The sequence below is a fragment of the Aliidiomarina haloalkalitolerans genome (genome assembly GCF_003987315.1).
Taxonomy (GTDB): Bacteria; Pseudomonadota; Gammaproteobacteria; order Enterobacterales; family Alteromonadaceae; genus Aliidiomarina; species Aliidiomarina haloalkalitolerans.
Genome location: NZ_PIPI01000002.1, coordinates 114190 through 171860, shown reverse-complemented (window position 1 = coordinate 171860; position 57671 = coordinate 114190). Strand labels below are relative to the sequence as shown.

Below are 57671 nucleotides of genomic sequence, written 5' to 3'. Positions count from 1 at the left end.
GAAGCTTGCAGTTCGTTTCATTAACTTGCCCACGGACAGTGTCGACAAGACGATTACAAGCTCCTTGAATCAGATTTCTGAGTTACTCGACTTTTCAGTATTAGAATTTTTACACGAACCGCCAGCTGCCGTGACCAAACTTATAGAAGAGAAGCAGCGGAAGGTATTTCGGGTTGCCCCAGAGAAGCTGCCGGAATACGCAACGGAACAAAGCTCTGCGCTAGTCGTCAGAGTGCAAAGCTTAGCGAAGAACTATGGCGCGATTATTGCGGTGCATGGTTCGCAGAGGTTATTTCGTGATGCGCGAATTCTCGAGTCTTTGGTGTTGATTGCCGATTTAATCGCTGGAACATTAGCGCGTAAGGAAACTGAGCAACAAGTCGAACGTTTAGCCTATTTTGACGAGCTGACCGGCTTGCCAAATCGGGCAATGTTTGTGCGCTACCTAACAAATTTTAGTGAGGAGCCATCAAGCTCACTTGGTATTGGGCATGGCGCGATGCTGTTCCTCGACCTTGATCATTTTAAACGTAGTAATGATAACCTAGGTCGAGAATTTGGCGACCGTGTTTTAATCGAAACAGCTGAGCGTATTCGTCAATTACTGGAGCCCAACGAACTCGTCGCAAGGTTGGCAGGTGACCAATTTCTTGTGTGTTTACGTTCGCATCATGCAGATAAAGCCGATTTCGAAATTGCGCGGCGCATTGAGAGTATTTACCAAGCTCTAAACGAACCATATCGTATCGCTGGTCATGTTTATCATGGCTCAGTCAGTGTCGGCGTGATTTATTTAAACCAAGCCAATTCAGTTGAAGAATTGCTGACGCTCAGTGAAATGGCCTTGCATGCAGCAAAAGCTAAAGGCAGGAACTTGGTTGAATATTATCAACCGCAAATTCAAGCTGACGCGATCGCTCGGGCGGCACTCTATGACGAGCTACGTGATGCCATCGACGAAGGGCAGTTTGTGGTTTATTTTCAGCCGCAAATGAATGGGCTTGGTGAAGTTGTCGGTTGTGAGGCACTTGTGCGTTGGCAGCATCCGTATCGAGGCTTGTTAAGCCCAAGTGAATTTATTGAATTTGCTGAAGAAACCAAGCTGATTGTTGGCATTGGTCGGTGTGTACTGGACGCTGCCTGTAACGCAATTCACGAATTAGAAGCTCATGGCTTTGACTACCCAGTGTCAGTAAATATCAGTGTCGAACAAATGTATGAAGATGGTTTTGTTGCGGAAGTCATTGCTTTGTTAGCCGCAAAACAGATACCACCGCAGCGCTTATGTATTGAGTTGACCGAAAGCTCAATGATCAAGGATACCCAGACAGTCACGGAATGCATGCACGCTCTGCGAGCCGCTGGCGTTAGCTTCTCATTGGATGATTTTGGTACCGGCTACTCGTCACTTGCCTATTTGAAGTCATTACCCATTCAAGAAATTAAGCTGGACTTGCGATTCGTCCGCGACATGTTAAAACACACTCAAGACGCGGCCATCGCCAAACTTGTTTTTGCGTTAGCGCGCGAACTCGATATGGATGTCATCGCTGAAGGTGTAGAAACACAGGAACAATATGAGTTTTTGCGACAACTCGGCTGTAAATACTATCAAGGTTATTTGTTTGCACGAGCATTGCCACTTGCCGACTTTATTGCTTTCAGTCGTTCGAACGGTACCGAGTCAGTTTAACGCTTGGTCAAAACAACCACCCAAACTTGCGAATACCATGTGCCTTGCTGATTAAAAATGCGAATGACGCCTTGCTCATTCAACTCTCGATAGAAATCGATATTTTGTGTCACAAAAGGTTTCACAGGCAAATCACCAATGGCATGAATGCGGACATTAAAGTTGGTCAGAGCAGCACGCAATGTATCTTGAAAATCACTTAAGGTATGAACGGGTAGCCAGAGCTCTGAGTGTTTATGCATATGGCGAGGCGCTTGCTCGAGCAGGGCAATCAGTAAATGATTACCGCGCTCACCACCATCAATAGCAATGGCGTCATCAGCGCTGAGTTTTTCTTTCTCAGGCACGACGATTTCTTGTGGTAAGTTCGCCACGATTTGGTCAAACGATCCCGTTAAATTGGCAAAGAAAGGACCGTGCTGAACATCGATAAAAACACCATTTCTGATTGCATTTGCCTGCGTGAGCTCAAGCGACGCAGGTACAACGTCGGTCGCTGTGACTTGGGCGCCGTGCAGTGCCGCAGTTACCGCTAAAATGCCAGCGCCGGTACCAATATCGAGAACTGTTGTGTGCGGCCGAAATAGAATGGATTGCGCAAAGTATTGACCATGAGCGCTGGGCGGGAATACACCGGGGCGACTTTCTAACTCCAAGCTTAAATTGCCGATTTGATATTGTTTCACCGCTGCTTGCATGTCCAAACTCCAGCCTATGTCTTGGTTAAGCTTAAGTCTGAAATGAATGGACAGCAAATAACCTTTTTGTCTGGCTTATTCTAAATTCCTTGGCTTGATCAGGCGCATAAGTGCTTGCACTTGTTGTGTCGAATTCTGATAGCTCTTGGTATAAGACAGATTAAACTCATGCGGCTTTTTCATCAGGGTTTTGAATTCAAAGTCTTCGATTTGACGGAGTAAGCTGCCTAATTCCCCTTGATATTCGAGCACAGCGCTTTTTATTTCAGGCGCGACTTGCAGTTCGGGTATGAAGACTTCTTTATTGACGCCCAAGAGCAAGTCGCATCCAGACAGTAAACCGGTGAGAAAGGCGCGGTTTGCATTTGCCTTATCTAGATGAGCGTGGGCCAAGTCTGAACAGATAAAGGCGCGTTCTAAAATAAATCGAGCATGTGCGGAATCACTAGCTTCTAAGCAGGAAATCAATAGCACCCATTTGCGCAAGGGCTCGATCCCAATGAGCAAGATAATCTCTTTCACGGACTCAATTTTCTTTGCGCTACCGTAGTAGGGGCTATTGGCAATTCGCAGTAACTTCGTCACCAGTGCGGCGTCGCTCTTCAGTGCGGCAGTGAGGGCTTCGATATCAGGCTCTGGACGAAATAAATGGTCGATAATATTGGCAAACTCAATTGCACCTCGAGGCACTTTATGACCGCGAATCATTTGCGGTTTGGCAAGGAAATACCCTTGAAAAAGATGAAACCCTAAATTTTTGTAGGACTGATATTCAAATTGGTCTTCAACACGTTCAGCAAGCCAAAGCAAATTCGGCAATTGCAACTGACGGAACTGCCGACTGACTTCCGCTAATGTGACTTTTTCAATATCGACTTTTACGATTGAGGCTAACTTTAAAAGTGGCAGCCATTCTGGTTGAAAATCAAAGTCGTCCAGCGCGAATCGAAAACCCTTGTCAACCCAGGCTTGAACGGCCTCAATGAAGGCTTGGTCGGGAATAATGCGCTCGACTAGTTCAATAATGACAAATTGCGGATCAATGGGCAGAAATGCTTTGGAAAGTAGAAAGTCAGCAGTGACATTGATACAGACAGGATGCTGAAAATGCTCGACGTGCTCGGCAATCCCAGTACATAGATTATAGATGAGTTCGCTTGTCGCAACTTCTTCGCCGATGTCTAATGCAGAGAGACCGGAATCATGACGATAAAGGAGTTCATAGGCGAAAATTTGATTTTCGCGAGTATAAATTGGCTGTGCTGCGAAGAGCTTTTGTCGTTCCATGCGTGCCTCGAGAATCCATGTGCTAAGGCCCGCCTTGAATGAATTGGTTGAGTGACCTTGCAGTCGTCTACTTTATAGACAACCGGTAAAGCCTGCAAGCGGAAACGACTTGCAGGCATGACACCCTTTGAAAATCTAGCGTGCAGCTAATGCCGCTTCGATCACTTCAGTAATTTCTGTGGAACTTGGATTTACGCGGCTGCCAAAACTAGAAATTGTTTGGCCGTCGGCAGAAATAATGTACTTGTGAAAGTTCCAGCGCGGCGCTTGGCCGGTAGCCGAGTGCAAGGCTGCAAAAACTGAATTAGCGTCGTCACCACGAACGGCTGTGGTTGCCATCATTGGAAAGGACACTCCAAAGTTGCGGAAACAGACTTCAGCGGTTGCCTCTTCGTCTTCGTATTCTTGGCGGAAGCTGTCAGACGGGAAGCCGAATATAACTAAGCCTTGGTCTTGGTAGGTTTGATACAGGTTCTCTAAATCAGCAAACTGCCCTGTAAAGCCACATTGGCTGGCCGTATTTACGACCATGACGACTTTACCTTTGCTTAATTCGCACAAGTTGTGTTGGTCCGCTGAGTGCAACGCTCGCATCGACTGGTCTAACGGCGCTAGGCAGCCGTTCGGACTGCTCTGAAATAATGAGCCATCGGTATCGTCTGCGGCCATTGTGATATGTGGTGAAGCTATAAGTGCAAGGTACAGGACCACTGCGGCACAGATGCGCATGATGACCTCAATTTGACTAATTTTGTTCATTTCCAAAACCTCAGGGGTAACGACACTATCCTTATAATAGACCGATATCGGCTAATAAGATCATTACTTCACTGAAACTTTAAATATAAAGTCTATCTTCTCCAGAAAAAGTAATTCTAGGTGTCGATGCCTGCGGCCGCCCGATCTTTTGCTAAGTATAAATACATGGCTGGTAGCACATATAAAGTAAATAACGTGCCGATTGTCATGCCACTCGCAATAATCAAACCCATCGCAAATCGTGATGCGCCGCCCGGTCCACTCGCAATTAACAGCGGTACAGTTGCAAGCACAGTTGCGGCGGTTGTCATGAGTATTGGGCGCAGGCGAATAGCCGATGCCTCTTCGATTGCTTCGCGCTTACTACGTCCTTCTTCCTGCAGTTTATTGGCAAACTCAACAATAAGAATTCCATGTTTCGCAATTAAGCCGATTAAGGTTACTAGTCCGACTTGCGTATAAATATTTAAGGACGCAAACCCTAAACTAACAAAGATCAGTGCACCGCAAATACTCATGGGGACTGTGACGAGCACAATGATTGAGTCGCGGAAACTTTCAAATTGTGCGGCAAGTACCAGAAAAATAATCACTAATGCAAAAAAGAAGGTGACTAGTAGTTGCTGACCTTCGCTTTTGAATTGTCGTGATTGGCCTGCATAATCAATGACGACCCCAGCAGGAATTCGCTGAACGGCAATATTGTCGAGTATGGATAACGCTTCGCCCAGCGACACGCCTGGTCGAGGCACACCACTAATTGTCACGGCATTTAATTGTTGAAAACGATTCAATTGTTGCGGTTGAACCGACTCTTGCAAGTCCACGAGTGCCGACATAGGCACCAACTCGCCGTCGCGGTTGCGTGTATAGAAATGAGTTAATTGGTCTGGGGTGAGCCGTTCACTTCGTTGAACTTGAGGAATGACCCGATACGATCGATTTTCCAGGGCGAAACGACCAACAAAGGGGCCCGCTAACATCGCTGCTAGATCGGCAGAAATTTGGCTCATTTCGACACCCATGAGCGCCGCTTTAGCGCGGTCGACTTGCACCGTCTGCCGTGGTCGATCAATTCGCAAGTTATTGTCCAGCATGATAAAGCGACCAGACTCCATGGCTTCAGCCATGATTTCATTGGCAATTTCTTGAAGGTTCTCGAGCGGTTGGGTCGAACTGATAACAAATTCGACTGGCAGTCCACCCCCTGGGCTTGGCAGCGATGGTGGTATTAAGGCAAATACTCGCAGCCCAGGTATACCTTCAATAAATGGTTGAATATTTTCTTCTAAAACTTGTTGAGTCGAGCGTTCCCGCTGAGACCACGGGACGAGACCTAAACCTGTTCCAACACTCCCAGGACCAAGCATGCCATTGATAACAAAAGCCATGTCAATTTCGTCGACATCGCGTTCTAATTTGGCAAACTGAGCACTGTTGCGCTCGATATAGTCGAGAGTTGCGTAACTGTCTGCCTGACTAATTGCGAAAACGAAGCCGAGGTCCTCTTGAGGTTCTAGTTCTGAGTTACTCGTGATAAACAAAAAGTAACAGGACACTAAAATTATACCGCCGAATACAGCGAGTACAGCTTTGGTATTTAATGCGCTATGCAGTTTGCGTTGATAACCTTCTTTGAGCCTATTAAAGCGTTCATCTAACCACTTCTCGAAGCGAGGTCGCTTGCCTTCATCACGCGAACGAAGCATACGCGAGCACATCATTGGGCTTAATGTTAAGGCAACGACTCCGGACAGTATGACAGTGCTTGCTAAAGTGAACGCGAACTCGACGAATAAGGTACCGGTTAATCCACCAATAAATCCGATGGGCACAAATACAGCGACCAGTGTTGTCGACATGACAATGACTGGGCCTGTGAGCTGGCGTGCGCCGAGCAAAGAGGCTTCCATGCGCGACATGCCATTTTCGATGTGCCGCTGAATGTTTTCGAGCATAATAATGGCATCGTCGACGACAATGCCGATGGCTAAAACCATAGCGAGCAGCGTGAGCAGGTTTATCGAAAAGCCGAGTGCCAACATAGCCATGAAAGTACCAATCAATGATAGTGGTACTGCAACGGCGGGGATGATGACTGAGCGCAGCGACCCGAGAAATGCATAAATCACCGCGAGAACAATGACTAACGCAAGTAAAATAGTGACGAGCACTTCGTCTATCGCGTTCTCGATGTACTCGGTTGAGTCATAGGAAATACTTGCTTCGAGCCCTTGCGGCAGTTGCGGAATGATATCGCGATCCCAAACTCGGCGCACTTCAGCTATCACGTCAAGCGCATTTGCATCTGGGGCGATTTCAACGCCAATGAAGGTTGCTTGTTCGCCATTATAAATCGCGGACGCTTCGTAATTCTCCGAGCCTAGCTCGACCTCAGCAATGTCACTAATACGCACGACCGAGCCGTTGTCTGCACGAACAATTAAGTCGCGAAATTCTTCCAGGCTGCGCAAGTCGGTATCCGCAACTAAGTCGATAGCAACCATACTACCCTTGGTTCGGCCTAGTGTGGAAAGGACGTTGTTGGCTTGTAGTGATCGAATGACATCAGAGCCAGTAATATCTCGCGCTGCCATCCGTTGGGAGTCCAGCCAGATGCGCATCGCAAACGTTTGGGCACCTAGTATCTCTGCACGTTGAACACCAGCAATGGTGGATAACTGCGGTTCGATGACACGAACGAGATAGTCAGTAATTTGGTTGGAGTCGAGGATGTCACTGTAGAATGACAAATACATAGCGGCAACATCTTGACCTACCGATAACTGCACGACAGGGTCGAGAGCATCCTCTGGAAGATCGGAGCGCATTTTGTTTACTTCGGCAGCGATTTGCGTGAGCGCGTCATTGGGGTCGTAATCAAGACGCAAAAAAGCTTGAATCGTGCTCATACCCGCACTGGAACTTGAAACGATATAGTCGATGCCCTCTGCTGCGGCTATTTCACGTTCAAGAGGGGTGGTAATAAAGCCTTGGATCAAGTCTGCATCCGCACCGATGTACTGAGTCGTCACGGTCACTGCAGCATTGCGGATTTCAGGAAACTGACGGACGTTCAAATCGAGCGCCGCACGAATACCAATGAGCAGAATTAGTAGGCTAATAACGGTTGCTAAAACCGGCTTGCGGATAAAAATATCAGTAAACTTCATGACCAACCTCGCTTAACGATTTGCCGGTTGCGGATTGGTACTGGCAGACGGCTGTAAGTCGGGGTCATCGCTAATTTTTACGACCGAGCCATTGCGCAGTTTCAGTAGACCTGATGAGGCGACGCGGTCACCAAGCTCAAGCCCTTCCAAAATTTCGACCATGTCGCCGCGGCTCTGTCCAGTGCGTACGAGACGTTGCTGCACAACTAATTCGTCGTCCTCTTCAACAAGAATAAAAACAATATTCCCAAACGGATTAAATTGAATAGCTGTACGTGGAATCATGAGCACTTCGCGAGACTCTTCACTGTCAATTCGAACACGCGCGAACATGCCCGCTCGTAGCTGATGCTCAGGATTCTCAAATTGCGCTTGGACTTGGATGGTTCTTGTGGATTCACGAACGGATGGTTCAATGGCGCGGATTTCGCCTTTAAATTCTTGACCAGAAAAAGCGTCCACCTCTGCTGAGATCGACTGACCGCGCTCGACTTCACTGAGAAAACGCTCTGGTAATGTGAAGTTCAAATAGATTGGGTCGAAAGACTGAATGCTAACGAGCTCAGTACCTGGAGTGACATACTGGCCAAGATTGACTTGTCGCAAACCAACGACACCGGTGAATGGTGCCCTAATTGTTTTGCGCTCTAACATGGCGTCTTGCATAGCGAGCGCAGCTCGGGCTTGCGCTACTTGGCTTTGTTGGCGACGGAGCTCAGACTCCGATACTTCTTGTCGTGCAAAGAGTGGCTCAAGGCGAGCGGCTTCTGTTTCTGCGATACTCAGCGCAGCCGCAAGGCGCTCGCGCTCTGCTTGTTCAACACGGGAGTCCAACACAAATAGCGCTTGTCCTTGTTCGACCACATCACCATTTTCGAAACGAATTGCAATCACCTCGCCATCAATTTGCGCTGGAATAGTTGTGCCATTGACAGGCCGGAAGTTGCCGATTGCTGGGATTGAGTCAAACCAGTCGTCAAGTTGAACGTCGCTTGCGGTAATCGTCGCTGGAGGCGTTGGCATATTATCAAAGAAGTCATTCATGAAATAATTGCCAACCGCTTTGTAACCAAAAATCAAACCAAACAGGATGGAGGTTGCAATCAACATGAGGATCATACGCTTTAACATAAGTACTTCCAGTTCAATTCGAGACGATGAGTTTGTGTACGTGTATTCTAACGAAAAAGAACATTAAAAATCAGATAAATTGGGTGCGCCGCCGTCTATTCAAAATCGACTAGGAGTGAAGTAAATAAGTAGTGCTAGACGATCTTTGAGATATTGTGCTTAATTGGAACAAAGCCAAATGCAATCTAAACCTTGCCCATGTGGGCTGTCACAAAACTATTCAGCTTGTTGCGGACGACTGCATAACGGTGCGCAAGCGACGACACCAGAGCAACTGATGCGATCGCGTTTTAGTGCTTTTGCACTAGGGTTAACTGACTATCTATTGGCAACGTGGCACCCGCGCACACGCCCTTCACTCGACCTTAACGATAATCCACAATGGGTGAAGCTTGAAGTGATCGACTCTTGGCAGCGCGACGATAATGGTTTTGTCCATTTCCGGGCATATTATCGTATTGGTGGTGAACTCGGCATTTTGGAAGAAAAGTCGGACTTTGTGCTCGAAAACGACCAATGGTTTTATCTGCAGGGTGATTATGGCGCATAGGCCAGGGCTTTAAACGAAAACAACCGCTAATAAGGAGTTTTCCATGACCGTTAATAAAACCACTTCACAACAAGTTTTAGGCTTGTTTGCATGGCTAGCTTTACTGTTTGTTGTTGCTGCGGTTGGAAGCTTAGGCTCACTAAACGCACCAAACTTTTATGCCGAGCTTGCGGTGCCTAGTTGGGCGCCTCCGGGTTGGTTGTTCGGTCCCGTGTGGATAACCCTGTACACCATGATGGCGATTGCAAGTTGGTTAGTATGGCGTGAATATGGGTTTTCTACTGTTAGTAAACGTGCACATCAAGCTAACTTTACACAGCTGGCGCTGAATATGCTGTGGAGTTGGTTGTTCTTTGCGTGGTATTTGGGCGCAGTCAGTTTTATTGAGATCATATTTTTATGGCTCGCCATAATTGTCACAATTGTGCAGTTTTGGCGTTTGAACCGGATTGCTGCGCTGCTTTTAGTGCCATATTTGGCGTGGGTTAGTTTTGCCGCGGTGTTAAACTTTACGATTTGGCAATTAAATCCAGGCATTTTGTAACTCATGAAAACACCCTTTCAAGCCTCTATTTTACGTCACCCACAGAAAAGTATGGCGGAATTGCTCAGTCAGCTTGCTCAGCGAGCCGAGGGTGCAACCGCTGATGTGTATGGTAGCGGTGATTTAATCGCGGAATTCGAGCAAAAAATAGCGCGTATGCTCGGTAAACCTGCCGCGCTATTTCTTGCCAGTGGCACACTGGCTCAGCCTTTAGCTTTAAGAATTTATAGCGAACGCAGCCAACGTTTAGCTGTCGCATTGCACCCAACTTCGCACTTAATGCTGCATGAACAAGACAGCATGCAAAAGTTATGGGGCTTGCAAGCAGTGTTAACTGGACACGTTGAGCGACCGATTCAACTCGATGACCTGCAAGCACTCGACTCAGAACAATTAGCGGCAGTGCTTTTAGAGCTGCCAATGCGGGAAATCGGTGGTCAACTCCCGGAGTGGAATGAGCTTGTGACGCAGTCAGAGTGGGCACGCCAACATAACATTGCCGTACACTTCGATGGCGCTCGATTGTGGCAATGTCCGGCGTATTATCACAAATCACTGACTGAGATTGCTGCGTTGGCCGATTCTGTTTATGTCAGTTTGTATAAAGACTTGGGCGGGATAGCGGGTGCTATCTTGGCCGGCGAAGAAGATTTTATTGCCGAGGCTCGGATTTGGAATCGCCGCGCAGGGGGTAATTTAATTTCGTTTTATCCTTACATACTCGCTGCTGAACAAGGTCTCGAGGAGAACTTGGCGTCAATCAGTGATGCGGTGACTTATGCCCAGCGATTAGGCCCACTGTTGGCAACCGTTCCAGGGGTTGCAGTGAACCCACAACAGCCTCAAGGTGCGATGTTTCATCTTCATATAGCGCACAGCCACGCAGCAGTGATTGCCGCAACCAAGCGTTATTTACACAACCACGGCATTTTAGTGTTGTCCAAACCGCGTAACGCAAACCCCGATTACTCGGTTTGTGAAATTAGTGTTGGTCGCAGCGCCATGGCGCACTCGCCTGAGTATTGGCGCGAGCACTTAATGGCCTGTTTAGCGGACATTGATCAAAACGAGTTCGATACCAGTATCTAGTGTTCAATATTTTTGTCGTAATTGAGAATGAGCAAAGGTGGTGTCATGTTAAATATGGATTTCGCCAAGAAAGTTGTTGTACGCAATGCCGAGGAACAGTGGCAAGCCAGTCCAGCTGTCGGTGTTGAGCGCAAACTTTTAGAGCGCGAAGAAGCCGAGCGGGGACGGGCGACTAGCATTGTCCGCTACGCAGCTGGTGCCGCATTTAACACTCACGAACATCCACTTGGCGAAGAAATATTCGTACTCGAAGGGGTGTTTTCTGATGAGAATGGTGACTATCCTGCGGGCACCTATATCCGCAACCCACCAGGCTCTCACCATGCACCGTTCAGTCGCGAGGGCTGTACATTATTTGTGAAATTGCATCAATTTGCTCACCAAGACTTAGAAACGGTTCGCATTAACACCAATCAAACTCCGTGGTTACCGGGGCAAGGCGGCTTGCAAGTGATGCCGCTCCATAGTTTCGAAACCGAACACTGTGCACTGGTGAAATGGCCCGCCGGGGAAGTGTTTAAGCCACATCGACACTTCGGTGGCGAGGAAATACTGGTGTTGAGTGGCGAGTTTATTGACGAGCATGGTCGCTATCCAGCTGGAACATGGCTACGCAGTCCACACCTAAGCCAGCACACGCCCTATGTTGAGCAAGAAACTATTATCTATGTGAAAACGGGTCACTTGCCGGTTGGCTAATGACTTATGTGCTGAGCGTACAGTTTTTCAGCGTGATGAGCCGCAATCAGGTATAATGCCTTTTTAGTTTCGGGCCACGGGCCTGTTTGGACAAAGGCTCATGCACGCTGCAGACACATCAGTACAATTTTCGTCACTCCCTCTTTCAAAGCAACAGCTCGCAACACTCGAGACGCTTGAATATTCGCAAATGACGCCGGTTCAGGCGCAAAGTCTGCCATTAATCTTGGCGGGTGAGGATGTGATTGCGCAGGCACAAACTGGCTCGGGTAAAACCGCCGCGTTTGCGCTTGGGCTGTTAGCTAGCGTGGATGTAGCTGCCTATTGCATTCAGGGCGTCGTTCTGTGTCCGACTCGTGAGTTGGCTGAACAAGTTGCTGAAGAAATCCGCCGCTTAGCCCGTAACCTAGCCAATCTAAAAGTGCTTACCTTGTGCGGTGGCGTTCCTGCGCGAGCGCAAATACAGTCTCTGCAGCATGGTGCGCACATTATCGTCGGAACTCCCGGTCGTGTGCTTGATCATCTTGGGCAGCAACGCCTTGATTTCACGCAGTTGCGTACCTTGGTGTTAGATGAAGCAGATCGCATGCTTGATATGGGCTTCCAAGAAGAGCTGGATAAAATCGTCGGCGCCATGCCAAGTAAGCGTCAAACGCTCTTATTTAGCGCCACGTTCCCAGTGCAAATTGAGTCACTGGCTAAGAAATTAATGCGCATGCCGAAAAAGGTTGTTGTGTCCGAAGAGCGAGTTGACGACGTCATTGAGCAGGTTTTTTATCAAATTAATCCTTCGCAACGTGAAGATGCGGTGCTTCAGTTGTTGCTTGAGCAACGGCCGAACAACGCGATTCTCTTTTGCAACACGAAGCGCGAAACTCACGACCTGTATACGTTATTGAAGAACCATCAATTTAGTGTGATGGCGTTACACGGCGATCTCGAACAAAGAGAGCGCGAGCAAACCTTGATGCTGTTTAATAATCAAAGTGTTCGTATTCTTGTTGCAACTGACGTTGCAGCGCGTGGTTTGGATATTAAAGCGCTAGACATGGTGGTGAACGTTAATTTAGCTCACGATGCAGAGACACATATTCACCGTATTGGACGTACTGGCCGGGCGGGTGAAAAAGGTTTAGCGATAACTCTCGTCACTGAAGCTGACGCCTATAAGTTTAATTTATTAAAAGACGCGCTAAAGCAACACGTTGCACTCACGCCTTTACCTGCCGCTCAAGCCAACCCAGAAAGCCCTGAGCCTGCATTGATGTCGACAGTTCAAATTTTGGCGGGGAAAAAGGACAAACTGCGACCGGGTGACATCGTTGGTGCGTTAACTCGCGATGACCGTATCGATTTTGCCAGTGTCGGTAAAATCAGTGTCCAAAGCCAAGTGAGTTATGTCGCTGTGCGTCGTAATAAAGCAAAGCAAGCGTTGGCAATTTTAGGTCAAGACAAACTGAAAGGTCGCCGCTTTCGAGCGCGAATCGTCTAAAACCGCCAGAAAGTAAAATCATTGGCGTTATTCTTTGTAATTTGGCGGTAAAACACGTAGATTACGCGCCTATTTTTTGTTCGGGTATTAAATCGTGATTTCTGCTGCAAATATCACCATGCAATTTGGTGCTAAACCTCTTTTTGAAAATATCTCTGTTAAGTTTGGTGAAGGTAATCGCTACGGCTTAATTGGCGCTAATGGCTGCGGTAAGTCGACTTTTATGCGCATTTTAAGCGGTGAGCAAGAGCCATCGACGGGTAATGTGTCGATTGAACCGAATATGCGCGTGGGTAAACTGCGGCAAGACCAATTTGCTTATGAACAATTTAGCGTGGTCGATACGGTGATTATGGGTCATGAAGAATTGTGGCAAGTAAAGGCCGAGCGCGATCGCATTTATGCAATGGCAGAAATGAGTGAAGAAGACGGCATGCGGGTGGCGGAATTAGAAGTCGCATTTGCCGAAATGGACGGTTATACCGCCGAGTCACGCGCCGGAGAATTACTGATCGGTGTTGGTATTCCACTCGAGCAACACTATGGCTTAATGAGTGAAATAGCACCGGGCTTAAAGCTCCGTGTTTTATTGGCGCAGGTGCTGTTTTCTGAGCCGGACATCATGTTACTCGATGAACCGACCAACAACCTCGATATCAATACCATTCGATGGTTAGAAGACGTTTTAAACCAACGTCAATCGACCATGATTATTATTTCCCATGATCGTCATTTCTTGAACTCGGTGTGCACGCATATGGCCGATATTGATTATGGTGAATTGCGTGTCTACCCAGGTAACTACGAGCAATATATGTTTGCCGCCACTCAGGCTCGCGAACAACTCTTGAATGAAAATGCTAAGAAGAAAGAAAAGATTGCTGAGCTGCAGCAGTTTGTCAGCCGTTTCTCAGCAAACGCTTCGAAAGCAAAACAAGCGACATCGCGCGCCAAGCAAATTGATAAAATCCAGCTAGCTGAAGTGAAAGCGTCAAGCCGAGTTAGTCCATATATTCGCTTCGAACAAGAGAAGAAGTTATATCGCCTCGCGTTAGAGCTTGAAGACGTGTCGAAGTCATTCGATGAATTGCAGGTATTGAAGAATATCAGTGCCATGATCGAAGTGGGTGAAAAGGTCGCGATTCTCGGTGCGAACGGTATTGGTAAAACAACTCTGCTGAAATGTTTAATGGGTCAATACCAAGCCGACAGTGGTCTGATTAAATGGTCGGAGAATGTGAATATTGGCTATTACGCCCAGGATCATTCGGACTGGTTTAAAGAGAAAATCACTGTCTTTGATTGGATGAGCCAGTGGAAGCAACCGCATCACGACGAGCAAGCCATTCGTGGCGTATTGGGGCGGATGTTATTCTCCCAAGATGATATTAAGAAGCCAGTGACGATCTTGTCTGGTGGTGAAAAAGGCCGCATGATTTTTGGTAAATTAATGATGCAGCGCCCGAATATATTGATTATGGATGAACCTACGAACCACCTCGACATGGAATCGATTGAAGCGCTGAACCTCGCGCTTGAGCATTATGACGGCACTTTATTGTTCGTCAGCCATGACCGTGAATTTGTTTCCTCGATCGCATCACGGATTATTGAACTAACAGCCTCTGGCATGCGCAACTTCTCTGGAACTTACGAGGATTACTTGCGCGAGCAAGGGGCTTAAGTAACTGCACAAGCCGCGACATTTCGTTCGTAGTGCGTGCCTAGCCGCGCGAGAGATCCTGTGACTATAATGCATAGCGTCTGTTGCGAGGGAAATGTAGGTGCGCGCCATGTCGAAAACTAAAGTAATATTGCTTGGAAGCTTCTTGATCGTTGTGGGCTATTTCACTTTCCAAAAATGGCAAGGTCCTGTCGTGCAAGTCCATCTCATGCAGTCAGCTCCACTGGTACAAACCGTGGTCGCTTCAGGCCGAGTAATGAATCAAGCGCGTTTGCACGTTGGCACGGAAGTGGCGGGTATGATCGTCACTCGCCATGTCACTGAGGGTGATCGAGTTGAGGCGGGCGATGTATTGTTCGAGTTGCGCGCCGAAACCATCGACGCACAACTCCGTCAAGTGCAAACCGCACTCAATGAATTAAGTTCTAAGCAGCGGCCGCAAGCTGAGGTCGAGCTTGAGCGTGCGACTATTGAATTGACACAATCCGAGCGCGAGAGCAAGCGTCGCCTTGAATTGTGGCAAGCTAATTTGCTTGCCGAAGAAGCCTATGAACAAGCCCAACGCCTCGAGCGTTTAGCACGAATCAACCACACTAATGCACAGTTACAATTGGCTGCCTTGGCCGTTGGTGGCACCGAAGAACAGCGTTTACAAGCTGAGCTGGCGCAGTTACAAGCGCAACGAGACAAGACCATCATTCGTGCTCCAAGCGCAGGTGTCATATTAACTCGCTTTGTTGAGACCGGAGATATCGCTCAGCCCGGCCAAACGCTGCTAACTGTCGCACTTGATGGCGTACTGGAAGTGCGCGCCCAACTCGATGAGCGCAATCTGGGGCAACTCGCCCTACAGCAATCAGCAGTGATTATTGCTGACGCTTATCCTGAGAAACCCTTCCCTGCATCTCTGACCTTCATCGCACCTGCAGTTGACCCCGAGCGGGGAACAATCGAAGTGCGTCTGCAAGTTTCTGATGAAAGCGACTTTCTGCGGCAAGACCTGACCGTGTCGGTTAGTATTGAGACGGCACGGCGCTCAGCAACTCTGGTTATTCCAAACGAAGCATTGCAACACAATACCGGTGCTAGAGCCCAAGTGCTGGTCGTACGGGATAGACAGACTGAGTGGCAAACAGTTGAATTAGGACTACGTGGTTTAACCCAGACCGAAATTCTCAGGGGGCTCGAGCCGGGCGATCAGGTCATCATGACCGCGCTGAATGAACTTGAGGCAGGGCAACGGATTCGAGTGCAGAGTTCGCGATGAACAAACTCTGGACCGAATGGGTGATTGCCATTGCCTTTCTTCGCGAAGGGCGAATGCAGACCTTCATGATTACTATAGGTGTCGCTGTCGGCGTTGCTGTCATCGTTTTTGTCAGTGCTCTCATTCAAGGTCTGCAAGCAAATGTCATTGAACGAACCCTAGGTACCCAAGCGCACATACGCCTCTTACAGCCAGATGAAGTGAATCGGCTTGTACCGGTCCCAGAGGGTGTCGTGCAATTTGTGAATGAAGACAAGCGAGCGCAGCGATTACGAAGTATTAATAACTGGCAACAAATTGTTGCTGCCCTCGACGAACGTACTGAATTAACCGCTGTGTCACCCATTGTTTCAGGTCCGGCTCTCGTATTGCGTGGTGAGGCGATTTCATCAGTTGCTTTAGTTGGAATTACTTTGGAACGCTATCAGCAAATTGTCCCACTGCAAGACTACATGGTCAGCGGGCGGTTAAGCATCGGTGCTGATGAGGTACTGATAGGCTCCCAGTTGGCCCAGGATTTAGGTGTTCGTGTTGGCAGCAAAATAAGGCTCGACACGGGCCAGCAAGAAAGTCGCGTGGTGAATATTGCTGGTATTTTCGAGCTTGGCGTACGTGAATTAGACGCCCGTTACGTCTATTTAGACTTGCGCCAAGCGCAGTCTATGCTTGGGCTGATTGGCGGCGTAACCGTTATTGATCTGCGTGTTGCTGACATTTTTACCGCCGAAAGTATCGCCCAAAGTATAGGTCGCTTGACGCAGCTACGTTCCGAAAGCTGGATAATGACGAATTCACAATTGATGAATGCTTTGAGTGCACAGAGCTTGTCGACCAATATGATCATTGTTTTTGTCGGCATCTCGGTGGCGTTTGGTATTGCGAGCGTCTTATCGGTAAGTGTTGTGCAACGCACCCGTGAGATTGGCATATTGCGTGCGACGGGTGCCAGCCAACAGCAAATTTTGCGTGTCTTTTTGTTGCAGGGCGCTTTATTTGGACTTTTTGGGTCGATTTTTGGTGTTGCAGCCAGTTATGCGTTGGTGTGGGTGTTTAATACCTTTGGCCCCGGGTTGTTTTATATTCCCGTCGCGCAGTCGCTAATTGTTGCAGCCGTCAGCTTGGCAACGATAACCGGCGTGATTGCGGCGGCGATACCTGCGCGCAGAGCAGCGCAACTCGACCCTGTGGAGGCTATTCGTTATGTCTAACGAAATCATGCGTCTCAAGGCACTGAAAAAATCATATAACATTGGCATGCCGAACGAAGTTGAAGTTCTCCACGGCATTAACCTAACGTTGTCGGTCGACGACTTTACGGCCCTTGTTGGCCCCTCGGGTTCAGGCAAAAGTACCCTGTTAAATATCATGGGCTTGCTCGATCAGCCAACCTCAGGTGAGCTATACCTCCATGGCCAGGCGACAAGTGCAATGGATGATCTCGAGCGTACCCAGTTACGTGGGCGTGCCTTGGGATTTGTTTTCCAGTTCCACCATTTAATTCAGGCATTCTCTGCTTTAGACAACGTCCTGATGCCATTGATGCTGCACCAGGGTAAACCCGACAACGAAGCTCGTGACCGAGCGCGAGCATTACTAGCCGCGGTGGGTTTGGAGAAGTTAAGCGATCGTCGGCCGAATCAGTTATCAGGCGGCCAGCAACAACGGGTGGCCATTGCTCGTGCGCTTGCAACTAATCCGGCGTTATTGTTGGCTGATGAACCGACCGGTAATCTTGACTCAAAATCGGCAGAAGAGGTTTTTGCCTTGTTTCGGAAAATCCAAAGTGAGCATGACTGTGCAGTGCTCTTAGTCACTCACGATCCGCGTTTATCGGCGCAGTGTGATCGCACAATCAATTTAGTGGATGGTCGCATAGTCGATGCGCTGTAGCAGCGCATCGCTATGACCATGAGCCAAGTTTACAGCTATTGGTTAGTTTATTCCGACTGTCCACGCAGCGCCGGATAGAGCGACTGACCGACCGCATGTTTCGGCGCAGGAATACCTAAATAATCAGCCACCGTTGGTGCCATGTCGATAAGGCGGGAGCCAGGGATGCGGCGAGCAGGGAAGTGCTGGCCGTATGCACAGGTAACCGTGTACATGTCTGGGCTCGTGGATGCATGCGAGTGGCCAGCCGAAATCCGCCCATTGGCATTTACTGATGATTCGCCGCGAACATTGCGACTAGGACTGTAGCCGCGAACGGTTTCCCAATAGACATCACCACCGGCAGCACCACCAATGCCGAGCTCCGGGTGCTCGCTAGCGATATACACGCGTTCGACAACCCGCTCACCATTTTCGTCAGTTAAACCTTCGAGAGCGGCGACAATCTTCGCTATCACTTCGTCTTTATCGGCGTCTTCGACAATGCCGCCACGATACTCAGTACTGTTCACGCTAATCCAATAGGCATTTGGTGAAACAGCAACCGAACGTGACAGATCCACCATGCCGTTTTCATCGAGGAATTGTAAGCCCGCTTCTTGCATTAACACGTTCGGTAAAAACTCGCGCCAACTTGGACGCATGCCATGGTCACCACCAACAAATAGCGCACTGTCTTCGCCGCGTGTGAGTGTCATTAAATGACCGAGGCGAATATCGACTAATTGCCACGTTCGCGTCCGAAGATCGCGAGCACGGGCAGCTATTTCAGGATTGTAAGCGGGTGAATCACTCGCTAAATAACCGGAAATAGTGTGATCAATAGAGTCTGCGAGAGGGAAGTAGTCGACCAAGAGGTCAACACCAAGCTCATTCCAAAAGAACGCAGAACCTTTGTTGAACAGCTTCGTTGCCAACTCAGCCGTTTCTAAGTAACGCGCTTCTGCCGTGCCGTCGCCATTTTGAAAGAGTGGCGTTCCAAGGCCGCCACGGCTATATAGGCGCGTTGACGAGTTCCCAAACCAACCGCGTACTTCATTGTTGTAGCGCTCGCGCATTGCGAGATTATTAATATCCATGACATGCATGGCTGGGTGGTACAGGACAAAGTCGCTTCCGTCTGCGGCTGCCTCAAAAAGGCGTAATCGCAAAAAGGTATCACCTTGCTCGGCGGACACTTTCAGTGGCTCAGAAAAATGGCGGGCTAATGCTCGGCCCTGAGGAGCGGTGTCTTCAACGGGATGGGCGAACGCAATAATGGCACCGTCGGCGTTCGGTGTTGTGTTCACTGCAACGCGGTCGTAGTCAGATTCACCGTAGAAAACCCCGTAAAATTGACCAGCGCGATTTTGCCAACGGAAATAACGTGGCTCAACTTGTGCCGCTGCGATATCAACATCGAGCGCGGCAATGTTCTGCCATTCGGCGTCGTCCGCAAGCCATTCAACATCGGCAGCAGACAGGGCAGCGTCGCCATTGACCTGAATGTTGTAGCCATTCATGACGGTGATATTGTCGAGCTGGTAGGCCTGAGCAATGCGTTCTTGGTCAGCAAGCGCTTGGGCACTTTGGGCACCAACACGAGCGGGAAAACCGGGAATACGAGGTGCTTGTGTGACGTGATGACCGCCCACCGAGCGACCATTAAGGGCTGCGGTAATCCAAATCGGTTCAGCGGAAGAATTGTCGGCGTCATAGCCAGAAACTAGCGACATAACGGTATTTTGGTCGCGAGGTAAACGATGCGAGGTGTTACCGGTAATCTGACTGATGTCACCGTAAGTTCCGGTCCATAATGCGGCATGACCAGCGGCAGTCACAGAAGGAAAGGCCGGCTGAGCGAACTCGGTACATGCGCCAAAATCGAATAGCTGATAAAAATTCGGGACTTGTTCTGCGGTCAGTGTGTCGCGCAAAATAGCTTCATTTAGGGAGTCGATACTGATTAACAGCGCGCGACGCTCATGATGAGCTACTTCGTTGCTCGCAGTGGTTGGCTCAGAAGGCGTACAGCCTGCAGTAACTGCTAACGCCAGCGTGGCAACGGCTAAGTGTTTCGAATTCATTGAAAAAGAAGAAAATTGCAACATAAAAGCTTCGTTATCCGTTCAAAATAATTCGTTAAGATTATCAGAATCGTGTGACATTCGCATTAAAACGCACGTTTGTCTTTATGCTAAACAGCTAAATACAATGCGGTATAGGGCGGTCTGAGGTAGAATAGGCGTTCTTTCCCTTATTGAGATGCCAATTTATACATGACTTTTGCTGAACTCGGACTTTGCCCAGAAATTCTTACTGCCCTGACCCGCCAAGGTTATATCGAACCTACACCCATTCAAGCCCAAGCCATTCCTGCAGTACTTGCAGGCAATGATGTAATGGCTGCCGCGCAAACAGGGACAGGAAAAACAGCTGGTTTTACGTTACCGATTTTAGAAATGTTGAAAGATGGCGAGCGAGCGAAAGCCAACACAGCACGGGTTCTTATCTTAACCCCAACGCGTGAGCTCGCTGCCCAAGTCGGCGAGAGCGTTGCCACTTATGGTGCCGATTTACCGCTCAATTATGCAGTGGTTTTTGGTGGCGTGAAAATCAACCCGCAAATGATGAAGCTGCGCAAAGGCGTTGATATCCTCGTGGCCACACCTGGGCGATTGTTGGACTTATACCAGCAAAATGCCATTCGCTTCCCGAACCTTGAGATGTTAGTGCTCGACGAAGCAGACCGCATGCTCGACATGGGTTTTATTCACGACATTAAGAAAATTATTAAGTTTCTGCCAGCCAAGCGACAAACTTTAATGTTCTCGGCAACGTTTTCGAATGACATTCGAACCTTGGCAAAAAGTTTAGTAAATAGCCCAGTCGAAATTTCCGTGGCACCACCGAATACAACTGCGGAACGAATTGAACAGATTATGTATGCTGCGCAGAAAAGTGAAAAACCGCGCATGCTCATGCAGTTACTGCGCAATTTGAATCTCCCACAGGTCATCGTCTTTTCGCGCACCAAACACGGCGCAAACCGGTTGGTAAAACAGCTTGATAAAGACGGCTTTTTAGCCGCAGCCATTCATGGCAACAAAAGCCAAGGCGCGCGCACGAAAGCATTGTCTGATTTCAAAGCGGGTAATGTACAGGTGTTGGTGGCTACTGATATCGCCGCACGCGGACTCGATATTGAAAAACTACCGTATGTGATTAACTATGACTTGCCGCAAGTTGCCGAAGACTATGTACATCGGATTGGCCGCACCGGCCGCGCAGGGCAAGTTGGCCATGCAATCTCATTAGTCACCGACGAAGAATTTAAAGCGCTCAAAGCCATTGAAAAACTAATTGGGCAGGCCATTGAGCGCCGTCAACTCGACGGATTCGCGAAAGTTGAGCTAAATGGTAAAACACCAGCCCCGGTAAAAGCGCAACGGCCACCGCGGCGCAAGCCACGGGCTTAGTTTCTCGTAATCTCCTGAGTAGAACCACAAATGCAGCGTTGGATTATTCAGGAGAGGCTTTTTTGTTGCGCTATGTTTGTTGAACAGCGTCAAAACAATCACCAGGGCCAGCGGCTCACATGCAATTTAAAATAGGCATCACCAAACACGCGCTCATCAAAATCGCTTTGGTGCCCATGCCCTTTTACACGTAGAACCTTTCCAGTGCAGCTACCCGGCGGGATTTTCAAGCTCAGCTTGCCGCGCGGGGTGGTGACAAGCACACTCCCACCTGCACGCGCTATGCTGCGGCGTAACTTTATCGTTTGCTCAGTATCAAGGGCGAGGAAGTCTGAATCTGTTCGCGGAACGCGACCGAGGCTCATCCACATGCCCGCAAAACAAAACAAAGTTATGAGTAGTATTAACCCGAAACTGAACCAAGCATCACTGACTTTCTCTTCGTACTCAGCAGTCTTTTCGGCAATGGTCAGGTCAAGGTCGAGCGCATGAATGCGGCTATCGTTGCTCAGGAAATGGACAAGCTGGTCATCAAAGTCTTGCGGCAGCGAGTAAGTTGCAACGATGCCCGTGCGTGCGTGACCTTGTGTGTCACGGTAATCAAAATGTAACTCATAGCGGATTTGGCCGTCAGACACTTCACGCCAGAAATATTCCGAATTGAACGTGATTGGCTTAACGACAGAATTAGTCTTAAGTTGTTGATACTTTTCAATTTGGGTATGAGCAAGTTCTCGCTCAGAACTAATCTGATGCCAAGAATTCAGTGTTGCTGCAACCAGAAATAGAGAAAGAACCGCCCTCCAGATACCACCTAGAATCGACATCGAACCCTCGTAACTTTTCGGTTAATGACTATTGCCCGCCATCACACTGGGCCGATTTCTTGTGAAACACCTCTCGGAAGAGATTCAGGTGACACAAGCTAAGGAATCATAGACGCTGTGCTTCTGATAATCCACACTGAGTGCATGAATCCTTTGGAGTTTGAATAATGCCAACATTGGTGTAGTTTAACTAACAGACAAGTCTGGCTTCGATGATCGTGGCGGACGAAACACAAGGAAGCTTGATAAAGTGAAGAACCCGTTACCGCCTTTTTTGACATTCGTTGTAATCGCTTATCTGCTATTTCTAGCTTCGAATTTGCTGTTTAAATTTGCGGATAGTTCGCGATTTTGGCTGCAACAACGTTTCGCACCGGTGACTTTGGAAAGTCACACGATTTTTCAAACTGTGCTAGGGAAAAACTACATAATTGCCCCGTATATAGACCTATATTATTACTCGAGTCCATACTTCTACACACCATTCGACGCAGTTTATGTTTGGCGACAAATGACGGAATCAACTAGGTATCAAGCATGCGCGAGTCGCTCACAAATATGCACACCTGGGGTTGCTTTCTCTCCGACTAATCGCTTCTTCGATGGAATTTTCGAATATTATGCTGAAAAACTGCGGGATGATAAGGGCATTGAAAAAGCCTTCTACTGTATCGGTGACGTTCTTACCATTGGCAATCAGGAGTTCGGTGAAATTGAGCTCACCAACGGTACGGTTATTATGTATGAATTTCTAACCCCGAAAGGAAGGTACATATTAAAAGGTGTTACCGAAGCGCAGCTAGAGCAGTGGAAAGGGCCTTGTGCACAGCAGAGTGATCAAAAATATTCTAACGGTGCAGTATATTAGAACGAACTCTAGCGTCATCTCACCAATGTAAGTTTTCAATGAATGCCAGTCAGTATCAGTGATAAACTTGATTTATACTGCTTTATGTATAATATTGATTTATACACTTATGCGTATATTTAATATTTATGCAGAATTCGGTATACGAGGCTGATATGAAAATTAACACGTCAAAAGATCTAGGCGCCATCATTAAAGACACCAGAAAGTCCAAAAGCTGGACTCAGGCCGATTTGGCTTTACGTATCGGCGTATATCAAAGAGATATTTCTAACTATGAAACGAAGCCTGAGAAGGTCTCAGTCGATATGCTTATCAAACTATGTGCGGCTCTTGATTTAGAATTTAGTATCGGTAATCGGCTTAAGAATGAAGTAGCCACTCTGAACACGCCACTCGCGAAAAAATCGTTGGGGTTCTAATGGGCCGAAAATCACATACGCGAACACTCTATTGCTCCATGAACGGATTTCCCGTGGGTAAGTTGTACTTGAAGAAAGGGCGCATGAGCTTTAAGTACGCTCCAGAATGGTTAGAAGTGGAGGGGTCTCGTGCTATCTCCCTCAGCTTACCTATGCAACGTGCGGAAATAGTGGACGATGCTGTTCATGCTTATTTTGATAATTTGCTGCCGGATTCAGCCGCTATCCGAGAGCAAATTAAAGACCGCTTGGGTGCAGAAAGCGCCAAACCTTTCGATTTGTTGGCTAGCGTCGGAAAGGACTGTGTCGGTGCACTTACATTTACAGACGAGCCTGCGACAGGTGAAATGCCATCACTGTCACTCACGCCATTGTCTGAACACGAAGTGGCACAAATGATTAGAGAAACTCGCCTTGAAAAAATTCTGGGTATGCACTCAGATTCCGACTTCAGAATTTCTCTTGCTGGAGCTCAGGAAAAAACCGCACTCACGCAGTGGAATGGGAAGTGGTGTCGACCACACGGCTCGACGCCAACGACACATATATTCAAGCCACCCATTCTTCATCACGAAAGCCTAGGAATAGATTTACCCTCGAGTGTAGACAACGAATGGTTCTGCCAGAGGTTTATGAAAAACTTGGGGATGAATGTCGCCGTCTGCAACATTGAGCAATTTGAAGACCAGAAGGTACTGGTGGTGGAGCGCTTTGATCGCAAAATCGAAGAAGACGCTATTATCCGACTTCCTCAGGAGGATATTTGTCAGGCATTAGGGAAAGTGAGTGGCTCAAAATATGAAGAGAAGGGTGGGTCGAGCTCTCAGCAAGTTATGGATTTGCTATCCGGTTCAAGCAACGCGTATGAAGATAGGCTCGAATTTTTGCGGGTGCAAATCGTATTTTGGTTGCTTGCCGCGATTGATGGGCATGGCAAGAACTTCAGTATTGCACTCAATCAGAATGGGTATCGACTTACGCCCTTCTATGATGTGTTGAGCGCTTACCCCTATTTCGGGCAAGGGAACATCCAGCCAAAGAAAATAAAGATGGCAATGAAAGTTCATAGCAAGAATACCCACTACAAATGGAGCGAAATTCTACCAAGACACTGGCCAGAGCATGGCAAAAAACAGGGGATAGATGAGGAACTAACACTAACTATCATGACTGCTTTAGACGAAAAGATAGAGTTAGCGTTAAATAAGACTCTCAGGGAAGCGAATGAGTTTTTTGATCAGGAGGTCGGGGAAATAATCGCCGAGCGGACACTTACTTGTCTGGGTAAAGTTACGCGATTTTTGCACGGATGATGACTTCCAAGGATTAGATCGGGCCTCAGCCGTTTTGGCGCGCCCGAGAGGATTGATTCGCGCCATCCATGGCGCTCACCCTGCGGGCGCACTCGCGTTGCTCGCACGTCCAAAACGGCTTCCTGCCGTTTTGTCGAACCTGAAGAGGTTCTCACCTTCGGACACACAAGCACAAAAAAACCACCGCGAGGGTGGTTTCTTTTGTACTGGCGCGCCCGAGAGGATTCGAACCTCTGACCTCTGCCTCCGGAGGGCAGCGCTCTATCCAGCTGAGCTACGGGCGCAAATTCTGTGCTTGAAATGCAGGCGGGGATTGTAGGGAATTTGCGCTTTAATGTCTAGTGAAAATCAGCGCTACACAGTGAACCCTAAGTTAGTTGCGTGCTTTATGACCAGTGTCGATTTGAATATCGATGATGGAACTGGTTATTATTTATTCAATTGTTGACGCGCTATACATGAGGCCATTCTATGCAACCGAAACATCTGGCATGGACCGTTTTCATTATTCCGATTATTGCCGTGCACGGTGCTTATTTTATTGGGCTTTACCAAGGCGTTGCGCATGTCTGTATTCCCTACTTAGAAGGCTGCACCACCATTAGTCGGGCTGCTCGTATGGGTGACGCGATTTTCTTGTTTCGTGGGCTAATGATGCCCTTGGCGATGTTGCTCGTACTCTTTTGGTACTTGCAGAGCATTTGGTTGCAACAGCTGACAGGCCGCAGCCACAAGGCTATTTTTCTGATTGGAGCCATTGGTGCGTTGTTTTTAATTCTTTATGTGAACTACCTCGGCACCGACGGTGACTTTAATCGCTTTATGCGCCGTCATGGGGTGATCATTTATTTTGCTGGTACTGTGCTTGCACAGATGTTGTCGATTAATGCGCTGCACAAGTATGGTGGCGAAGCAGTCAGTAAGCTACGTAAACTCATGCAAGTGCAGCTGTCGTTTATTGCTGTATGTTGGCTTTTGGCGATGATCAGTTTGGCGATTAACACGAGTGGGGTGATTTGGGCGTCGCAGGGCGAAAACATAATCGAGTGGTTCTTTGCCCTGTTCATGTCCCTGTACTTTGCCGTCGCTGCTCGAATGTGGCAGCAGACGCGTTACACCTGGCAAATTAGTTTGCAGAAAAACTAGTCGAACGGCTTATTTTGCGTGTTTTCGCTGCACTTCACCCGCCGGTGTAGGGCAGCTTTGGCGATCATGTTTGCGCTAACCGGTGCGGTCACAAACAAGAAGGCGGTGATCAACGCTTCTTGCATACTCACGCCTTCGGTAAAGAAGGTAAAATACAAGAACGAGCCAAATAAAGTCGCACCCACGCCCAGTGTGCTGGCCTTGGCTGGGCCATGTAAGCGGGTATAAATGTCCGGCAGGCGAGCAAGGCCAATCGTGCCGATGAGCGCAATTAAAGCGCCAACCACCAAGAACAAACTAATGACTGCTTCTAAGATCATCATAATCTGTTTACTCGATTAGATCGCCGCGCATTAAATAGCGCGTTAAAGCGACGGTGCTGACAAAACCCATTAAGGCAATCAGTAATGCTGCTTCAAACAGAATATTACTGCCCATGCGAATGCCGGTGAGGACAATGACAGCGATGAGATTGACCGCCATGGTGTCGAGGGCAAGAATGCGGTCGACCACGTCGGGACCAACAATGAGTCGATATAGGGTGAATAAGATCGCGATGGAGAATAGCGCCAGCGCGATGGTCACGGCGTGAGCTAGCATTCGAAAATCTCCTTCAGTGGTTGTTCGTAGCGGGTATAGATATCATGTCGAAGCTGTTCTTCATTGTCTAAATGTAAGACATGAATGAGTAAATGCTTTTTGTCTTTACTGATATGCGCAGACACGGTGCCAGGGGTGAGGGAAATCGTACTGGCCAAAATTGTAATGGCAAAGTCATGTTGAACAGTCAGTGGGTAGTCGATAAACGCCGGCTGCAAGCCTTTGGCGCCGCGCAGAATGCGAATCGCCACAGCAACATTGGAACGAGCGATATCGACCGCTAAACGCCAAGCATAGCGAACGACCATGGTCGGGTGATGTACGCTTGATTGCTCGAGCCAAAATTGCTGTGAGCTAAACGGAATAATCCAGGCTAAACCAAGACCTAGCACGATATGGGCAATAGCCAAACTTTCATTCATGAGCAACCAAAGCACCAATAAGAAAATACTAAAACGCGGGTGCGGCAGCAGTTTTTTGGGGTGACGCTTAGTTGTTTGCATCAGTAAGGCCTCCTAATACAGCTTCAATGTAGCGTTCAGGTGCGAGTATTTGTGCTGCGGTGCTTTGCGTAAACATCATAATCGGTTGCGCAAAAACACTCAGGAGTATGCTACCGAGTAGCATGGTCATGACAATACCGGTGGCTAATAGCGGAGCCCGCACGGTGGTGGCGGGCTGTTTGTTTTGCCGCCATAAAAGTGCACTTCCGCCACGACTTAAAGCAATGATAATAATCAGGCTCGACACCAGCAAGATTGGCCAGAATAACGCATAAGCCCAAGGCGAACTGGTACTCTGAAGAATCCAGAACTTACTGATAAACCCAGACAGTGGTGGTAAGCCGGCAAAGGCCACAGCTGCCATGAAATACAGGCCACCCAGCAAAATTCGGTCTTGGCTACGCGGGCCGGTGACAAAGTAGTCGCGTGGCCCTGGACGGTAGTGGTGAAAAATATCCGCCAAAAGAAAGAAGACCGCGGTGAGTAATGTTGTGTGCAGTAAGTAGAATAAGGCCGCAGCTAAGCTTGGCTGTGAATGCTGAGCGACGCTCGCTAATAGAGTCCCAACAGAAACGATCACCATCCATGCGGTCAGGCCTCGCAAGCTCCAAGCACCGAGTGCGCCCACAGCACCAAACGCTAGTGTTGCCAGTGCAAGCGGCCAGAGCCATTGGAAAATTTGTTCATTCAGACCTGTATCGTTTTGAAAAACCAAATAAAACACGCGAATAATGGCATAAATGCCAATTTTGGTCATGATTGCGAACAGCGCAGCTATCGGCGCTGCGGCGGCTGCATACGCGCGCGGTAACCAGAACAGTAACGGCAGCATGGCTGCTTTGATACCAAACACGATGAGCAGTAACGCGCCCGCAGCGTGAATAAAGGGTAACTCACTCGCAGGTAAAGCATTAATGCGTAATGCCATGTCGGCCATGTTTAGGGTACCGGTAATACCGTAAAGTACGCCTAAAGCGATGAGGAATAATGCCGAACCGACCAGGTTGATAATGACGTAACGCAGGCCTGCACGACTACGGGCACGACCACCGCCATGCAAGAGCAAGGCGTATGATGCAATGAGTAGTATTTCAAAAAAGACGAATAGGTTGAACATGTCACCAGTTAGGACCGCACCATTCAAGCCGAGCAACTGAAACTGAATCAGTGCATGGAAGTGCGCGCCAGCTTGGTCGTGCGTCTTCTTGCGGCCGGTCGTGGCGTAGGCAATGCAAAATACGCTAAGTGTTGAGATCATCACCAACATGAGAGCGCTGAGTTGGTCTAATACCAACACGATACCAAAAGGTGCTTGCCAGTTTCCGAGCTGGTAAACACTGTAATTGCCATCCATTGCTAGGTTTAGCAAAACGATAGCAACAACGACTTGAGCGCTCGCTGCGAGTAAGCTGAGCCCGCGTTGATCTTTGATATTCAATGCATGCAATACGGTCAGCAAGGCACCAAAAAATAGCGGAATGAGTATCGGTAAAATCATGAGGTGCATGGTTAAATCGGCTCCTCATTTTTATCGACGCCATCGACATGGTCATTCTTTAACTCAAGCACGGAGCGCAGTGCCAAGACGACAACGAACGCAGTCATGGCAAAGCCAATCACAATTGCAGTGAGTACTAACGCCTGTGGTAGTGGGTCAGCATGTTGTGCGGCTTCACCGATGACTGCGGGTGCATTCGTGTGCAGTCGCCCCATGCTGAATAAGAATAAATTGACTGCGTGTGACAGCAAGGTTAATCCGAGCACCACTGAGAATGTGCGGGCTCGTAAAATTAAAAACACGCCGCTTGCCGTTAAAACACCTAATAGAATGGCGACCAATATTTCCATTAGCCAATCTCCTTGCCGGGGCCGTGGATGGTCATAAGGCGACCCATGTTGGCCAAAATTAATAACGTGGCACCAACGACCGTGACATACACACCTAAGTCAAACAGGAGCGCGGTGGCAAGTTCAAATTCTCCAATGAAGGGTAATTCAAAATGCCCGAACCACGAGGTCAGGAACGGTTTGCCAAAGACAAGGCTGCCGACTCCTGTCGTTCCGGCTATCAATAAACCAGCGCCAACGAGAGGGCGGAACTGAGTCAACATGCGCACATGCGCCCAGCGAATACCGCAGGCGACATACTGTAAGCTCAGCGCTGCGGCAGTGATTAAGCCGGCAATAAAACCACCGCCAGGAAGGTTATGACCGCGCAAGAAAATATAGGCAGAAACTAACAAGGCCATAGGTAAAATGGGTCGTGCGAGAACCCGTAAAAACAACGGGTGGGACTCGGCAAAACCATTCCAGTATTCGTTCTGTTGATGGTTCGGTCGGTCTTTCAAACGCAAGTTTCTGGTCAAGGCGAATACGGCGAGGGCTGCAATGGCCAGAACCGTGATTTCACCGAGCGTATCGAAGCCTCGGAAGTCGACCAGAATCACGTTGACCACGTTGGTGCCGCCGCCGCCGGATACGCTGTTGGCCAGGAAGTAATCAGAGATTGATGACTGCGGGCGTGTCATAACCGCAAAGCTCAACAACGCAACACCAATGCCTGCGATACTGGCGATGATCACGTCGCGAGACCAGCGGAAACGACTGGATTCATGCGGTGACGTTTGCGGCAAAAACGAAAGCGCCAACATCATAATCATGATCGCCATGACTTCAACTGAGAACTGGGTCAGCGCAAGGTCTGGCGCAGAGAAGCGCGCAAAACCAATGGTAATAAACAAGCCTGTTGCACCGGTAAACAGCAGTGCTGTAATACGTTGATGGTGCAAGAAGCTGACCGCTAATGCCATCGCTGCAAGCAAAACAATCCCACCTGCGGTCATGGCGTCGATGGGCATGAGTTCGCGGTTGCCTCGCCAGACATCTAAGCCAATTAACGGCCAACCGGTGAACACCAAGGCGGTCACCAGTAAATATAAAACGTAACGTTGTAAGGAACCATTTTCGACCATGTGAACGGCATTTTGCGACCAACCAATCAGGGTTTGCATCAGCTTTTCAAAATGATCTTTGGCATTTAAGTTTGGTAGCTTTGCATGCCACGCGAATAATGTTTTTCGTGCGCTATACATAGCGAGACCGCCGAGGAAGGTCACGGCCGAAATCAGCGACAACCACGGATGGTCTTGAATCACCGAGAGGTCATAGCTGACGATATGTGGCGCACTTGTGGCGGGAATTAATAAGTCGGAACTGACATTCGCTGCATTTGCTGCGGCGGCAATGAGTCCATGCAACATAAGCTCTGGCCATAGGCCAAGAATGACGCACGCAGCAGCGAAAAAAACGAGTGGCGCATAAGTCCAATTGCTAGGTTTTTTCGGCGGCCAATTCGGTAAATCGACCGGCTTACCATTGAAGAAGGTATTGTGGAATAACCGCAAGGCATAGCCGACCGAGAAAGCGGCGCCAAGAATTGCCAAAATTGGAATAAGTGTCGCAATCATGCCTGAGTGCGGGCCATTGAGGCTTTCAACAATGAACAGTTTCTTACTGAAGTAGCCGTTTAAATAGGGCAGTCCAGCCATTGCAGCGGTTGGAATAAAGCTCAATATCATCAGGAGTGGAAAGTGCTTGGCCATGCCATTCACTTGCCGCAGATCACGAGTGCCCGCGGCCTTGTCGACTACACCAGCCATCATAAACAACGGTGCTTTAAAGAGTGCATGGTTGACTAAATGGAAGAGGGCGACGGTTAAGGCACCATGGGTACCGAAGCCAATTAGCAATGTAATAAGCCCCAAATGGCTAATGGTTGAATAAGCTAGCAAGCCCTTCATGTCGTGCATGAAAATGGCAACAAACGAGCCGACTAACAAAGTCACCACGCCAATTCCGGCAACCCAATAAAACCAAGCTTCATGGCCACTAAACACAGGGAACAAACGGATAAGCAAGAAGATCCCAGCTTTTACCATGGTGGCCGAATGCAGGTAGGCAGAAACAGGGGTTGGTGCTGACATCGCATGGGGCAGCCACAAATGAAAAGGGAACTGCGCTGACTTCGTAAATGCACCCAGCAATATCAAGCCAAGAATCCACGGGAAACGGCTATCGTTTTGGATTAACTCGCGTGCTGCGAGAATATCGGTGAGCTGGTAACTGCCGACAACTTGACCAATTAAAATAATACCGCCGAGCAGTGCTAAACCGCCACCGCCAGTGATGAACAATGATAAACGCGCACCGCGCCGAGAAATTTGTTTATTACCATAGAAACCGATGAGCAAAAACGAAATGAGGCTCGTAAGCTCCCAAAAAATGAGCATCAAGATCAAGTTCTCGGCGAGCACGATACCGAGCATTGCCGCCATGAAGGCAAGAATCAGGGTATAAAAACGAGCAGCTTCAGGTTTACCGGCAAAATAATGGTGAGCGTAATACATCACGGTGACACCAATACCGGTAATCAGTAATGCGAATAATGCCGACAGCGCATCAAGTCGCAGTGCGACGCTGAGGCCAAGCTCTGGAATCCAGTCAAACTGGTAAAGGAGAACCTGCCCTTGCATGACAGTGGGGAGTAACTGCAGTAATAGAATAAAAGCAATAAGAGGCGGTAAACTCGCAAGCCCAACAGCCCACCGCGGCGCGTGACGCAGCAAGAGTGGACCCGGCAAAAATAGCAGGGGCAATAAGAGGATGAGCAGTAGCATAGGCAATTATTTTTCTTAGCTAAAAAGGCGAGTTCTCGTTAATGTTGTTACTGTATGTGATCATGACACAAAAGTGCTGATCTAGCTCAATATTTGCCGAAAAACTCACTTAATAGTACCAAGTTATTCATTTATTAATCCTTAGTAGGTATATCAACCTATTCAGTCAGTCAAACGAGTACCCGTTTGATAAAAAAGTCGCCGTCATTGCGACAGGGCTAATTTAAGATTAAAGTTAAGTCACTTAGATACTTAAAGTTGGGCTCAAATCGGTGAGAGATAACCAGCCACGGCCTTATGCAAACTTGGATGCAGGGGGCTCAACCCTTCATTTGTCTCCGCGGCGCACGGGGACTCGCTCGTTGCGGCCGATGATCGTGGCGGTCAGTTGGTTAATTCTGCTTGTTTTTCTGATCACATCCATCGCCTTGTGGCTGCGGACGACCACTCAGCACGAGCAAGAGCTGGCGCATTATGCCGAGCTACAAGAACAGCATTTAGAAACGAATTTGGGCAATATTGAGCAGTTTTTAACTCAGTTAAGTGGACAAATTATTGCGCTACCCCGCCAAGATTTTCAAACTCATGTCACTGAGTTGCTGCAACAAGCGTTACCGTATCATTTAAATGTTGAAGGCTTGGCGCTGCTCGACACTCAAGGCAGGTTTGTTGCTGCTGACTTTCCTATGACAGTGGGCGAGGTGGCGCTGCCGGCAGCTGGTGGCATTCTGCAAGATTATCTATTTATGATGAGCAATCCGAGCTTTCAGGTTGGTCGTCCTTATTATTTTGAGCCACTGCAGCAATGGGTCATTCCATTGCGTCAGCCGCTTTATAATCAACAAGGGCGGCTGATCGGGGCCATTTCCGTGGCATTTCGTGCCGACGAAAGCTTAGCCATCCTCAACCGCGATGATTTGCCTGAGGGAACGCAAATCGCACTTGTACGGAATGATGGCTACCTAACGCATTTATACCCAGTTAGCCCAGAGCACTATGAACCGCTTGAGATGTATCAAGAACCCGTTTCAGAAGCGCTTCGACCTATCCTTTCACAACAGACGGGGCTTTATAGCTATTTACGCCCAGGTACTGATCATCGTGGCCTCCAGAGTTATTCTGCATACGTATTGCCGCTACCTGAATATCAACAGGTGATTGTCGTCTTGCAGTCGAAACGCTCAGTGGTGATTGCATGGCTGCAAAGTATGGTATTACCGCTAATATTATTAGTGCTTTGCGGTATTGCTGTGTATTACTCGTATCGTTATGCGCAGCGGATTATTAGCGAGTCTGAGCAAGAAGTTCTGACTCGACAGGCGGCCTTAGTAAAATCACTGAACCGCTACTCGCAGTTGACGAGTATGATTCCTGCTGGTGTTTACCAAGTGCTTCTCACCCATGAAGGTCCTCGTCACTTTATTTATTTGAGCCAACGTGTGCGTGATATTTTTGCGATTCCAGAAGGTTTGCCGCTGCAGCAAGCCATGGAGTCCATTATTGGTATGATGCATCCGGACGATCTCAATCGCTTTATCGAACTTGAAGAGCGAGCCACCGCAGCGAGCAAACCGTTTCGCTGGGAAGGTCGGTTTTTAGTGGAAGGCGAGATCAAACATATTGTGATTCATTCGTCACCCGGAAATGAAGAGTCAAATGGGGTGGTTTGGCACGGGATTATGGTTGATGTCACGCAAGAGCGGCAGGCACAAACACAGCTCGACGAACTCACGAATATCGACCCAATCACATCGCTACCCAACCGCGCGTTTTTACACAAGCACTTGCATGAAGCGCTAGTTGAAGCGCGTAAGAAAAGGCAGTTTGGTTATGTGCTGTCGATCGACGTTGATAACTTCAAACTATTAAATGACAGCGTCGGACAAGTTGAAGGCGATTATGCACTCTATTTGGTCGGTGAACGCTTAGCGCGCATCCTTGACGAAGGCGAATTGGCAGCACGCATTCTTGCTGATGAGTTTATCTTTGTTGTGCCGAACTGCGGAATGTCTCGAGAGCAGGCGCAGCAGCGTGCCGATCAGCAAGTCAAGCTACTGCAGGAGGTCTTCGCAGAGCCGATTCGTCTCCATCAAGATGATTTTCATATCACTTTAAGTATCGGTATTGCCATCTTAACGCCGGAATCAAGCTCAGTAGAAAGCATTCTCCAGCAAGCTGACCAAGCCATGTACGAGGCCAAGTCACAGGGTCGAAACACGGCGGTATTCTTTAATTCGGCCATGGAAGAGCGGCTACAAGCGCGCTTACAACTGCAGCGCGAGTTGCATCGCGCTGTATTGAGCGAAGAGATCGAGCTTTACTATCAACCCAAAGTTGATGCAGACGGTCAAGTCTATGGCGTTGAAGCCTTGTCGCGCTGGTTGCATCCGGTGAAGGGGATGATTAGTCCGGTTGATTTTATTAGTGTTGCCGAACAATCTGCCGATATTTTGATTCTTGGGCGATGGGTGTTAAGAACGGCCTGTAAACAGCTTGTCGAGTGGTCGAAAAATCCAGACCGGCAACATTGGACGATGGCCGTTAATGTCAGTGTAAAACAACTTCGGGAACCTAATTTCGTTGAACAGGTTGAAGAAATCATCGAACAGTTTGGTGCTCCAGCCGACAAGTTGATTATCGAAATTACCGAATCGATGTTGCTCGGTAACACCGAAAGCGCTATTGAAAAAATGAATCGATTGAAGAGTATCGGCGTGCGTTTTGCCTTAGACGATTTTGGTACCGGTTACTCTAACCTCAACTATTTATATCGTCTGCCAATTGATCAAATCAAAATCGACCAGTCTTTCGTACGTAGTATGAATAAAAACAAGTCTCAGAAGCAGGTGACCAAAAGCATTATTGCCTTAGGTCATGCGTTGCAATTGAAAGTTGTGGCTGAAGGCGTTGAAACAAAAGAGCAGTTTAATACGTTACAAGAACAAGGCTGCGACCTTTTCCAAGGTTATTTCTTCAGTGCTGCCGTACGTGTCAATGCGCTACAAAATGACTATGTGCCTGCGAATGCCACAAAGTAGTCGCTGAAATCAGCTGCTTTATCGGCTTTTGCTTGTAACGCATGACTAAATTAGGCAGCCTTAATATCGTTCATCTAATCATAATCGACCTAAAGAGAGGAAAGTGACATGAAGCTCATGCGTGGCTTTGTGGCTGTTGTAAGTATGATGATGTTGCCGCTAGCTGCATCAGCCGAGTACTTGAACACCACGTTTACGTTTTCAAATCAGTCTGCGAATGCAGATACTCGTGTTTTATTATTGCCTGAATTTGAAGGTGATGTTGCCGCGCAAGGTTGGGCAACTAGCTTAAGCGCAGACACAGTGCACCAGTTAAATCGTGCGATTCAGGCACAAGAGTTTACTGGGAAAGCGAAGCAGCAACTAGATATCATCGCACCAGTTGGCCTTGATGAAGTGCGTTTGGTGTTGGTTGGTGTTGGTCAAGCGGATAGTTTAACCCGGACAACTGCAGAGGAAATTGGCGCAGCGCTTTCGGTTTATTTGAATCGCGTCAAAGCCGATTCAGTGCTTGTCGATACCCGTGCAATTAACTCAGCAACTGAAAATGCTCGGATTACCGCAGCGGTGGCTCATGGCGTCGATTTACGGAATTATCGTTTCGACCGGTTTAAGAGTGAGCCGGCTGCTCGTCCAGCCCAAAATGTTCATTGGCAAGTGGTAACAAATTCTGACGCAGAGCAACAATATGCTGCAAAGCGGGCGTTGGCAGAAGGCGTATTTTTGGCGCGTGAGTTAACCAACTTACCAGGTTCTGACGGTTACCCAGCTCGTTTTGCAGAAATCGCTCGGCAACAACTGGAGCCACTGGGTGTGGAAGTAACTATCCTCGGTCCAGAGCAAGTGAAAGAGCTGGGCATGGGCTCACTGTATAGTGTTTCGCAAGGTAGCCAACATAAGGCGCACTTGCTTGTGATGCACTGGAAAGGCAGCGACGACCAGCCGATTGCGTTTGTTGGTAAAGGGAATACCTTTGATACCGGCGGTTACAACCTGAAAACCGCTGCAGCATCAATCCTCGCAATGCAAACCGACAAAGCCGGTGGTGCTGCGGTGGTTGGCGCAGTCAAAGCGCTGGCAGGTGAGCGTGCAGCGATTAATGTCGTAGGTGTTGTACCTTTGTCACAGAATGCAATTTCTGGCGAAGCGACTTTACCAGGTGATGTGGTTACTGCTGGTGATGGCACGACCATCGAAGTGGCAAACACCGATGCGGAAGGCCGCCTCATTCTTGCTGATGGCATTTGGTATGCACGCGAGTTCTTTAATCCGCGCGCAATCGCTGATATTGCAACCTTAACCGGTGCAAAAGTTGGTGCCTTAGGCACAGAGTATTCAGCAATTTTCAGTAATCATGATGACATTATCGAAACGCTGCGTGTGGCTGGTGAGAATACCCAAGAACTCGTGTGGCAACTGCCATTAGAACCCTATCGGAACGTAGTCACTAGCCGTATTGCTGATATGAAAAATACCGGTTCGCCGGGCGCTCAAGCGGGTGCTATTTTCCTGCAGCACTTCGCTGGCGATACACCGTGGGTTCATATCGATATGGCCGGTAATGCTATGATTCAAAGTGGCAGCGGCATTCACCCTGAGGGTGCAACTGGTTATGGCGTGCGGTTGCTCGCCGAGTGGGCGAAAATCTACTCAGCCCAGTAAGATTTTGCAATAAAGAAACCGGAGCTGGTGACGGCTCCGGTTTCTTATATCCAGGGAGTGGACTTCGGTACTGCTCTCACCCAGCACCGAAGTCCGTTGTCATGACCGATTTACTTTTTGTATTCAAGCGCATCGGTATTTTTAATGGCAATGCTCCGAGCTTTCATGGCTTCTGGGATTTCTTTCACCAGATAAATATTCAATAAACCATTTTTCAATTCTGCGTCGGTTACTTCCACGTGCTCGGCAAGATTGAACTTGCGCTCGAACGAACGCGCGGCAATGCCTTGGTACAAGTAGTTGCGATCTTTATCTTCCGCTGCTTTCTTGCCGCGGACGGTTAAGACACCGCGTTCTACTTGAATGTCTAATTCGTTATCTGTGAAGCCTGCAACCGCAATGGTAATGGTGTAGCGGTTTTCACTTGTGGCTTCAATATTGTACGGAGGATAGCCTCCAGTACCAGTGTCGCCGCGAAGGGCGTTGTCGAGCATAGATGCTAAACGGTCGAAACCTACGCTGCTGCGATAAAGTGGGGTTAAATCGATTGTATTCATAGTCTTGTATCCTCATTTGAGCGATGACAGTTAGTTGACATTGTAGGGTGAGCGTTCTCTTTGAGACCCGCTGCCTACACTCTAGATGTATGATCGCTGCGCAGATTTTCAAGGGCTAATCGGAAAATTTTTGCAAGCTCGCGTCGGCTCAGGTAGCTTGTTAGCAGTTTTTGTCAATTGGAGTGTTCACATGAGTGCGGAAGTAAAAGAAGGATGCGTACGCGTCGAAGAGAAGATGGCTCCGTATACGAATCAGGTTACCACTCACCGCCATCGTTGGTTGGCTGACGAGCCGGAGTCTTTAGGCGGCGCAGACGAAGGGCCTGCGCCCTTTGAAATGGTGTTAGCAGGACTCGGTGCTTGTACGTCCATGACCCTTCGCATGTATGCCAAGCGCAAAGAATGGCCTGTGGATAAAATAACCGTCGACTTGCGTCATGTGCGCGGTGATAAAGGCGCGGATAAATTTGAACGGCACATTAAAATTGACGGCGATTTAACTGACGAGCAGCGTCAGCGCCTACTCGAGATCGCCAATAAATGCCCCGTACACCGTACTTTGTTAAATGCAGAGTTGGAAATTCCAACATCATTAATTGATTAAGAAATGAGGAAATCATGAGTTTGTTACCTTGCGTTGAAGTCAATCCGCAACAATCCCCCAATGCTGCCGTTATTTGGTTGCACGGCTTAGGTGCCGATGGCCATGACTTCGAACCGATTGTCCCGCATATTCAGTTGGCATCGGGTGTTCATGCGCGATTTGTTTTTCCTCATGCACCGAAAATTCCGGTGACTATCAATGGCGGTATGCGTATGCCGGCGTGGTACGACATTTTGGAAATGAGTATTGAGCGCAGTGTCGACGAAACGCAGCTGCGTGCATCTGCAGCTCAGGCGGTCGCATTAATCGAGCGCGAGATTGAGCGCGGTATTCCAGCAGAACGAATCTTTTTAGCGGGATTTTCGCAAGGTGGTGCAGTGGCCTATGAAGCGGCCTTAACCACGGAGCATAAGCTTGCAGGGGTCATGTGTTTGTCGACCTATTTAGCAACGCACGCGTCGGTGCAGCCAAGCGCTGCCCAACAGAAAACCCCGTTTCTAGTTCAACACGGCACACAAGATCCCGTCGTGCCGGAAGTACTCGGGCGTCAGGCGCAGCAATGGTTAAACGAACATGGTTATGACGTGACCTACCAGACTTATCCAATGGCACATCAAGTCTGCCCACCACAAATTCAAGATATTAGCCGGTTTTTGCAGCGCGTTGTGCCTGCCTAACGTACCAGTTTCAACAATAAGAAGAGGCCAAAACAATGAAACTAAAAGCATATCTGGCGGCGGCCTGGTTGGTATTGCTCTGGGCGATACCAACGGCCCAAGCCAGTGAGCAGTCGCGTTTATTTAGCCCCGAGGACATTTTTGCCCTCGAGTGGGCGAATGACGTTCATGTGTCACCAGACGGTAAATCCGTTGTTTACGTGCGCCATAGCAATGACATTATGACCGACAGTACCGGGCGCAGTCTTTGGTTGGTTGATATTAAGTCGGGTCAACATTCACCTTTGTTTGCCGATGAGTATCAGTACAGCAGTCCAAAGTGGTCGCCTGATGGGAAACGTTTAGCGTTTGTTTCGAACCGCTCGGGCTCTTCGCAAGTGCATGTTTATTGGTTTGAACAAGACAAGTCGGCACGGATTACTGATGTACGCCGTGCGCCAAGCGATGTAACTTGGTCGCCGGACGGTAAGCACATTGCATTTAGCCAAGAAGTGCTGGCGCCAGCAACCGATTTCGCGCGCAGTGTGTATCGGCCAAAACGTCCCGATGGTGCGCGTTGGTCAGAGCCCGCGATTATCGTGGAGCGAACCTATTACCAAGCCGACGGCCGTGGTCTTCTCGACAGTGCTTATCGCCAGTTGTTCGTGGTCAGCAGCGACGGTGGTGCGGCACGTCAGCTGACGGACGGTCCTTATAATCATGGTGGCACACTTGCGTGGACACCAGACAGTAGCGCCATTGTATTCTCAGCGAATCGTCGCGATGACTGGGAATATCACACGTTAGAAGCGAACTTATATCAAGTCACTGTAGCGACGGGTGATGTGACGGCATTAGTTGCGGAGCCAGGGCGGCAATCACAGCCAGTGTTTTCGCCAGATGGCCGTTACTTGGCGTTTTTACACGCTTCGGGCGAGGCAGTTCCATATCGAAATGCCAAACTACGTGTGATGGATTGGCGTTCGCAAGAAGTGAATGAGCTGCTTGCAGATTTCGACCGCTCGATCGAATCACCGAGTTGGCTGAATAACAACACGGTCGTTTTTCAGTATGCAGATCAAGGCCAATTGAAAATCGCCCGAATTGCCGCCCGTGGTGGTCGCCTAACTGACTTAGTCCGCGATGTTGCTACCGGTAGTAATGGCCGGCCTTATCTCGGCGGAATGTTCTCAGCTTCAGGTAATGGCGTCATTGCATTTACTCACGGCACGGCGTATCGCTTGGGCAACGTCGGTGTTTGGCAAGGTGGGAATGAACGAGTTTTAACGGCGTTGAATGAGAACTTGCTCAGCCAACGCGACTTAGGACAAGTGCATGAGTTTCGATATGCATCGAGCTACGATGAAACGGAAATTCATGGCTGGTACATCACCCCGCCGGGTTTCGATCCAAGTAAACAATATCCATTACTGATTGAAATTCATGGCGGTCCACACTTAGCTTACGGCCCTTATTTTGCGGCAGAGTTGCAGCGTTACGCGGCAGCGGGTTATGTGGTTTTCTACAATAACTACCGTGGCAGCACATCGTATGGCACTGATTTCGCCATGTTGCTCGACAACAACTATTCGTCACCGTATGACTTTGCTGATCACATGTCAGGTATCGATGCATTGATCGCAAAAGGCTTTATCGACGAGTCGAACTTGTTTATTACCGGTGGTTCCGCAGGTGGAATTGCGACAGCTTACGCCATTGGCTTAACCGATCGCTTTAATGCTGCGGTGGCGACCAATCCAGTGATCAACTGGGTGTCGAAGGTCTTAACTGCAGACAGTTATATTGGCCAAATTGCGAATCAGTTCCCAGGCATGCCTTGGGAAGAGCACGAGCACTACTGGCAACGTTCACCGTTATCGTTAGTGGGAAATGTGACAACGCCAACATTATTGTTCACAGGTGAAGAAGACCGGCGGACGCCAATCTCCGACACCGAACAGTTTTATCAAGCGTTACAGTTGTTAGGTGTAGACACGGCCATGGTGCGTGTGCCAGGTGCATCGCACGGTGTTTCGAGTCGACCATCGCGCATGATCATGAAGATTGAACATGCGCTGGCCTGGTTCGAACGTTATAAGAAACTCGAGCCGTAGTCGGTCGCAGGTAAACCGAGGTGCGTCGCGATACTTTGGCCGATATCGGCGAAGGTGTCGCGGCGACCAATAAAGCCACCAGCAGCCGGTAGTTTTAAGTCTGGTCCGAAGCAAATCACAGGAATATATTCACGTGTATGGTCGGTGCCCGGCCAAGTTGGATCGCAGCCATGATCTGCGGCCATAAACACCCTGTCGCCTGGCTGTAATGCTGCAAACAACTCTGGCAATCGGCGGTCGAACGCCTCCAATGCACGCGCATAACCTGCCACATCACGGCGGTGCCCATACTCCATATCAAAGTCGACAAAGTTTGGAAAAATTACGCTTTGTGCTGGCGCTGTACGAATCGCATCAAGCGTTGCGTCAAAAATAGCGTCGTTGCCACTCGCTTTCACTTTCTGTGTAATGCCTTGGTGGGCATAAATATCGGCAATCTTGCCAATACTGATGACTTCGCCACCGGCGGCAACGAGTTTGTCGAGCACGGTTGGTGCTGGAGGTAGTACGGAATAATCGCGGCGGTTGCCAGTGCGCTTGAAATTATCGGCATGGTCGCCGACAAAAGGACGTGCAATGACGCGACCAACGCGTAATCCATGTTGGTCTAATAATTCACGGGCGAGTTCGCTGAGCTTTAATAGGCGGTCGAGACCAAAACTCTCTTCATGCGCAGCGATTTGTAAAACGCTGTCGGCCGACGTGTAGACAATCGGCTTACCGGTTTGCATGTGCTCTGCACCAAGACGAGCGATAATTTCGGTACCCGATGCGTGGCAATCACCGAGAATTCCTGGCAAGTTGCCTTTTTCGACAAGTTCAGCAATAAAGTCTGTTGGGAATGTCGGCACACGGTTAGGGAAGTAGTGCCAGTCAAACAACACTGGCACACCAGCTATTTCCCAATGTCCGCTGGGCGTGTCTTTGCCCCGGCTGAGCTCCTGTGCGAAACCATAGAGGGCTTCGGCCGGACCATTGAAATGAAAGCCGGGTGGGCGCTTGCCCGAGCTAGCCTCAGCAAGCAAGCCGAGGCCTAGGCGCTCAAGGTTTGGCAAGTGCAACGGCCCCTTGCGGCCGATATCAGCGTCGCCACGCGCGCAGGCGTCGGCGATATGGCCGAATGTATTGGCGCCGACGTCACCAAATTCTTCGGCGTCGGCAGCTGCGCCGACACCGAACGAATCTAACATCAGAATAATTGCACGTGCCATAACCCGCTCCTAAATCTGCGCTTGTTCTGGACTAATTGTCTCATAAACCACAGGATCAAGCTTAGGCAAGTTTTCGCTTAAGGCAATCGATGCCTTCAATTCAACAGCTGCCGCTGCTGCACTGACTTCGTCCCGAGCATGAATGAATGCAAGTGGGCGCTCACTATCAACGTAAGTTCCGATTTGCTGTATATCAGTCAAGCCAACTGCATGGTCAATTGCGTCGGACGGATTGCTACGACCACCGCCAAGGGTGACGACAACCAAACCAAGCTCACGGGTCGCAACTTCACTGATATAACCGGGTGTGTCGGCGTAGACCGGCATCACAACCGGTGCTTTTGGTAAGTACCCTTGCCAATTTTCGAGGAAATCGGCTGGACCACCTAAGGCATGCACCATCTTGCCAAAGACTTCCGCCGCTTTGCCGTTGTCGAGAACTTGGTTCAGTTTGAATTCGGCCTCGTCTTTCGTGCGGGCAATGCCACTGAGTAACAACATTTGGCCACACAAGGTCATGGTTACTTCGTGTAAGCGCGGGTTGCGGCGTACGCCGGTTAAGTACTCGATTGCTTCCCGCATTTCGGTCGCATTCCCAGCGGTATCGCCGAGTGCTTGGTTCATATCGGTAATGGTAGCAGAAGTCTTCACACCGGCGCCGTTGGCAACTGCGACAATGCTATTCGCTAATGCTCGCGAGTCGTCGAGGCTGGTCATGAATGCGCCGTTACCGGTTTTCACGTCCATCGCTAGTGACTCGAGCCCAGCGGATAATTTTTTCGACAGAATTGATGCGGTAATTAACGGAATCGAATCGACCGTTGCGGTCACGTCGCGAATGCTATAGAAGCGTTTATCAGCCGGTGCTATTTCCGCGGTTTGACCAATAATGGCGACGCCGATTTCTTTTACAATGCGTTGGAAATCTTCTTGCGAAGGCTGGATATTGTAACCCGGAATACTTTCAAACTTATCTAAAGTACCGCCGGTATGACCTAAGCCACGGCCTGCGATCATCGGCACATAACCGCCACACGCTGCAACCATTGGACCGAGCATAAGACTGACCGAGTCGCTGACACCACCGGTCGAATGCTTGTCAACAATTGGGCCTGGTAGATCAAAACCATCCCATGACACAACACGACCGGAGTTCATCATTTCTTCAGTTAAAGCCACCCGTTCTGGCATCGCCATACCATTGAAATAGACCGCCATGGCAAAAGCGCCGATTTGTTCATTGGTGACTTTGCCGTTGGTAATGCCTTGAACAAAATAAGCGATTTGTTCACGCGTCAGTGTTTTTCCGTCACGTTTTGCTTTGATAATTTCTTGTGGCAACATCTTAATACCCTCCTGCAGCAGTTGCTTCGTCATTCCCTTCAAGGATGGCAACTAAATTACTTCGTACTGAACTTGCCCCTAAGCGGAATCGGCTAGCATGCAAGCTATCGCTGCCAACCGCATTGCTCATTGCGTTCATGTACACGAGTGCGTCATTGAGCGTGCGAATACCGCCAGCTGGCTTAAAGCCAATCCGATGAATACCGTGCGCTGCTGCTTTTTCTTCGGTTTGTTTTTGCTCGTAAGCAGCGATTTCATTCACCATAATAGCCGCCGCTGCAGCGGTTGCGTTTTCCGGGACTTTTCCCGTTGAAGTTTTAATGAAATCTGCACCACCTTGAATGGCAATGCGGCTTGCGAGCGCGATAAGTTCGGCGCTTTTGAGTTCGCCGGTTTCCAAAATAACTTTCAATTGTGCATGGCTACCACACTCCGCCTTACACGCTTGAATGAGCTGCAAAGCAAGTTTTTGATCGCCTTGCATGAGTGCTTGGTATGGCAGCACGACGTCAACTTCGTCAGCGCCGTAGGCAACTGCAGCGCGCGTTTCTTTTACGGCGATATCGATATCGTCACCGCCGAAGGGGAAATTGGTGACGGTCGCGATCCTTACGGCGTAAAGGTCCTGGGCGTCGAGTAACTTGCGAGCGAGTGGAATAAAGCGTGGAAAAACACACAAAGCAGCAACATGGATGCGCTCGCCCTCGGCATTTCGCCAACTCGCGCTATCGACCAAAGCTTGAATGTCGGCAACGGTTTCTTGGTCCGTTAAACTGGTTAAATCCAATAATGAAAACGCTTGCGCCGCTTGTTGTTGACGCGTGGTGAGTGCTGTCATAAGTGCTTCCTTAACCGGCCTGTTTTGGTATGAGGTGCTCAGGCCCAAACGAGTAGGGTAACAATTCACTGATAGTAATGACCTTGCGCACCCCTTCTGGGCCGCAAATGTGAATGGTGGTGTTCGGGTTAGAAAACTCGCGAATGCGTTGACGACAGCCACCGCAGGGTGACACCAAGCCGTCACCATTGCCAATGACATAGATTTCCGCGATGTCGCGGCCACCATGCATGACCATGTTGGCGATGGCTCCCGCCTCGGCGCAGGTTCCCTCTGGATATGACGCATTTTCGACGTTACAGCCAGAAAAGATTTGACCACTAGCCGTGCGAATCACTGCACCAACTGGAAAGTTCGAGTAGGGTGCGTAGGCTTGTTTCTGTGCTTCTTTCACCGCAGCGACTAAATCGTGCTCGCTTAAGCTTCTTTCGCTTGTTTGCGGGGCGCTGTTTGGCATAGCAACTCTCATTAATTTTCAAAAAAGGGGAGTTATTCTACCTGACTTTTGCCACCGCTGCTAACCAACGTTGGTAGAGTTTATCACGTTCATTTGAGGTAATTTCGGCTGAGAATGTCCCTTTTGTGCGGCAAAGTTGTTGTAGATCATGAAGTTGCTTAAATAATCCGACCTCTAAACCAGCTAAAAACGCTGTTCCGCGCGCCGTTATTTCCGCTGTATCGGCGCGCAGTACGGTGTAGCCGGTAATGTCGGCTAAGGCCTGCATAAACCAACCGTTATCAGTCATACCGCCATCGACCTTTACGGTTTCAATGGTCTGACCGTCTTCGACCATGGCTTGCAACAGGTCGCGGGTTTGCAACGCGACACTGCGTAGCGCAGCAGCGGCAAGTTGTTTTTTGCCAGTGTCACGAGTCATGCCAAATATCGCAGCTCTCGCATCCGGGTCCCAATAAGGCGCACCAAGCCCGGTAAAAGCAGGAATGAGAAGCTCGCTTTGGTCACAAGGGACACCTTCCGCCAGTCGCTCAGTTTCTGCTGCGGTTTGGATAATGCCGAGTTTGTCCCGCAACCATTGGACAATGGCGCCGGCCATAAAAATACTGCCTTCCAGTGCATAAGTAGGTTGGCCGTTGAGCTGATAACCAAGCGTGGTCAGTAACCGATGCTCAGAATGAACTTGCTCTTGCCCGGTATTGACGAGGGCAAAGCAGCCCGTTCCATAGGTGCTTTTAATGTGTCCAGGTTCCAAACAGGCCTGACCGACAAGAGCACCTTGTTGGTCACCAATCATGGCAGTAATCGGAATGTCTGCACCGAGCCAGCTACTGTCGGCCACACCGAAATGATGAGCATTGTCTTCAATGCTTGGCAGCATGGCCATGGGTACGGCAAATAATTCGCAGAGCTCAGAGTCCCATTGACGGGAGCTGAGGTTCATCAGTTGTGTGCGTGAGGCGTTGGTCGCGTCGGTGGCGTGAACTTGGCCTTTGGTTAAACGCCACAGCAGAAAGCAGTCGATGGTACCAAAGGCGAGCTCGCCCGCTTCAGCACGCGCTCTAGCGCCTTTCACATGGTCCAGCATCCAAGCCACTTTGGTTGCCGAAAAGTAGGGATCAAGGAGCAGACCGGTGCGTTTTTGCACCCATGGTTCGTGATTAGCTTGTTGCAGTTGACGGCATTGCTCTGCGGTGCGGCGGTCTTGCCAAACGATGGCGCGATGAATCGGCTTGCCAGTTTTGAGGTCCCAAACCACGCTGGTCTCGCGCTGGTTAGTAATACCGATGCCAGCCACGTCGTGCGCTTGCACGTTGGCGTCGGTGAGTGCTTGGCGGCAGGCTTGCAGGGTGGTTTGCCAAATTTCTTCAGGATCGTGCTCGACATAGCCATTGGCCGGGAAGTACTGTTTAAATTCGAACTGACCGCGACCGACGACTTGTAAGCGGGCGTTATAGAGCATGGCACGACTTGAAGTCGTGCCTTGATCGATGGCTAAGATATAAGTTTTGCTCACTATCGTTACTCTTTCCAACCATGGGAAAGTCTACGATAGCAGTTGCAGCGCCTCTGTCCAGTCGGAAACTAAGGTATGAGCCTGCTGTTCGCTGATATCGCGGAAATTAACATGGCCCACTTTGCGGCCCACACGCGGCTCTTTGCCATACCAGTACACTTGACTGTGCGGGTGCTGCCACAGTGTCGGTGGTACTTGTTCGCAGCCAATGGCATTGAGCATGAGAGTTGGCGTCATCGACAGCTCTGGGAAAGGCATGTTCGTGAGCGCGCGAATATGCAGGTCAAATTGACTCGCATTACAGCCAGTTAAAGTCCAGTGCCCGGAGTTGTGTACTCGCGGCGCAATTTCGTTTACCAGTAACTCGGCTTGCTCGCCTGCACCGACGACAAAAAACTCGATGGCTAACGTGCCAACATAGCCTAAATGTTCGGTAATTTTACGAAAAGCCGCTTCGGCAGTTTGCTGCAGATGCGCAGGGAACGTCTGAAAGCCTGCAAACGTATGACTTAAAATACCTTGGCGATGAACGTTTTCAACCAAGGGGTAGCAAATAATTCGACCGTCGCGTGCCCGTGCGCCAACAATCGACACCTCACAGCTGAACGGGATCATGGCTTCAATAATGCCCGGTTGTTGGCCGGCTTGCGAAACTAACGCTTGCACGTCGTCACCTGGGTGCCATCGCCACTGGCTTTTACCATCGTAACCGCCAAATGAAGCCTTAATCACGACCGCTTGTTGCCACTCGGTCATGGCTTCTAAGAATGAGCTTTGCGAGTCGTATGAATTCCAAGGCGCGGTTGCAATACCGAGCGAGTCGCACATGGCTTTTTCCAGCTGGCGGTGCGTCAGTGGTCTGATTTTCTCGGCATCGGTAAGTAGTTTATCGGCAGCTAATTGGACATGCTCAGGGTCGAGTTGTTCATGCTCCCAACTGACGACGTCAGCCCACTCCATGGCTTCAGCAATACTCATAGGCAGTGCAACATGAGCAGCTGCGGGCACAACTTGGTTGCTGCGAGTATTCACCAAAAGGACTTCATGCCCCAGTTGAATGCAGCTCTGTGCCAGCATTTGCCCGAGTTGACCGTTGCCCAAAATCAGAAGTTTCATGCTTATCTCTCGCTCCAACTTATTCATGGTCTGCTGCAGAGGGGGTTAGTTTAGCTCCAACTTACTATTGGCTAAAACTTTCTCACGTTGTTCGTGGCGGAAAGCGATCACTTTTTCGCGAACACTCGGCTCGGTGGTTGCTATTACTTGTGCTGCAAGCAAGCCAGCATTTGCAGCACCCGCTTCGCCGACTGCCAGGGTGCCGACGGCAACGCCTTTGGGCATCTGCACAATCGAAAGCAAACTGTCGAGGCCTTTTAATTGCTTGCTCGGTACTGGAACACCAAATACGGGTAAATGCGTAAAGGCTGCGAGCATGCCCGGCAAGTGGGCAGCACCGCCTGCGCCTGCAATCACTACGCGAACATCGCTTTGCTCGGCTTCTTGCATGGTGGTGGCTAATAAATCTGGCGTGCGATGCGCAGAAACGACGCGCGCTTCCCATTGCACACCGAGATCTTCAAGCATGCGCGCTGCGGCTTGCATGACTGGCCAGTCCGAGGTTGAACCCATTAAAATCAGCACAGATGCCATGGTTTGCTCCTGCAGTAGCGGTTGCGGAAAAATTAAGGCGCGGATTATAGCAGCATCCGAGGGTTTTTTGCACGGATTCTAAACAAGGCTGCCGACAGGCCTGTTAAAAAAATGTGTAATTTTAATCCGGTCGCATCGAAACTGGCGTACAATTGAAGCGGTCAACCTCAGCTAGGAAAGGACATGGATTTAGCCCGAACACGCCCATCGCTTGCTTCTGCAGCTGCTCAAGTCTGCGGTGCCGCTGCTATTCTGTTGGCGATTTGGCTCAGTACGATCGTGACCGCACACACAGTCGTTGCAGAAGAAGGGCTGTGGTTACCTGAGCAACAACCGCCATGGTCACCTCCGCCAGCGTCTGCGATAGTCAAAGTCGGCGGTTGTTCGGGTACCTTTGTTTCGCCGACCGGTTTAGTCCTAACCAACCACCACTGTATCTTAGAAGTACTGCAATATCGTTCAACGGTCGAGCAAAACTATTTTAGCGATGGTTATTTAGGGCTGCGGCCAGAGCTCGAGCTTCGCGCTCCGCGTGATTTCACTGTGCAAGTCACTCTTAGCCGCACCGACGTAACCGAGCAGGTCCTTCAAGGTGTCACGCCAAGACTCACTGGTGCAGCGCGGTTTAACCAAATTGCAAATAACCGCAACGAAGTTTTACGCCGCTGTGAGCAACAGAAGAACGTGCAGTGTCGTGTGGTTGAGCACTATGGCGGCCAAGGTTACTTACTTGTCGCGGATCGAGTTTTCCCGCAGGCTCGCTTAGTTTGGGCGCCCCCCGTTGCCGTGGGGCATTTCGGCGGCGTTGAAGATAACTGGCAATGGCCGCGTCATAGCGCCGATCTCGCATTAATTCGGGTGTATGACGAAAACGGTAAACCCTATCAACCACCGGAATGGTTGCCTTTGTCGCCTGCGGCGACAGCGGAGAATGAACATGTATTTGTGGCCGGTTTTCCGGGTGTAACCCAGCGCTATCGGCCGGTTGCAGAGGCACAATTGGCGTTCACACATTTTTACCCAAACGCTATTCGTTATTTACAATCTTGGCTGACTATCGTTAATTCGTTCGCTCTTGATAACCCTGAGGTTGCGCTGCGTTACGCACCCACGCGCGTGCGCTGGGGTAATCGGTTACAGAATTATCTGGGCATGCTCGAAGAGGGTGAACATGAGTCGATATTGACGCAGTTAACCATGGCTCAAAATGATTATCAGCAATGGCTGCAGGCGCAGGAGCGGGGCGACCAGTATCAACAAAGTTTGGCATTATTGCAGCGGGCCATAACCTCTCGCGAAAATCATATCCAGCGCCAGTTGTGGTGGAGTTTCTTTCAAGAACTGCGCTTGCCAGCAATCGCACAACATTTGTATCGCCTTGCGCAAGAAGCAAATCGGCCCGATGATCGTCGCACTCGTGGTTATCAAGTGCAACAAATTCCCGCATTACGATCACAGCTATTAAGTTTACAACGACAGTTTGACCGCTCAGTCGAAATAGAGCTGCTTGTGTCGCTGCTGTTAGCGCACGAGAAACTTCCGGAAAATCAAAAAATTGGCTTTATTCGGGAATTCTTTCAACTCGACAATCATGCTTCCGAGTCAGAGTTGCGCGAGTTCGTGACCCAGATTTATGCGTCGACGCAATTACACGATAGTGACACGATCGAAGCGCTTATGGGTGCCAACTTGACTGACTTGCGACGCAGCTCTGACGCCTGGATTCAATTTTCCGTGACGACAGCAGACAGTCGCTTAGAATGGGATTTGCTTGAACGTGAACTGCGAGGTCTTGAGCAACAAGGCAATGCTTTGTGGTACAGGGGCTTGCGCCAGTTTAAGCGAGCACAACAAAATCGCTTGGCAGACAATGCCAACCGAACGTATCGTTTAAGTCGAGGTCAGGTGACAGCGGTTACCGAAGGCACAAGCAAAACCACCATGAGTTCGTTGTTTAATTTAGCTGGTAGTGCGGAGCGGTATGAGCTGCCATTTGCGATGCATGCGGCTGTCGCAGTGCACGGTGCAGGCTGTTTGGCGAATAACATGGATGAACTGACCTTAAATTTCTTGTCGACGGCAGATGGTACAGGCGGTAGCTCCGGCAGTCCGACTCTGAACGCAAAAGGCGAGCTTATTGGCTTGGTCTTTGACAGCACCACGCCCGCAATTCTGAGCGACTGGTTATTTTCTGCGGAGCGTCATCGACTGATTCACGCCGATGTTCGCTACTTACTGTGGCTGTTGCGTTACGTTTATCAAGCCAATGAATTACTCGAAGAGCTTGGTTTTAGCGAAACTGAAGAAGGTTGTTATTTACATGGCGAAGCGATTATTCCAGGTCCAACTCTAACTGACGCTGTTCATCCGGATCCGGAAGAGTAATGCCGAGTCCCAATAAACGGACAGAACGGTCTCGGCTGCGCGGCCAAGCTTCTTGCAGTAACTGATAATACAGTGCCGGTGAAACCCGGTTCGACACCTTGCTGACCGTGGTTTGATTAAAGTCATGAAACTTCAGTTTGACCGTTTGTGCTTTGGCACGGATATCTTGCCAGCGCAGGTTCTCCATGTGTTTGTACTCCGACACCTGCTGCAATCTTTTGCGTAATGCCGGAAGTAAAGTGGTTTCCAAAAATCGCTCCGCTTCTTTGACGTGATGGAAGTCGCGGTGCAGGGTTTCCTCAACACTGATTTGTTTGCGGGTGCGCGAGAGGCTTACCGGCCGGTCATCGACACCAAGGCAGCGCTGAAACAGCAACATGCCAGCATGGTCACCCAATAGTCGTTGCAGTTTCGCCGGATCGCACTGTTGAATGTCGCGAACAACATTAAAGCCAGCTGCCGCTAATCGCTCTTGGCTTTTCGGCCCAACGCCAGGAATTCGCCGAATCGGCAAAGCCGCTAAATAGTTCACTATTTGCTCGGGTGGAACAACAAACTGACCGTCCGGCTTGTTTTCTTCGGACGCAATTTTCGCTACCATTTTCTGACTAGAAACACCGGCTGAGGCAGTAATACCGATGCTTCGTAACTCACTACGAATGGCTTCGAGTGTGCGTGTTGCACTCCCTTGAAAGGCTGTATTGGCGGTCAAATCAAGATAAAATTCGTCAATCGATGCCGGTTCAACTAAGTCGGTGTAGCGTAATAAAATTTCATAAACGCGCTTCGACATGGCTTTGTATTTTGCCATGTTAGGCTTAACGAAAATAAGTTGTGGGCAAAGCTTGCGTGCTTGATGACCGGGCATTGCACTGCGCACACCAAATTGCCGAGCAAGATAGTTGCAGGTTGCCACAACCCCGCGCTCACCACCGCCGCCAACCGCAAATGGCTGGTTACGGAGTTCTGGGTTATCGAGCACTTCGACTGCAGCGAAGAAAGCATCGAGATCGAGCAAGGCGATTTTCCGCACTCGCGTTGTTGCCATAACGTGCACCGAAGATTGAACCGAATTGGGCTGCGTATCGTTTTAAAGGTGACGGCAATGTTAACACAATTCTTAGTCACAAGAGTTTCATCCAAAGAATTTTGGCGTTATAATCGCCGCAAACCTATCTCAGAATTTGAGATAATCGCCACTGAATCGATCAGGAGAAGGCCGTGAAGTTGTCAAATCTGTTAAGTTGGAAAAAAGTTGTAACTGTTGTTGCGGGTATTGCCGTAGCAGGTGGTGTCATGGCGATGTCTGCACAAGACATGTCTCGCGAAGCCATTGCTGAGCGTATTAAGCCGGTGGCGAAAGTTCGCTTAGCTGGTGACGAAACAGCGCAAGCAAATGGTCAGCAGGCCGCAGAAGGTGGTCGTTCGGCAGAACAAGTTTATAACCAAGCGTGTGCGGCGTGTCATACGTCTGGCGTGCTCGGTGCTCCGCGCAAAGGTAACGCAGACGACTGGACTGACCGTTTAGCGCAAGGCATGGATGTTCTGCTTGAGCACTCTATTAACGGCTTCAATGCAATGCCTCCACGTGGCGGCTGCATGAACTGTACTGACGAAGAAATTGAAGCAGCGATTGAGTACATGATCGAAGGCCTATAAGCCTGAACGTTGCTGATTTTTAGCTGTCAAAAAGCGAGAATGATATTTAAAAAACCGCTCCTTGTGAGCGGTTTTTTGTTTCTGTAACATCCACTTAACAAATTCGTTGCTTTCTTGTGTAGTCAATATATACTGAAAGTTGTTTTGCTTGTTAAGCTCATGATGAGTTAAATGCAAGCCAGTGCCGAGTAAAAAAACAATATATTCTATCTACGGCAAGTGAGAAGCAATGAGTGCTGCGGCGGAAGAGAATCATTCGTCAATGACAATTCGGCGACTCGAGAAGGTTGTCGCCCGATTAAAAATACTGACGCAAAAATACCGTCAAGCTGAAGTGATTCAGCAGGCGCTCTTTCGCATTTCCGAATTAGCAGCCTCCGCGCAAAACATGGATCAAATCTATACCTCGGTCCATCGCATTATTGGCAAGCTGATGGCAGCCAAGAACTTCTACATTTGTGTTTACTCCGAAGACCGCAAAACGTTCAACTTCCCGTATTTTGTCGACCAATACGACGACGCTCGTACCATTGCGGAGATCCCCGTTGAAAACCTAATGCGTGGCATGACGGGTTATATTTTGCGTAGCGGCCAGCCCTTATTAGCACCGAAATCACATATTGAGCAGTTGGTTGAAGAGGGTGAGATTCGATTCCTTGGCTCATTGCCGGTGGACTGGCTTGGTGTGCCACTCATTGCCAACGACGAGCTCATTGGCGCCATGGTTGTCCAGAGTTATGAAGAAGAGGTACGTTACGGTAACGAAGACCTTGAGCTGCTGATGTTCGTGTCGCAGCACGTAGTGAACGCTTTAGAGCGCTTCCGGCAACGCGAATTCCTCGAGTCACAAGTTGCCAAGCGTACGGCTGAGCTCAGCAGTATCAACAAAAATTTGCGCAAAGAGATTGTCGACCGCGAGAAAGCAGAGCTGCAAAATGCCGTACTGTACTCAATCTCTGAATTGACTAACTCTGCAGCGGATATGCAAAGCTTTTATCAGGCATTGCATCGCGAGGTGTCGCGCTTAATAACGGTCGATAACTTCTTTATCGCGTTAATGACAGAGAATCGTCAGCAGGTTTACTTTCCGTATTATGTCGATGAAAGTGGCTTCAAAGCGAAGCAGCGCAGTTTGCAAAAAGGCTTAACTGAGTACGTTATTCGCTCGCGTAAACCTTTGTTTGTTGACCGTAAAGTTCGTGATGCACTGGTTGCCAAAGGTGAGATTGCGGTTTCCGAATCGCGTGGTCAATTGGCGTACCAATGGTTAGGTTCACCGCTGATGGTGGACGGTAAAACCTTTGGCGTGATTGCAACCCAAACCTATTCCAAAGACAAGTCGTTTTCACCTGAAGATCTCGAGCTACTGAATTTCGTTGCACACCATGTCTCGGTTGCAATTGAACGTCGACGGGCGGCTGAGCAGTTGGCGAAAGCGAATACGTTCCTCGAGCGTCGGATTGCCGAACGCACCGAAGAGCTCGTTGAAGAAATTGAACGTCGGAAGGAAATCGAAGCAAAGCTGTTTCACGATGCGCACCATGACACGCTTACAGGTTTACCGAACCGCGCCATGTTTAGTGAGCGGGTGAAAACCGCACTGTTGCGTCAGAAGCGCCATCCGGAAGAAAACTTCGCTTTGCTTTTCGTTGACCTCGACCGCTTCAAAAATATTAATGACACCTTAGGACACTCAGCGGGTGACTTGTTCCTACTGGAAGTGAGTCGACGGATTAACAGTGCTATTCGTGAGCTCGATTTTTTAGCTCGCTTGGGTGGTGATGAGTTCGTTATTTTACTTGAGCCGATTAAAACCTTGGATGACGCGAAAGACGTGGCAACGCGTATTATCGATGTGATGAAAGAACCGTTTGAGCTGAATGGTCAGCAGCACTTTTCGGGTGCGAGTATCGGTATTGCTACCAGCCATGGGCCGGATGATTCGGTCGACCGCCTACTGCGCGACGCAGACGCGGCTATGTACGAAGCGAAAAGTATGGGGCGTGGCCGGTATGTGATTTTCGATGAAGCCATTCGCAATGGTTTGGTGACCGCTTTAAATCAAGAAATGGCGCTGCGTCACGCACAAGCGAAGAAAGACTTCCTACTGTGGATGCAACCTATTTATCAACTGGCGGGTGATGAGTCGCAGCGTCAAGTGGTTGCCTACGAAGCGTTGGTTCGTTGGCAGCGTGGTGAAAATACCATTCTTCCAAGTGAGTTCTTGGCCTTGGCGGAACGCTCGGGAGCAATTATAGAAATTGACCGTTGGGTGCTTGAGCATGCCATTAAGCTGCAAAAAAGTGTGTGTCAGAGTAAGTCCGACTGCGCTCCAGTCCATGTCAACTTGTGCGTGCAGCACTTATTGCGCCCGCGCCATATTCAAGCGCTAATTGACACAGCAACAGAAGCCCAAGCTCAATTTGACAAAATTGTCTTAGAGTTTGGTGAGGAAGCGCTACAGCAGGAAGACTCACGGCGCATTATGGCTAGCCTGCGGAAGTTAAAAGACGCTGGTTTTACGCTGGCATTGGACGACTTTGGCCGCACGACAGGGCCATTGCATTTTATTTACAACTTCCCGTTCGACATTATTAAGCTCGATCGTCGTTTTATTAAGCAGGTTGGCCACAAAGAACGCGCCCAAGCCATGGTTCGCCACATCGTGACCCTGTGTCAGGATTTATGTATTGAGCTCACCGCGGAAGGCATTGAAACAGAAGAGCAAATTGATGTGCTGCTTGAGCTTGGAGTGCGCATCGGACAGGGGAATTTGCTCGGTGAAGCTGGAACTTTGCCATTACCACAGCAAGTCGTTAGTCAAAAAACGAAGAACACCGGCAAACTAGCCGAATCTCCGACAAAGACGGTGACGGCAACCTAAGACCCTCGCAACATTGCCCGCAAACGCGCTACATTCGACTCCGTTCGTTGTTGCTTTTGTTCTAATGACTCCGGTTTACGTTGGTCTTCCCACTCAATATCGTCCTGTGGCAACTCCATTAAAAAGCGACTCACTTCTGGCCTTATGACTTCCCCGTATTGGCGACGCTCTTTTGCCAGCGTAAAGACGAGCTTTTGTTGGGCGCGAGTAATGCCAACGTAGGCTAACCGCCGCTCTTCTTCAATATCGTCATTATCGATACTGGTTTGATGCGGCAGCAGGCCTTCTTCCATACCGACGAGGAAAACATAAGGAAACTCGAGTCCTTTAGAGGCGTGTAACGTCATAAGTTGCACTTGGTCGCCGTCTTCGTCTTCTTCTTGGCGCGAAAGCATGTCGCGTAACACTAAACGCGCTACGACTTGCTCCAACGACATCGGCTCGTTGTCGTCGTTGCCCATCAGCATTTCACTAACCCAACGGTAGAGCTCGTTGACGTTTTTAATGCGCATTTCCGCCGCCGTCGGGCTGCCACTGGTTTCAAACAACCAGTCTTCGTAGTGAATGTCTTGCAAGAGCTGTTTCACCGCAGTGGTGGCGTGCTGTTCACCCGAATCAGACTCGCGCGCCGCATGTTGAATCAGCTGACAAAACTGTTGTAAGTCTTGGTAAGCACGGGTGGCCAAAATCGTTTTTAAGCCGGGATGCAAAGCTGCGGCAAATAAACTCAGCTTTTCCTGATGGGCAAACTCGCCAATTCGTTCCATGGTTTGCGGGCCGATGCCACGACGCGGGGTGTTCACGATCCGCAAAAACGCATTGTCGTCGTCGGGGTTCACCACTAAACGCAAGTAAGCCAGAATATCTTTGATTTCCGCGCGCGCAAAAAATGATTGCCCACCAGTAATTTTGTAAGGGATACGGTTGTTCATCAGCGCCTTTTCAAACAAGCGCGATTGATGATTACCACGATAGAGAATGGCGTAGTCACCATAGCGGGTATTGTCTAAAAAGCGCTCACGTATAATTTCGGCCACCACGCGTTCGGCTTCGTTCTCTTCGTTCTTGCCGTAAATCACGCGCAACGGGTCGCCGTACTGCATGGACGACACTAATTTCTTTTCAAACAAGTGCGGATTATTCGCAATTAAGATGTTGGCACTTTTTAGAATGCGCCCAACCGAACGGTAATTTTGTTCAAGTTTGATCACTTTTAAACTTGGAAAATGTTGCTGCAGTAATCCTAAGTTTTCTGGCTGTGCGCCGCGCCATGAGTAAATACTCTGATCGTCGTCGCCCACCACGGTAAAGCGAGCTCGTTCGCCGACGAGCAAGCGCACTAACTGATACTGGCTACTATTGGTGTCTTGATATTCGTCGACGAGGAGATAGCGAATACGCTGTTGCCAGCGCTGGCGCACTTCTGGAACTTGTTGTAAGAGCAAGGTTGGCAACAAGATCAGGTCGTCAAAGTCGAGCGCATTGCAGGCTTTCATGTTGCGTTGGTAGGCCGTGTAGAGTTCAGCAAAAAGCTGTTCTTCAGCGTCGCCAGGCGTTGGTTGTACCTGCTCAGGTAGCAACATCGCGTTCTTCCAGTGGCTAATCTTTTGCTGCAAGCGCTGCAAAATTGCTTTGTCACCGTCGATGCTATCTTCCGATAAAGCATTGAGCAGCGCAAAACTGTCTTGATCATCAAACAATGAAAAGCCAGGTTTGAAGCCAAGCATGCTAACTTCGCGTCGGATCATGTCGAGACCAAGCGTATGGAAAGTGGAGACGCGCAGCCCACGACAATTCTTCCGACCTAAACGCAAACTGATGCGCTCGCGCATTTCGCGGGCGGCCTTATTAGTAAAGGTCACTGCAGCTATATGATGTGGTTTATAGCCGGCACTATTGACTAGATAGGCAATCTTTTCGGTGATCACGCGGGTTTTGCCACTACCAGCACCAGCGAGCACCAAAGTTGGGCCACTAATGTATTCCACGGCTGCTTGCTGTTGTGGGTTGAGTTGCATGTCGCACAGGTCCTGCTAGTGATCAACGGGAAAACAAAGGAGCCGGTATTGTAACGAGAGTTGCGCTGAGAATATAGCAATACGCTCGCCAATCAGCCCGTGCTATAGTAAATAATCAGGTAATAAAGACGCGAATGAAACCACGAATAAAACTGCTGAAAAGAGTGTAACTGTATGATCGACCCTAAGAAAATTGAACAAATTGCCCGCCAAATTACCGCCAGCATTCCTGCAGGTGTGCGTGAAGCGGCTGACAATATCGAATTGAAAGTTAAACAAGCGGTACAGTCGCAGTTAGGCAAACTCGATGTCGTGACCCGTGAAGAAATGGATATTCAGCAGGAGCTCGTGATGCGCCTGCGCAAGCGCGTCGAAGAGCTCGAAGATCGCCTCGATGCCCTCGATGGCAAAAGCAACCAAGAGTAAACGCCATTGCTGCGTCGCTTAAGCACCCAACAACAGCTTTTTTTAGCCATTGCCGGTACCGGAGTGTTTCTGGTGATTGTGGTGTTGCTCGGTGTGCGCAGCTACTTCTTGCAGAATTTCTCCGACTACTTGGCCGAACAAGAGCAACGGCGTTTGCAGCAAGTTGCGGTGGTGTTGTCGGAATATTATGAAACCATTCATCGGCAAATGCCGGCTCGCGTCCGCGCTGAGTTTTCCGAGCGCGAACTTTGGCGTCAAGTGATTCAAACCATTCAACGCGATTCGGTGATTAATCCGGAACGAGTCAACCTTGACCCGGAACTGAGTTTTAGCGCGCTCACGCTTGAAACTGTTAGTGGCGAGCGCATTTTCGGGCCGGATATTCGTGAACCCGTGTCGGTGTTAGTGCTTGCCGAAGGGCAAATTATTGCGACCTTAAGCACGGAGCTGCCGACCAGCCAAATGCAGCCGCTCGACGAAGTCTTTCGCGAGCAGCAAATGCAATCCTTGCTCTGGGCAGGCGCCTTAGCGCTATTGGTCGGTGCCTTGGTTGCATGGCTCATTGCCAGTCAGTTGCGTGCGCGTTTAGCGTTATTAAAACGCACCACCCAAGAGATTGCGGCGGGGAACTACAGTAGCGAATTGAGTCCACGGCTATTGGGTAGTGAACAACGTGATGACATTGCTGAACTTGCGCGAGCGCTGCAAAGTATGGCTACGACCCTCAATAATACCGAGCAACAGCGGCGCGCATTTATGGCCGATATTGCGCATGAACTGCGTACTCCTTTAACTGTGCTGAAAGGTGAGCTTGAAGCTGTTGAAGATGGCATTCGTGAGCCCGATCGGGTGCTCTGTGCACGTTTGCAACAGCAAACCGAGC

Annotated in this window: 48 protein-coding genes and 1 tRNA gene (2 of these 49 only partly in view); 25 read left to right on the top strand and 24 right to left on the bottom strand. The window is 49.3% G+C overall.

Features of this window, described 5'->3' with window-relative positions:
• Positions 1–1693: the 3' portion of a putative bifunctional diguanylate cyclase/phosphodiesterase gene (locus CWE06_RS05120; protein WP_126791839.1), read on the top strand. 560 nt of this gene lie to the left of the window's left edge; only the last 1693 of its 2253 coding nucleotides appear in the window; the start codon falls outside the window, past its left edge; the stop codon is at positions 1691–1693.
• Here the strand turns inward: CWE06_RS05120 and CWE06_RS05115 are convergent.
• The 5 genes from CWE06_RS05115 to CWE06_RS05095 form a co-directional block, all read right to left on the bottom strand.
• Positions 1690–2391 (bottom strand): methyltransferase, encoded by a 702-nt coding sequence (locus CWE06_RS05115; protein ID WP_126791837.1) that lies wholly within the window; start codon positions 2389–2391, stop codon positions 1690–1692. The two genes, CWE06_RS05120 and CWE06_RS05115, sit on opposite strands and share 4 nt — an antisense overlap.
• A 75-nt stretch (positions 2392–2466) precedes the next feature.
• On the bottom strand, positions 2467–3678 hold the full coding sequence (locus tag CWE06_RS05110; protein ID WP_126791836.1) for an EAL and HDOD domain-containing protein: 1212 nt from the start codon (positions 3676–3678) through the stop codon (positions 2467–2469).
• Between the two features lie 135 nt (positions 3679–3813).
• Positions 3814–4437, bottom strand: coding sequence for a glutathione peroxidase (locus CWE06_RS05105; RefSeq protein WP_126791834.1), 624 nt, complete (start codon positions 4435–4437; stop codon positions 3814–3816).
• A 116-nt stretch (positions 4438–4553) separates the two neighbouring features.
• Positions 4554–7610 (bottom strand): efflux RND transporter permease subunit, encoded by a 3057-nt coding sequence (locus CWE06_RS05100; RefSeq protein ID WP_126791832.1) that lies wholly within the window; start codon positions 7608–7610, stop codon positions 4554–4556.
• Positions 7611–7622: 12 nt separating this feature from the next.
• Positions 7623–8741: an efflux RND transporter periplasmic adaptor subunit gene (locus CWE06_RS05095; RefSeq protein WP_126791830.1), complete on the bottom strand. Its 1119-nt coding sequence runs from the start codon at positions 8739–8741 to the stop codon at positions 7623–7625.
• A 178-nt stretch (positions 8742–8919) separates the two neighbouring features.
• Between CWE06_RS05095 and CWE06_RS05090 the strand changes: the two genes are divergently transcribed.
• The 9 genes from CWE06_RS05090 (at position 8920) to CWE06_RS05050 (ending at position 17956) form a co-directional block, all read left to right on the top strand.
• A complete protein-coding gene (locus tag CWE06_RS05090; protein WP_126791828.1) occupies positions 8920–9291 on the top strand; it encodes a YchJ family protein in 372 nt (123 codons plus the stop codon).
• Between the two features lie 43 nt (positions 9292–9334).
• Positions 9335–9835: a TspO/MBR family protein gene (locus CWE06_RS05085; protein ID WP_126791826.1), complete on the top strand. Its 501-nt coding sequence runs from the start codon at positions 9335–9337 to the stop codon at positions 9833–9835.
• Positions 9836–9838: 3 nt separating this feature from the next.
• Positions 9839–10924, top strand: a complete 1086-nt coding sequence (locus CWE06_RS05080; protein ID WP_126791824.1) for a threonine aldolase family protein — start codon at positions 9839–9841, stop codon at positions 10922–10924.
• Positions 10925–10969: 45 nt separating this feature from the next.
• Positions 10970–11623 carry a cupin domain-containing protein gene (locus tag CWE06_RS05075; RefSeq protein WP_126791822.1) on the top strand — a complete coding sequence of 218 codons (654 nt, stop codon included), beginning with the start codon at positions 10970–10972 and terminating at the stop codon, positions 11621–11623.
• Positions 11624–11723: 100 nt separating this feature from the next.
• On the top strand, positions 11724–13115 hold the full coding sequence (dbpA, locus tag CWE06_RS05070) for an ATP-dependent RNA helicase DbpA (protein WP_126791820.1): 1392 nt from the start codon (positions 11724–11726) through the stop codon (positions 13113–13115).
• A gap of 94 nt (positions 13116–13209) precedes the next feature.
• Entirely contained in the window at positions 13210–14799 is a 1590-nt protein-coding gene (locus CWE06_RS05065; RefSeq protein ID WP_126791818.1) for an ABC-F family ATPase, read from the top strand.
• Between the two features lie 109 nt (positions 14800–14908).
• Positions 14909–16066, top strand: a complete 1158-nt coding sequence (locus CWE06_RS05060; protein WP_126791817.1) for an efflux RND transporter periplasmic adaptor subunit — start codon at positions 14909–14911, stop codon at positions 16064–16066.
• Positions 16063–17274: an ABC transporter permease gene (locus CWE06_RS05055; protein WP_198679045.1), complete on the top strand. Its 1212-nt coding sequence runs from the start codon at positions 16063–16065 to the stop codon at positions 17272–17274. Before CWE06_RS05060 ends, CWE06_RS05055 begins: the two co-directional genes overlap by 4 nt.
• Positions 17267–17956: an ABC transporter ATP-binding protein gene (locus CWE06_RS05050; protein WP_126791815.1), complete on the top strand. Its 690-nt coding sequence runs from the start codon at positions 17267–17269 to the stop codon at positions 17954–17956. The genes CWE06_RS05055 and CWE06_RS05050 overlap by 8 nt, the downstream gene beginning before the upstream one ends.
• Positions 17957–18003: 47 nt before the next feature.
• On the opposite strand, the gene CWE06_RS05045 is transcribed toward CWE06_RS05050, so the two are convergent.
• Positions 18004–20046 carry an alkaline phosphatase family protein gene (locus CWE06_RS05045; RefSeq protein WP_126791813.1) on the bottom strand — a complete coding sequence of 681 codons (2043 nt, stop codon included), beginning with the start codon at positions 20044–20046 and terminating at the stop codon, positions 18004–18006.
• A gap of 168 nt (positions 20047–20214) precedes the next feature.
• Between CWE06_RS05045 and CWE06_RS05040 the strand changes: the two genes are divergently transcribed.
• A complete protein-coding gene (locus tag CWE06_RS05040; RefSeq protein WP_241972484.1) occupies positions 20215–21414 on the top strand; it encodes a DEAD/DEAH box helicase in 1200 nt (399 codons plus the stop codon).
• 98 nt (positions 21415–21512) lie between these two features.
• On the opposite strand, the gene CWE06_RS05035 is transcribed toward CWE06_RS05040, so the two are convergent.
• On the bottom strand, positions 21513–22241 hold the full coding sequence (locus CWE06_RS05035; protein ID WP_126791811.1) for a DnaJ C-terminal domain-containing protein: 729 nt from the start codon (positions 22239–22241) through the stop codon (positions 21513–21515).
• Positions 22242–22491: 250 nt separating this feature from the next.
• On the opposite strand from CWE06_RS05035, the gene CWE06_RS05030 reads away from it, so the two are divergent.
• The 3 genes from CWE06_RS05030 to CWE06_RS05020 all read left to right on the top strand — a co-directional run bounded on the left by CWE06_RS05030 (position 22492) and on the right by CWE06_RS05020 (position 24844).
• Positions 22492–23109 (top strand): hypothetical protein, encoded by a 618-nt coding sequence (locus tag CWE06_RS05030; RefSeq protein ID WP_126791809.1) that lies wholly within the window; start codon positions 22492–22494, stop codon positions 23107–23109.
• A gap of 155 nt (positions 23110–23264) precedes the next feature.
• Entirely contained in the window at positions 23265–23531 is a 267-nt protein-coding gene (locus CWE06_RS05025) for a helix-turn-helix domain-containing protein (RefSeq protein ID WP_157981138.1), read from the top strand.
• Positions 23531–24844 carry a type II toxin-antitoxin system HipA family toxin gene (locus tag CWE06_RS05020; protein ID WP_126791805.1) on the top strand — a complete coding sequence of 438 codons (1314 nt, stop codon included), beginning with the start codon at positions 23531–23533 and terminating at the stop codon, positions 24842–24844. Before CWE06_RS05025 ends, CWE06_RS05020 begins: the two co-directional genes overlap by 1 nt.
• Before the next feature lie 207 nt (positions 24845–25051).
• Here CWE06_RS05020 and CWE06_RS05015 read toward each other — a convergent pair.
• Positions 25052–25128, bottom strand: a tRNA-Arg gene (locus CWE06_RS05015).
• Between the two features lie 187 nt (positions 25129–25315).
• On the opposite strand from CWE06_RS05015, the gene CWE06_RS05010 reads away from it, so the two are divergent.
• Positions 25316–25990, top strand: a complete 675-nt coding sequence (locus CWE06_RS05010; protein WP_126791803.1) for a hypothetical protein — start codon at positions 25316–25318, stop codon at positions 25988–25990.
• Here CWE06_RS05010 and CWE06_RS05005 read toward each other — a convergent pair.
• From CWE06_RS05005 to CWE06_RS04980, 6 genes are read right to left on the bottom strand one after another with little or no spacing between them, the layout of a single operon-like run.
• Complete coding sequence (locus CWE06_RS05005) at positions 25987–26313, bottom strand: Na+/H+ antiporter subunit G (RefSeq protein ID WP_198679043.1); 327 nt, start codon at positions 26311–26313, stop codon at positions 25987–25989. The two genes, CWE06_RS05010 and CWE06_RS05005, sit on opposite strands and share 4 nt — an antisense overlap.
• A 7-nt stretch (positions 26314–26320) precedes the next feature.
• A complete protein-coding gene (locus CWE06_RS05000; RefSeq protein ID WP_126791800.1) occupies positions 26321–26590 on the bottom strand; it encodes a K+/H+ antiporter subunit F in 270 nt (89 codons plus the stop codon).
• Positions 26584–27093 carry a Na+/H+ antiporter subunit E gene (locus CWE06_RS04995; protein WP_126791798.1) on the bottom strand — a complete coding sequence of 170 codons (510 nt, stop codon included), beginning with the start codon at positions 27091–27093 and terminating at the stop codon, positions 26584–26586. Before CWE06_RS04995 ends, CWE06_RS05000 begins: the two co-directional genes overlap by 7 nt.
• Positions 27080–28600, bottom strand: coding sequence for a monovalent cation/H+ antiporter subunit D (locus CWE06_RS04990; protein WP_126791796.1), 1521 nt, complete (start codon positions 28598–28600; stop codon positions 27080–27082). Before CWE06_RS04990 ends, CWE06_RS04995 begins: the two co-directional genes overlap by 14 nt.
• Positions 28601–28602: 2 nt before the next feature.
• Positions 28603–28941 (bottom strand): Na+/H+ antiporter subunit C, encoded by a 339-nt coding sequence (locus tag CWE06_RS04985; RefSeq protein ID WP_126791794.1) that lies wholly within the window; start codon positions 28939–28941, stop codon positions 28603–28605.
• Positions 28941–31769 (bottom strand): monovalent cation/H+ antiporter subunit A, encoded by a 2829-nt coding sequence (locus tag CWE06_RS04980; RefSeq protein ID WP_126791792.1) that lies wholly within the window; start codon positions 31767–31769, stop codon positions 28941–28943. The genes CWE06_RS04985 and CWE06_RS04980 overlap by 1 nt, the downstream gene beginning before the upstream one ends.
• Positions 31770–32140: 371 nt before the next feature.
• Between CWE06_RS04980 and CWE06_RS04975 the strand changes: the two genes are divergently transcribed.
• Complete coding sequence (locus CWE06_RS04975; protein WP_241972494.1) at positions 32141–34807, top strand: bifunctional diguanylate cyclase/phosphodiesterase; 2667 nt, start codon at positions 32141–32143, stop codon at positions 34805–34807.
• 108 nt (positions 34808–34915) lie between these two features.
• A complete protein-coding gene (locus tag CWE06_RS04970) occupies positions 34916–36469 on the top strand; it encodes a leucyl aminopeptidase family protein (RefSeq protein WP_126791788.1) in 1554 nt (517 codons plus the stop codon).
• 110 nt (positions 36470–36579) lie between these two features.
• Here the strand turns inward: CWE06_RS04970 and CWE06_RS04965 are convergent, their stop codons facing one another.
• Complete coding sequence (locus CWE06_RS04965) at positions 36580–37026, bottom strand: Hsp20 family protein (RefSeq protein WP_126791786.1); 447 nt, start codon at positions 37024–37026, stop codon at positions 36580–36582.
• A gap of 190 nt (positions 37027–37216) precedes the next feature.
• Here CWE06_RS04965 and CWE06_RS04960 point away from each other — a divergent pair, with 190 nt between their 5' ends.
• The 3 genes from CWE06_RS04960 to CWE06_RS04950 are packed head-to-tail and all read left to right on the top strand — an operon-like array spanning position 37217 to position 40400.
• Positions 37217–37630, top strand: coding sequence for an OsmC family protein (locus CWE06_RS04960; RefSeq protein ID WP_126791784.1), 414 nt, complete (start codon positions 37217–37219; stop codon positions 37628–37630).
• A gap of 14 nt (positions 37631–37644) precedes the next feature.
• The gene (locus CWE06_RS04955) at positions 37645–38307 is read left to right on the top strand and encodes an alpha/beta hydrolase (RefSeq protein WP_126791782.1); all 663 of its coding nucleotides are present in this window, start codon (positions 37645–37647) and stop codon (positions 38305–38307) included.
• 35 nt (positions 38308–38342) lie between these two features.
• A complete protein-coding gene (locus CWE06_RS04950) occupies positions 38343–40400 on the top strand; it encodes a S9 family peptidase (RefSeq protein WP_126791780.1) in 2058 nt (685 codons plus the stop codon).
• On the opposite strand, the gene CWE06_RS04945 is transcribed toward CWE06_RS04950, so the two are convergent.
• The 7 genes from CWE06_RS04945 to purE are packed head-to-tail and all read right to left on the bottom strand — an operon-like array spanning position 40379 to position 47416.
• Positions 40379–41611, bottom strand: coding sequence for a phosphopentomutase (locus CWE06_RS04945; RefSeq protein WP_126791778.1), 1233 nt, complete (start codon positions 41609–41611; stop codon positions 40379–40381). The genes CWE06_RS04950 and CWE06_RS04945 overlap by 22 nt on opposite strands.
• 9 nt (positions 41612–41620) lie before the next feature.
• Entirely contained in the window at positions 41621–42955 is a 1335-nt protein-coding gene (deoA, locus tag CWE06_RS04940) for a thymidine phosphorylase (protein ID WP_126791776.1), read from the bottom strand.
• 1 nt (position 42956) lies between these two features.
• On the bottom strand, positions 42957–43793 hold the full coding sequence (deoC, locus tag CWE06_RS04935; RefSeq protein ID WP_126791774.1) for a deoxyribose-phosphate aldolase: 837 nt from the start codon (positions 43791–43793) through the stop codon (positions 42957–42959).
• Between the two features lie 10 nt (positions 43794–43803).
• Positions 43804–44250 (bottom strand): cytidine deaminase, encoded by a 447-nt coding sequence (gene cdd / locus CWE06_RS04930; RefSeq protein WP_126791772.1) that lies wholly within the window; start codon positions 44248–44250, stop codon positions 43804–43806.
• 37 nt (positions 44251–44287) lie between these two features.
• On the bottom strand, positions 44288–45766 hold the full coding sequence (gene glpK, locus CWE06_RS04925) for a glycerol kinase GlpK (RefSeq protein WP_126791770.1): 1479 nt from the start codon (positions 45764–45766) through the stop codon (positions 44288–44290).
• A gap of 30 nt (positions 45767–45796) precedes the next feature.
• Complete coding sequence (locus CWE06_RS04920) at positions 45797–46882, bottom strand: ATP-grasp domain-containing protein (RefSeq protein ID WP_126791768.1); 1086 nt, start codon at positions 46880–46882, stop codon at positions 45797–45799.
• 45 nt (positions 46883–46927) lie between these two features.
• Positions 46928–47416, bottom strand: a complete 489-nt coding sequence (gene purE, locus CWE06_RS04915) for a 5-(carboxyamino)imidazole ribonucleotide mutase (RefSeq protein WP_126791766.1) — start codon at positions 47414–47416, stop codon at positions 46928–46930.
• Positions 47417–47599: 183 nt separating this feature from the next.
• On the opposite strand from purE, the gene CWE06_RS04910 reads away from it, so the two are divergent.
• Complete coding sequence (locus CWE06_RS04910; protein WP_126791764.1) at positions 47600–49801, top strand: S46 family peptidase; 2202 nt, start codon at positions 47600–47602, stop codon at positions 49799–49801.
• Here CWE06_RS04910 and dinB read toward each other — a convergent pair.
• Positions 49749–50849 (bottom strand): DNA polymerase IV, encoded by a 1101-nt coding sequence (gene dinB / locus CWE06_RS04905; protein ID WP_126791762.1) that lies wholly within the window; start codon positions 50847–50849, stop codon positions 49749–49751. The two genes, CWE06_RS04910 and dinB, sit on opposite strands and share 53 nt — an antisense overlap.
• Positions 50850–51022: 173 nt before the next feature.
• Between dinB and CWE06_RS04900 the strand changes: the two genes are divergently transcribed.
• Positions 51023–51460, top strand: a complete 438-nt coding sequence (locus CWE06_RS04900; RefSeq protein WP_241972482.1) for a c-type cytochrome — start codon at positions 51023–51025, stop codon at positions 51458–51460.
• 229 nt (positions 51461–51689) lie between these two features.
• Positions 51690–54344 carry a sensor domain-containing phosphodiesterase gene (locus CWE06_RS04895; RefSeq protein ID WP_126791760.1) on the top strand — a complete coding sequence of 885 codons (2655 nt, stop codon included), beginning with the start codon at positions 51690–51692 and terminating at the stop codon, positions 54342–54344.
• On the opposite strand, the gene rep is transcribed toward CWE06_RS04895, so the two are convergent.
• Positions 54341–56362, bottom strand: coding sequence for a DNA helicase Rep (gene rep / locus CWE06_RS04890; RefSeq protein WP_126791758.1), 2022 nt, complete (start codon positions 56360–56362; stop codon positions 54341–54343). The genes CWE06_RS04895 and rep overlap by 4 nt on opposite strands.
• Positions 56363–56536: 174 nt before the next feature.
• On the opposite strand from rep, the gene ubiK reads away from it, so the two are divergent.
• Positions 56537–56788 carry a ubiquinone biosynthesis accessory factor UbiK gene (gene ubiK / locus CWE06_RS04885; protein ID WP_198679042.1) on the top strand — a complete coding sequence of 84 codons (252 nt, stop codon included), beginning with the start codon at positions 56537–56539 and terminating at the stop codon, positions 56786–56788.
• Positions 56789–56794: 6 nt separating this feature from the next.
• Positions 56795–57671, top strand: the 5' portion of a protein-coding gene (locus tag CWE06_RS04880; protein ID WP_126791757.1) for an ATP-binding protein. 536 nt of this gene lie beyond the right edge of the window; only the first 877 of its 1413 coding nucleotides appear in the window; it begins with the start codon at positions 56795–56797; its stop codon lies beyond the right edge, outside the window.

What these genes read in the sequence shown, in the direction of transcription:
- CWE06_RS05115 (WP_126791837.1), bottom strand. Translation starts at nt 2,391, where the DNA reads ATGCAAGCAGCGGTGAAACAATATCAAATCGGCAATTTAAGCTTGGAG.
- CWE06_RS05110 (WP_126791836.1), bottom strand. Translation starts at nt 3,678, where the DNA reads ATGGAACGACAAAAGCTCTTCGCAGCACAGCCAATTTATACTCGCGAA.
- CWE06_RS05105 (WP_126791834.1), bottom strand. Translation starts at nt 4,437, where the DNA reads ATGAACAAAATTAGTCAAATTGAGGTCATCATGCGCATCTGTGCCGCA.
- CWE06_RS05100 (WP_126791832.1), bottom strand. Translation starts at nt 7,610, where the DNA reads ATGAAGTTTACTGATATTTTTATCCGCAAGCCGGTTTTAGCAACCGTT.
- CWE06_RS05095 (WP_126791830.1), bottom strand. Translation starts at nt 8,741, where the DNA reads ATGTTAAAGCGTATGATCCTCATGTTGATTGCAACCTCCATCCTGTTT.
- CWE06_RS05090 (WP_126791828.1), top strand. Translation starts at nt 8,920, where the DNA reads ATGCAATCTAAACCTTGCCCATGTGGGCTGTCACAAAACTATTCAGCT.
- CWE06_RS05085 (WP_126791826.1), top strand. Translation starts at nt 9,335, where the DNA reads ATGACCGTTAATAAAACCACTTCACAACAAGTTTTAGGCTTGTTTGCA.
- CWE06_RS05080 (WP_126791824.1), top strand. Translation starts at nt 9,839, where the DNA reads ATGAAAACACCCTTTCAAGCCTCTATTTTACGTCACCCACAGAAAAGT.
- CWE06_RS05075 (WP_126791822.1), top strand. Translation starts at nt 10,970, where the DNA reads ATGTTAAATATGGATTTCGCCAAGAAAGTTGTTGTACGCAATGCCGAG.
- dbpA (WP_126791820.1), top strand. Translation starts at nt 11,724, where the DNA reads ATGCACGCTGCAGACACATCAGTACAATTTTCGTCACTCCCTCTTTCA.
- CWE06_RS05060 (WP_126791817.1), top strand. Translation starts at nt 14,909, where the DNA reads ATGTCGAAAACTAAAGTAATATTGCTTGGAAGCTTCTTGATCGTTGTG.
- CWE06_RS05055 (WP_198679045.1), top strand. Translation starts at nt 16,063, where the DNA reads ATGAACAAACTCTGGACCGAATGGGTGATTGCCATTGCCTTTCTTCGC.
- CWE06_RS05050 (WP_126791815.1), top strand. Translation starts at nt 17,267, where the DNA reads ATGTCTAACGAAATCATGCGTCTCAAGGCACTGAAAAAATCATATAAC.
- CWE06_RS05045 (WP_126791813.1), bottom strand. Translation starts at nt 20,046, where the DNA reads ATGTTGCAATTTTCTTCTTTTTCAATGAATTCGAAACACTTAGCCGTT.
- CWE06_RS05040 (WP_241972484.1), top strand. Translation starts at nt 20,215, where the DNA reads ATGACTTTTGCTGAACTCGGACTTTGCCCAGAAATTCTTACTGCCCTG.
- CWE06_RS05035 (WP_126791811.1), bottom strand. Translation starts at nt 22,241, where the DNA reads ATGTCGATTCTAGGTGGTATCTGGAGGGCGGTTCTTTCTCTATTTCTG.
- CWE06_RS05025 (WP_157981138.1), top strand. Translation starts at nt 23,265, where the DNA reads ATGAAAATTAACACGTCAAAAGATCTAGGCGCCATCATTAAAGACACC.
- CWE06_RS05020 (WP_126791805.1), top strand. Translation starts at nt 23,531, where the DNA reads ATGGGCCGAAAATCACATACGCGAACACTCTATTGCTCCATGAACGGA.
- CWE06_RS05010 (WP_126791803.1), top strand. Translation starts at nt 25,316, where the DNA reads ATGCAACCGAAACATCTGGCATGGACCGTTTTCATTATTCCGATTATT.
- CWE06_RS05005 (WP_198679043.1), bottom strand. Translation starts at nt 26,313, where the DNA reads ATGATGATCTTAGAAGCAGTCATTAGTTTGTTCTTGGTGGTTGGCGCT.
- CWE06_RS05000 (WP_126791800.1), bottom strand. Translation starts at nt 26,590, where the DNA reads ATGCTAGCTCACGCCGTGACCATCGCGCTGGCGCTATTCTCCATCGCG.
- CWE06_RS04995 (WP_126791798.1), bottom strand. Translation starts at nt 27,093, where the DNA reads ATGCAAACAACTAAGCGTCACCCCAAAAAACTGCTGCCGCACCCGCGT.
- CWE06_RS04990 (WP_126791796.1), bottom strand. Translation starts at nt 28,600, where the DNA reads ATGCACCTCATGATTTTACCGATACTCATTCCGCTATTTTTTGGTGCC.
- CWE06_RS04985 (WP_126791794.1), bottom strand. Translation starts at nt 28,941, where the DNA reads ATGGAAATATTGGTCGCCATTCTATTAGGTGTTTTAACGGCAAGCGGC.
- CWE06_RS04980 (WP_126791792.1), bottom strand. Translation starts at nt 31,769, where the DNA reads ATGCTACTGCTCATCCTCTTATTGCCCCTGCTATTTTTGCCGGGTCCA.
- CWE06_RS04975 (WP_241972494.1), top strand. Translation starts at nt 32,141, where the DNA reads ATGATCGTGGCGGTCAGTTGGTTAATTCTGCTTGTTTTTCTGATCACA.
- CWE06_RS04970 (WP_126791788.1), top strand. Translation starts at nt 34,916, where the DNA reads ATGAAGCTCATGCGTGGCTTTGTGGCTGTTGTAAGTATGATGATGTTG.
- CWE06_RS04965 (WP_126791786.1), bottom strand. Translation starts at nt 37,026, where the DNA reads ATGAATACAATCGATTTAACCCCACTTTATCGCAGCAGCGTAGGTTTC.
- CWE06_RS04960 (WP_126791784.1), top strand. Translation starts at nt 37,217, where the DNA reads ATGAGTGCGGAAGTAAAAGAAGGATGCGTACGCGTCGAAGAGAAGATG.
- CWE06_RS04955 (WP_126791782.1), top strand. Translation starts at nt 37,645, where the DNA reads ATGAGTTTGTTACCTTGCGTTGAAGTCAATCCGCAACAATCCCCCAAT.
- CWE06_RS04950 (WP_126791780.1), top strand. Translation starts at nt 38,343, where the DNA reads ATGAAACTAAAAGCATATCTGGCGGCGGCCTGGTTGGTATTGCTCTGG.
- CWE06_RS04945 (WP_126791778.1), bottom strand. Translation starts at nt 41,611, where the DNA reads ATGGCACGTGCAATTATTCTGATGTTAGATTCGTTCGGTGTCGGCGCA.
- deoA (WP_126791776.1), bottom strand. Translation starts at nt 42,955, where the DNA reads ATGTTGCCACAAGAAATTATCAAAGCAAAACGTGACGGAAAAACACTG.
- deoC (WP_126791774.1), bottom strand. Translation starts at nt 43,793, where the DNA reads ATGACAGCACTCACCACGCGTCAACAACAAGCGGCGCAAGCGTTTTCA.
- cdd (WP_126791772.1), bottom strand. Translation starts at nt 44,250, where the DNA reads ATGCCAAACAGCGCCCCGCAAACAAGCGAAAGAAGCTTAAGCGAGCAC.
- CWE06_RS04920 (WP_126791768.1), bottom strand. Translation starts at nt 46,882, where the DNA reads ATGAAACTTCTGATTTTGGGCAACGGTCAACTCGGGCAAATGCTGGCA.
- purE (WP_126791766.1), bottom strand. Translation starts at nt 47,416, where the DNA reads ATGGCATCTGTGCTGATTTTAATGGGTTCAACCTCGGACTGGCCAGTC.
- CWE06_RS04910 (WP_126791764.1), top strand. Translation starts at nt 47,600, where the DNA reads ATGGATTTAGCCCGAACACGCCCATCGCTTGCTTCTGCAGCTGCTCAA.
- dinB (WP_126791762.1), bottom strand. Translation starts at nt 50,849, where the DNA reads ATGGCAACAACGCGAGTGCGGAAAATCGCCTTGCTCGATCTCGATGCT.
- CWE06_RS04895 (WP_126791760.1), top strand. Translation starts at nt 51,690, where the DNA reads ATGAGTGCTGCGGCGGAAGAGAATCATTCGTCAATGACAATTCGGCGA.
- rep (WP_126791758.1), bottom strand. Translation starts at nt 56,362, where the DNA reads ATGCAACTCAACCCACAACAGCAAGCAGCCGTGGAATACATTAGTGGC.
- ubiK (WP_198679042.1), top strand. Translation starts at nt 56,537, where the DNA reads ATGATCGACCCTAAGAAAATTGAACAAATTGCCCGCCAAATTACCGCC.